Origin of the sequence: Micromonospora sp. NPDC050784, from assembly GCF_044456765.1 — a bacterium.
GTDB lineage: Bacteria > Actinomycetota > Actinomycetes > Mycobacteriales > Micromonosporaceae > Micromonospora > Micromonospora foliorum.
This window is the reverse complement of sequence record NZ_JBITGG010000002.1, coordinates 212,156-261,746: the sequence shown is the minus strand read 5'-3', so window position 1 is coordinate 261,746 and position 49,591 is coordinate 212,156. Positions and strand designations below refer to the sequence as shown.

Below are 49,591 nucleotides of genomic sequence, written 5' to 3'. Positions count from 1 at the left end.
GTCCGCGTCCGCGCACCGCGTCCGCGCACCGCGTCCGCGCACCGCGTCCGCGCACCGCGTCCGCGCACCGCGTCCGCGCACCGCGTCCGCGCACCGCGTCCGCGCACCGCGTCCGCGCACCGCCTGTGTGCCCCGCGTCCGCGCCCCGCGCCCGCGCTGCGCCCGGCCTGTGCGCCCGCGCCCCGTGCGGGCGCGCTAGTGCCCCGCGCCGGCTTGTGCGTCCCCGCGCCGGCTCGTGCGCATGGTCGTGGGATGCGGGTCGACGGGTGCGGTCTCGGGCGGCGGGTGGGCGTGGTCGGCGTTATCAGCAGCGCAGGTGGTAGAGGTTGCGACGTGGGGTGCGCAGCGGGTCGAGCCAGCTGGGCGGAAGGAAGTCGGGTCGGCCGTCCGCTGCGATACGGACTGCCCAGTCGCCGCGGTGGATGAACCGGTGGTGGTAGCCGCAGAGCAGCACGGCATTGCTCAGCGCCGTCGTCCCACCGTCGGCCCAGTGTCGGAGGTGGTGACCGTCGCACCACCTCGGTGGCCGATCACAACCAGGAAAAGCGCAACCGCCGTCCCGTAGGACCAGCGCGCGCCGCAACGGGCCGGTGAAGAGCCGACGCTGACGACCGACGTCCAGGACCTGACTGTTGCCGCCGAGCACAGCCGGCAGCACGCCAGCGTCGCAGGCCAGGCGGCGGACCGCACCTGGGGTGAGGCGTGTACCGGTCTCCAGTGTTCCGGCGCGTACGCCATTGACAAGGTCGTCCAGCGACACGGTCACCACCACCTGAGGACGGTCGCCGCCGTTGTCGGGCAGCTGACCGGTGCGTAGCGCCAGTCGGCAGATCTCGCCCAACGCGTCGGCGCGGCGCTGACCAGGACTGCGGTCATCGTGCTCACCTGCTGGGGCGCAGAGCGGATCAATCGCCTCGCGTAGCAGGCTCGCGGTCTCGGTGTCGAGGTTGCCGCTGAGGCGTACCTGCCCGTTCTGCTGCTCGGAGAGCGTGACGTGCCGGCGGGCCTCGGCCCGCTCGGTGGCCCGCTCCAGAGCCTTCAGCTCAGCCTGGTCAGCCAGATCCGGGGCGACGTGCGTGAGGACGCGCTCGCCAAGCCGGCTCAGGCTTGTCGGGTCGAAATGGTCAGCCCAGGTGACCAGCAGGTGGGTGGCCTTGTCCGCCACTTCGGGACCGGCTTCCACCGGGAGGGCGGCGATCGTCTCGGCCACCACCCGACCCTGCTCGACCGTGATGGCACCGCTGAGCAGCGCATCGCGCACCGCTGGCGGTGCGGCGTCGATGGTGGCGGCGAGCTGCACCAGTTGGCGCGCACTGCGACCGGAGAGCCGGAGCCGTTCCCGCAGCCAGACTGCCGTGGACGAGGCGCCCTGGGTGACCGCCAGCCCGCGACCATCCAACTCGCGCACCAGACCGAGCTGGACGGTGGCCAACCGCTGCGCCAGCACCTGAGTCGCGTCGAGAGAAGCAAGCAACTCGTCATCGGAGAGCCCCCAGAGCGCGGTCTCGGCGCAGTCGTCAACCGCACCGCCCACCTGCTCCAACGCCTCCAACATGACATCAGAATAGAACTGATGTACGACAACTTCGGGTTGGTGTTGATCAATGAGTGGAACCAATTCTTCGATCATCGGGAGCTGTCCGCTCGCGCCGCCCGCTGCCCACGCCGTGCCGCCCGCTCGACCACGCCGCGGCCGCCTGCCCGCGCCGCCGAAGATGCCCGCCTCCCCGCGCCCACCGAAGGCGTCCGCAGGTGGCGCTGTTGGACCGCGCTGTTGGGCCGCGCTGCTAGAGCCGCCTACTCGCTGCCGCGCTCGCTCGTGGAACCGCCAAGCGGACGCAGCGCAAGCGGTATCCGCCGTCGACTCCGCATTCTTGCTGGCGCGGGTTGCGAGCGTGGCTGACGGGAGGTGGTCCGAGCGGGACGGGGGTGATGGCAGGTTGGGGTGCCTGCCGGGATCATGGACGTATGACCGAGGCCCGCCCCGATTCGCGCCGGATGACGATCAGCGACCCGCAGGTGATGCGGGCGATGGCCCATCCGGCCCGGATCGCGATCATGGAGTACCTGAGCAGTCGCGAGAGCGGTGGGACCGCCACCGAGTGTGCCGAGATTGTTGGGCTGTCGCCGAGCGCAACCAGTTATCACCTACGTGCGCTGGCGAAGTTCGGGCTGGTCGAGCAGGCGCCGAGCCGGGGGGACGCGCGCGAGCGGCTGTGGCGCGTGCCGAGTTCGGGGGTGATGGTCGAGGCGGGTCGTGACGCCGGGCCCGAGGCGCGTGCGGCCGAGCAGGCGCTGGTGGAGGCGCATGCGGTCCGGGCCATGGAGCGGACCCGGGACTGGTTGCGGCGCGCCGGGGACGAGCCGGCCGAGTGGTACGACAAGGCCCTGTTCAGCGACACGCTGTTGCTGCTCACCGCCGAGGAGTTGGCCGAGGTGAACGAGGCGGTGCTGGCGGTGCTCCGGCCGTACCACCCGCGACGGCGGCAAAACCCACCGCCGGGGGCGCGCACGGTCGCTGTGCAGTATCGGACGGTGCCGCTGGCATAGCCAGGCTTGCATGAACCAGTTGTGAAGCATTATTTTCGAAGTATGTCCTTCACAACTGACGAGTCGCGCTGGTCGGACGTCTGGCTCGCCGCCGCCGCTCGGGGCACCACGATCTGCGGCGACTTTCTTGCCGCGACCGCTTTGGCGCTGGCCCTACAGGGTGCTGGTGCCGGCGGGCTGGCCGTGTCGGGGTTGCTGCTGGCCGCCACCCTGCCCCTCGTGGTGCTCGCCCCACTCGCGGGCCGACTCGCCGACCGGACGGACAGCCGTACCCTGCTGGTGACCATCGGGTTCGGGCAGGCCGTGATCTGCGCGCTCCTCGCCGTCGTCGAGAAACCGGTCCTGGTAGTTGGGCTCGTCGCCCTGCTGGCCTGCGGGCTCGCGGTGACGCAACCCTGCCTCGCGGCGCTGCTGCCGGCGATGGTCCGTCCGGCCGACCTGCCACGGGCCAGCGCGATCAGTCAGACCGCTGTCTCGCTCGGCGCGCTCGGCGGCCCGGTGCTGGCCGGCCTGCTGGTGGGGCAGTTCGGCACCCGCGTACCGCTGCTTCTCGACGCCGCGACCTACCTGGCGCTCGTGGTCGCGGGCCTGCTGCTGCGGACCCGACGCGGCGGCCGGCGGCCCGTCGCCAACCCGGCCGCCGCGAGCAGCGTGGCCGTCGCCAACCCGGCCGCCGCGAGTAACGAGACCGCCGCCAGCCCGGCCGCCGCCAGCAGCGAGGCCGCCGCGGGCAGCCGGGCCGTCTCGGGCGGCGGGGCAAACCCCGGGGGTACGGAGAGCGAGTGGCGGCTGCGCCGCGACCCGTTGATGCTCGTCATGGTGGTGAGCACCGCCGTGGTGATCGCGGCGATCGGCGGTATCAACGTGATCGAGGTCTTCTTCATCAGGGAGACGTTGGGGGGCTCGCCGACCACGTACGGACTGGTCAGTGCCGCGTGGATGGCCGGCATGCTGCCGGGCGGTTGGCTTGCCGTACGGCTCGCCAGGCGGCTCGACGACGACGGCGCGTTGGTACGTGGGGTGCTGGCCACGCTGGCCGTGTGCAGCCTGATGGTGTTGCTCGCGGCGACGGTGCCGACGGCGGGTGTGTTGGTGCCGCTCTGGTTGGTGGGTGGCGCGGCCAACGGCGGCGAGAACGTCTTCGCCAACCTGCTCACCGCTCGGCGGGTGCCGGAGGCGATGCGTGCCCGGGCGTACGCCAGCTACGGCGCGGCGGTGCAGAGTGGCTCGATGGCGGGCTTCCTGATCGGCGGGGCGTTGCTCGTGGCCGTTCCGCCGCGGCCGCTGATCGCCGGTGCCGGTGTGGTCGGGCTGCTGGTGGTGCTGGTCTTCGTGCCGGTCGTGACCCGCGCGGTACGACGGTCGTCAAGTGCGGGCTTGGCCACTCCGGGCCGGCCCGCCGAGCCGGAGCCAGCCGCCGGGGATACGGTCGGGCCATGGCTGAGCGCATCGCACGCCCGCGGGTCGGGCACATCCAGTTCCTGAACTGCCTGCCGATCTACTGGGGTCTGATGCGCTCCGGTGCCCTGCTCGACGTCGACCTGCACAAGGACTCACCGGACCGGTTGAGCGCGGCGCTGGTCGCCGGCGACCTCGACATCGGCCCGATCACGCTGCTGGAGTACCTGAAGCACGCCGACGAGTTGCTGCTCCTACCGGACCTCGCGGTGGGCAGCGACGGGCCGGTGCTCTCGGTCAACATGGTCTCCACCCGACCCCTCAGCGAACTGGACGGTGCCCGGGTGGCGCTCGGCTCGACCTCACGGACCGGGGTCATGCTGGCTCAGTTGCTGCTCGCCGAGCAGTACAACGTGCGGCCCGAATACTTCCGCTGCCCGCCGGATCTGACGCAGATGCTGCTGGAGGCCGACGCCGCCGTGCTGATCGGGGACGTGGCGCTGCGGGCGTACTACGAGGCACCGCAGAAGGGCCTCACGGTCACCGACCTCGGGCAGGCGTGGCGGGAGTGGACCGGCTTGCCGATGGTCTTCGCCGTCTGGGCGGTCCGCCGTGACTTCGCCGCCGCCCACCCGGGTCTGGTCAAGGAGGTGCACGAGGCTTTCCTGCGCTCGCGGGACCTCTGCCTGGCGGAGCTGGACCAGGTCGCCGAGGCGGCGGCCCGCTGGGAGACGTTCGACGCGGAGACGCTGGCCACGTACTTCCGGACCCTCGACTTCTCCCTTGGCGACCGGCAGGTCGCCGGGCTGCGCGAGTGGGCCCGGCGGGCCACCGCCATCGGCGAGGCCCCGGCGCTGCCGGACGGCGGCCCGGAGTTCTTCGCCGGCTGACCGCCACCCGCCGGGCCCGTCAGAACGCCGGGCCCGGCGCAATCCAGGCTCGCAGGCCAGAGCGGCTCGCGTCAGCTGAGCGACTCAGGTGCCGGGGCGGAGCAGTGCCTCGGTGATCTTCTCGCAGTTCTTCATGCCGTAGTCGTAGCCCATGTTGATCGGGTACTTGACCATCACGCCCATCGTCCAGGTGTCACCGATGGCCAGGCAGTTGATGTGCATCTCCTGCTCCCTGGTCCGGTCGATCCACCCGTTCTTGATGGCGATCGTCTTCTGCTCGGCCGCCGGGAAGGCCTTGCGGATACCGAAGTCGCCGGCGCCGCGAACCAGTTTCATCTCGTTGAGCAGCCATTTGGTCCACTTCGGCCCGGCGGCGGTGCCGGTGGCGATGCAGTTGCCCAGTCGGGCGGTGTCCCGGGGGGAGAGCGCCGTCCGGCTCCAGCCGCCGTCGGGGGCAACGCTGCTGTCGGTCAGCTTGCACATGGAGATCAGCCGCTTGATCGAGTCGTCCCGGCCGACCAGGTTGTAGAACTGCTCGGCCCGGGTGTTGTCGCTGTCCCGGATGATCCGCGTCGCGTCGGCCAGCTTCGCGTCGCTCGGGGTCTGGCCGGCGTCGGCCGCGCGGCGCAGGTAGTCGGCGACGATCCAGGACTTGATCATCGAGGCGGTCGTGCTGGTCTCGCCCATGTTCTTCGAACCGATGATCTTTCCGGTCCGGCGGTCGAGGACGCTCCAGGAGTACCAGCCCTCGATGTCGAGATCGAGGTCCTTCGCCACGAATGGCAGCGGCTCCAGCGACGGGCTGGGGCTCGGCGACGGCGAGGACGGCTGGCGGGCGCTGCGGTCGGTGCCGGCGCCGGTGGGGCGGTCGCTCGTGCCGGAGCCGGCGTCGCCCCACTTGGCGGCGGCGGACGACTCGAACGGCGACCCGGGCAGCAGCCGCAGCGACACCAGCACCAGCCCGATCAGGATGACCGCGACGGCGATCAGCCGAATCGGGGAGGCCTCGCCGCCGTCGCGCCGGTCGACCCGCCGGTTGCCGGCCATCAGAGCTTCCCGACCGGCTGCTGCGGCACCTTGAGCGCGGCGCCCGGCTGCGGAGTGACCAGTTGGGTGGCCACACTGGCGCAGACCTTCGCGCCGTAGTCCAGACCGGTCCTGATCGGGTAGCGCAGCATCACCGCGAGGCTCCACTTGCTGGTGACGGCGAGGCAGTTGACGTGCCAGTTGCCGTCGCCGTAGATGGGGGTCCAGCCGTTCTTGATGCTGACCGGGCCCTGGGAGGTGATCGACTTCGGCAGACCGTCGATGATCCCCCAGCGACCACCGCCGGACGTTGACCGTTGGTCCTTGGCCGCGGTGGTGCCCCTGACCTTGCTCATCTGGTCCAGCACCCACTTGGTCCACTTCGGGCCGGCGGCCTTACCGTCGGCGATGCAGTCGCCGACCCGGGCCGCGTCGCGGGGGGACATCCGGGTGAAGCTCCAGTAGCCGGTGTACGGCTTGACGTTGCCGCGCTTGGTGTCGGTCAGCCCGCAGATCTTGATCGCCCGCTGGATCACCGCGTCGGGAATGCTGCTCGACGAGGGCTTGTAGGAGCCGCCCGCGGCGGCGTGGACCTTGTTGGCCGCCCCGTCGTTGCTGTCGACGATGGCGAGTCGGGCCATCTCCTTCATCGCTGCGGGCGGCTCCCTGTCGCCGAGCTGCCGCAGGTAGTCGGAGACGATCCACGCCTTGATCATCGATTCGGTGGTGCTGGTCGCGGTCATGTTCGGCGACCCGGAGATCTTGCCCGTCTTCCGGTCCAGCAGAGCCCACGAGAAGAACTCACCCTTGAAGCTCACCGACACCGGACCAGCCGCCAGGGTGGGTGGTGGCGGTGGGCTGGGCGCGGGCGCGGCGACGCTCGACGTACCGCCTCCGCCGCCTCCGCCGCTGTCGTCGCTGGCGAGTCGGGCGTACGCGGTGGGGACCAGCAGGACGCCGCCGAGCACGACTGCCGTGATGGCGAGCACCAGGGTCACGCGAGATCGCATGAGTGGGTGAACTCCAGGTGTCAGGGCCGGGGGGACCGGCTTGTCGTCGGGACGAATCGGGTGCGATCGCCGAGGCCGGGGGACGAGGCCTCTGTGGAGATGTCGATGCGCGACAGCCGATCGGTTGTCCGGCAGAAGTCTACGTCCGGACCGGCCGACCGCCAGGGTTCGACACTAGGCAACCTGGGATAAAGGCGGGATATGGGGTCGGTATGAGGTTTTTGCAGTGCTTCACGTTTGTTTCGTGGCCTACGTCACGGCGGCGCGGGGGCGTCGAGGTAGCGCAAAGCACTCATCTGCTTACAGATGGGATGCTCGGATTCCTGTTACACCCCCTGGTGCAACGGGGCGCAAGCTGTAACACTTAGCCTCATGTATGGCAACGACTTCTCCGCCCCGAACGGCGCACCGGACGAGGCGCCCGGCGGCCTGCTGGGCGAGGTCGAGGCCGCCGAGGCCGAGCTGCGGGCAGCGGCGGCGCGTGGGCGGCGCGGCGGGCCGGCGCCGGACGAGGACCTGGCGGCCTACTTCGCCGAGGTGGTCGACGCCGAGCAGAAGATCGAGCCGCGCGACTGGATGCCCGACGCCTACCGGCGGACGCTGATCCGGCAGATCGCCCAGCACGCCCACTCCGAGATCATCGGCATGCAGCCGGAGGGCAACTGGATCAGTCGGGCGCCGTCGCTCAAGCGCAAGGCGATCCTGCTGGCCAAGGTGCAGGACGAGGCGGGTCACGGCCTCTACCTCTACGCCGCCGCCGAGACCCTCGGCATCAGCCGCGACGAGCTGGTCCAGCTGCTGCTCGACGGCCGCCAGAAGTACAGCTCGATCTTCAACTACCCCACCCTCAGCTGGGCCGACGTGGGCGCCATCGGGTGGCTGGTGGACGGCGCGGCGATCGTCAACCAGGTGCCGCTCTGCCGCTGCTCCTACGGCCCGTACGCCCGCGCCATGATCCGGGTCTGCAAGGAGGAGTCGTTCCACCAGCGGCAGGGCTACGAGATCCTGCACACCCTGGCGCACGGCACCCCAGAGCAGCAGGCGATGGCCCAGGAGGCGGTGGACCGTTGGTGGTACCCGTCGCTGGCCATGTTCGGCCCGCCGGACGGCGACTCCACGCACTCCGCCCAGTCGATGGCCTGGAAGATCAAGCGCTTCTCCAACGACGATCTGCGGCAACGCTTCGTCGACATGTGCGTCCAGCAGGCCGAGATCCTCGGGCTGCGCATCCCCGACGCGGACCTGCGCTGGAACGACGAGCGGCAGGCGTACGACTACACCCAGCCGGACTACGACGAGCTGATGCAGGTGATCTCCGGCAACGGGCCGTGCAACCGGGAGCGGATGGCCCACCGCCGGGCCGCGCACGCCGACGGCAGCTGGGTACGCGAGGCCGCCGCGGCGTACGCCGCGAAGCGGGCGGGACAGAAGGAGACGGTGGCCGCGTGAGCGAGCGTAGCGAGCAAGCCGAGCAGACTGGCATGACGAGTCATTCGCCTTTGTGGGAGGTCTTCGTGCGGGCCCGGCGCGGGCTGTCGCACACGCACGTCGGCAGCCTGCACGCGCCCGACGCCGAGCTCGCCCTGCGCAACGCCCGCGACCTCTACACCCGCCGCCAGGAGGGCGTGTCGATCTGGGTGGTGCCGGCCGGCGCGATCACCGCGTCCAGCCCGGACGAGAAGGACTCCTTCTTCGACCCGGCCGCCGACAAGGTCTACCGCCACCCCACCTTCTATGAGGTGCCGGACGGGGTGGCCCACCTGTGAGCGAGCCAAGCGAGCGAACCAGCCAGCACCGCGGGGTGACGGCGTGAACGGGCCCTTCGACTTCACCCTCGCTCTCGCTGACGACGCGTTGGTCGCGGCCCAGCGGCTGGCCGAGTGGACCACCCGCGCGCCGGAGATGGAAGAGGACATCGCGCTGGCCAACATCGCCCTCGACCAGCTCGGCGCGGCGCGTCTGCTGCTGTCGTACGCGGGCGAGCTGGAGGGCGCCGGGCGCGACGAGGACGCGCTGGCGTACCTGCGCGACGACCGCGAGTTCCGCAACGCGCTCCTGGTCGAGCTGCCCAACGGCGATTTCGCGGTGACGATGGCGAAGCTGTTCTTCCTGGCGGCGTACCAACTGCCGCTGTACACGGCGCTGGCCTCCTGTGCCGACGAGCGGTTGGCCGCGATCGGCGCGAAGGCGCGCAAGGAGTCTGCGTACCACCTGGACCACGGCGCGCTGTGGGTGAAGCGGCTCGGTGACGGCACCGAGGAGTCGCATCGTCGGATGCAGGCGGCCGTCGACCACGTGTGGCCGTACACCCATGAGCTGTTCGCCGCGGACCCGGCGGCGCCGGTCGACCCGGCCACCCTGCGGCCGGCGTTCGACGAGGTGGTCGGCCCGGTGCTGGCCGAGGCGACGCTCACCCAGCCGGACAGCGCATGGGCCCCGGCCGGCGGGCGGGCCGGGGTGCACACCGAGCACCTGGCCTATCTGCTCGCCGAGATGCAGGTGCTGCACCGCGCCCACCCCGGAGCGCGTTGGTGAGCGCGAGGAGTGCAGCGCAGCGGAGCCCCGCAGTCGCGAACGAAGGGGGCACGGTGAGCGCGAGGAGCGCTGTCGCGTCAGTGGTGGACCCGGAGATCCGGGTCATCACCATCGACGAGCTGGGCATCCTGCGCGCGGTCGAGGAGGATCCGGCCAGTGGTCGGGTCACCGTCACCATCACCCCGACCTACACCGGCTGCCCGGCGATGGACGTGATCCGGGCCGACATCCGTCGCGCGCTCGCCGCTGCCGGCCACCCGGACGCGGAGGTCCGGACCGTCTACAGCCCACCGTGGAGCACCGACTGGATCTCCGAGGGTGGGCGGGCCAAGCTCGCCGCCGCCGGGATCGCCCCGCCGGCCCCGGTGCGCCCCGCCGGCGTCGTGTCGCTGACGCTCGCGGTCCGCTGCCCGCAGTGCGGTTCGCCGGAGACCGAGCAGGTCAGCCGGTTCGGCTCCACCGCGTGCAAGGCGTTGTGGCGGTGCCGTTCGTGCTCCGAACCCTTCGACCACCTGAAGGCGCTGTGACTGTCACCATCACCCGCCCGGTTCGCCGCCGGCCGGTCTTCCACCCGTTGTCCGTCGCCGCCGTCGACCGGCTCACCGACGACTCCGTGGCGGTGACCTTCGCCGTACCCGAAGAACTGCGCGAGACCTTCGCGTTCCGGGCGGGCCAGCACCTGACCGTGCGGCGGGCCGCGGAGGACGGCGCGGACGTGCGCCGGTCGTACTCGATCTGCTCCACCCCCGACGACCTGGCCCGGCACGGCCGGTTGCGGATCGGGGTGCGGGAGATCCCCGGCGGGGCCTTCTCGGCGTTCGCCTGCGGGGCGCTGCGCGGTGGCGACACCGTCGAGGTGCTGCCGCCGCTGGGCACCTTCACCACGGCGTTCGCGCCGGACCGCGAGCGGCACTACGGCGCTGTCGTCGCCGGCTCCGGCATCACCCCGGTGCTCGCGCTGGTCGCGACCGCCCTGGCCGTCGAGCCGGCCAGCACCTTCACCCTGGTGTACGGCAACCGCACGGCGAACACGGTGATGTTCGCCGAGGAGTTGGCCGACCTGAAGGACCGGCACCCCACCCGGCTGCACCTGGTGCACGTCCTCTCCCGGGAACAGGGCGAGTCGCCGCTGCTCTCCGGTCGGATCGACGCCGAGCGGTTGGGCCGGCTGCTGGGCACCATCGTGCCGGGCGACCTGATCGAGGAGTGGTTCCTCTGCGGCCCGTACGGCATGGTGGTCGACGTCCGGGACGTGCTGACCGCACGCGGGCTGCCCGAGTCGGCGGTGCACACCGAGCTGTTCCACGTCGACACGCCGCCGGAGCCGGTCCGCCGTCCCGTCGACCAGGTGGGCGCCGGGGCCGAGGTCACCATCGTGCTGGACGGCCGGTCGTCGAGCTTCACCATGGGTCGCGAGGAACGGGTGCTGGACGCCGCGCTGAAGGTGCGGGGCGAGCTGCCGTACGCCTGCAAGGGTGGTGTCTGCTCGACCTGCAAGGCGAAGGTCGTCGACGGGGCCGTCACGATGGCCCGCAACTACGCGCTGGAGCCCGACGAGCTGGCCGCCGGCTACGTGCTGACCTGCCAGTCCAGCCCGACCACCGACAAGCTCACCGTCGACTACGACGCGTGACGACGCCGAACGACAGGGAGTTCGTCGAGCGGTTCGCCGAGGTCACCGGGGGACGGCTTCCGACCAGCTACGTGGAGGGGTGGGAGCAGTTCGTCGGGTTCTGTGAGGAGGGCTATCACGACATTCTCGACGAGTACTGGTTCGACCTCAGCATCCGCGACGCCATCGAGAGGATGCTGACCGACGCACGGTTGTTCGGATTCCCGCAGATGGGGTGGGTCCGGGAGCGGATCGAGGCCGCGGACGAGCGGTTCCGGGCGGTGCTCTCCGAGCAGCCGATGCCGTGGGGCTCCGAGGGATCGTGGTGGCAGGCGTACGTGCCCGCGTGGGCGGGGCCGGAGTTCGCGGCGGAGCTGCGGGACACCTATGGCATACACGTCGAGGTACGCGAGAGCTGAGTAGCTGGTTCCAGCCGGAGCAAGGGTGTGCGGAGCGAATCACAGCCATGAACACCCCGCCCGGAAGGGGCGCGTCGTCGGCGTAGGCTCGGGGTGTGACGGTGAGCCGGGAGATCGACGACATCCTGCAGCGCGGCGCGGACGGCGGGCGGATCACGCCCGAGGAGGCGTTGCTGCTCTACACCGAGGCGCCCTTCCACGCGTTGGGCGAAGCGGCGGACGCGGTGCGTCGGCGACGCTATCCGGACAACATCGTCACGTACCTGATCGACCGCAACATCAACTACACGAACGTCTGCGTGACGGCGTGCAAGTTCTGCGCCTTCTACCGCGCGCCCAAGCACAAGGAAGGGTGGACCCACCCGACCGAGGAGATCCTTCGCCGGTGCGGCGAGGCGGTCGAGCTGGGCGCCACCCAGGTGATGCTCCAGGGCGGGCACCACCCGGACTACGGCGTGGAGTACTACGAGGAGCTGTTCTCCTCGGTCAAGCAGGCGTACCCGCAGCTGGTCATCCACTCGATCGGCCCCAGCGAGATCCTGCACATGGCCAAGGTCTCCGGGGTGAGCCTGGACGAGGCCATCGCCCGGATCAAGACCGCCGGCCTGGACTCGATCGCCGGCGCCGGCGCGGAGATGCTGCCCGAGCGGCCCCGCAAGGCCATCGCGCCCCTCAAGGAGTCGGGCGAGCGCTGGCTGGAGGTCATGGAGCTGGCCCACCGGCAGGGCATCGAGTCGACCGCCACCATGATGATGGGCACCGGCGAGACGCACGCCGAGCGGATCGAGCACCTGCGCATGATCCGGGACGTGCAGGACCGCACCCGTGGGTTCCGGTCCTTCATCCCGTGGACGTACCAGCCGGAGAACAACCACCTGAAGGGCCGCACCCAGGCAACCACGCTGGAGTACCTGCGGCTGGTCGCGGTGGCCCGGCTCTTCTTCGAGACCGTGCCGCACCTGCAGGCGTCCTGGCTGACCACCGGCAAGGACGTCGGGCAGCTCGCGCTGCACATGGGCGTGGACGACCTGGGCTCGATCATGCTGGAGGAGAACGTCATCTCCTCCGCCGGTGCGCGGCACCGTTCCAACCTGCACGAGCTGATCGGCATGATCCGCTCGGCGGACCGGATCCCCGCCCAGCGCGACACCCTCTACAACCGGCTCGCCGTGCACCACACGCCGGCCGACGACCCGACCGACGAGCGGGTGGTCTCGCACTTCTCCTCGATCGCGCTGCCCGGCGGTGGCGCGGGGAAGTCTTTGCCGCTGGTGGACGTCAGCTGACGGTCGACGCCCGGCCGTTCGGCTGAGCGGTGCTCATGCTCCCGCCGGATCACCTCGGCGGTACGGGTGGTCCCCGCCGCCGCAGCGTCAGGCTGTCCGCTGCGGGGCTGGTGGAGATGATCGTCGGCGGCTAGCGTCCCGGCTCATATCCGTCACCGTCGACAGAGACGGGGCTGTCCTCCATCGGCCCGCTGCGGGTCGTTCATATAACGCACGGCAGTACGGGCGGGATGGGTGACCATCCCGCCCGTACTGTCTGCCCAGCTCGGACCGGAGGGCTGAAAACGGGCCCGCCTGCTGGCGTGGAAGATCGGCCTCCGATAGCGTCCGCTCGTTCCGCAACCATTCTTTCTTCCCTACCCCCGGGGGACTGATGACAGCGTTCCACCGCTCGACGCTGGTGCGCGCCAGTGTCGTGGCGCTGCTCGCGGCCGGCGGCATCGCCGCCGTGGCCGCCCCAGTGCTGGCGGCCGAGCAGGCCGATCTGGCCCTGGTGCCGCTCAGCTACAACCTGGCCAAGGGTGTCACGGAGGCCAAGAGCAAGCCGTTCAAGTTCACGGTCGACAACACCCGGAGCGAGGAAGACGCCGAGGGTGTCAGCTACACCGTGGACACCAGCAGGCTGAAGACGAACAAGGTCCGGGTCGTGGTGCCCGACGGCTGCCGGGTGAACGGCAAGAAGTTCACCTGTCCCCTCGGCGACCTGGCCGCCGGCACCAGCGAGGACTTCGGCATTCCGATCTTCTCCACCGGTGGTAAGGGCGCCGCCGGCACGCTGGTGGTCACCATCCGCTCGGCCACCGAGGACCCCAACAAGGAAGACAACAAGGTCGAGCACGACATCACCGTCACCGAGCCCGGGTACGACCTGACCAGCTGGGTGCAGGACGTCAACGCGAACGTCGTGGTGAACGGCGTCAACGGCGACGACCCCGACCTCCGTCCGGTCCGGCCGGGCGAGACGGTGCCGGTCGACTGGGCGGTCTACAACGACGGCAGCCGCAAGGCCACCGGTCTCGCCTACGTGCTCACGCTCCCGGCAGGCGTCACCTTCGACACCCTGCCGGACACGTGCACCACGCAGACCTTCGGTGTCGCCCAGGCGCTCTGTCAGGACGACGGCGCGGTGATCCGGCCCGGTGACTACTACACGGCGGACATCAAGGTGACCGTCGGCAAGGACGTCACCGAGCCGGTGCTGCGCGTCGGCGAGCTGGTGGCGCACGGTCTGGACGCGGCAGCCGGCAAGCCCGAGGAGCAGCCGCAGCGGGCCAGCACCGCTCAGCGGAAGACCTTCACCGAGGTCGACGAGGGCGACAACCAGGCGGTCTTCGACGTCTTCGTCGACCAGGCCGTGGACCCGACGCCGACCCCGACGCCCACGGCGACGCCGACGCCGACGCCGACGCAGACCCCGACGCCGACGGCCACTCCGACCGAGTCGCCGACTCCGACGCCGACGGTCACCCCGACCGAGACGCCGACCCCGACGGCCACTCCGACGGAGACGCCGACTCCGACTCCGACGGCTACCCCGACCGAGTCGCCGACTCCGACGCCGACGGTCACCCCGACCGTGACGCCTACTCCGACGGAGACGCCGACTCCGACGCCGACGGTCACCCCGACGGAGAGGCCGACGCCGACCCCGACGGCCACTCCGACGAAGACGCCGACGGTCACGCCGACGCCGACCGCGACGGCTACTCCCACCGCGACGCCGACCGCGACGGCTACTCCCACCGAGACGCCGACCGCGACGGCCACCCCCACCGCGACTGCCACTCCGACGCCGGTCCCGAGCGGTACGACGACGCCGGGTACGACCGTCCCGCCGGGTGGCGGCTCCGGCGGTGGTGGCTCGGGCGGCGGTGGCCTGCCGGTGACCGGTGTGCAGGTCGGCCTGATCGGCGGCATCGGTGTGATCATCCTGCTCGTGGGCGGAGCGCTGCTGGTGCTCACCCGTCGCCGCAAGGTGGTCCTGGTCTCTCCGGCCGACGAGAAGTCGACCGACTGACACCGACGCCCTGACGAACGGCGCGCAGGAGAGGTGCGACCGCGACGGCTGCGAAGGCGGCACGCGTTCTGACCGAGGCGTCACGGACGTGGGCACGACGAAAGGGCGGGGTGGGCAACCACCCCGCCCTTTCGCGTACGAAGGTGTGCCGCGCCACCCAGCGAGCGTCGGTTGGCGGGCGGCTGGCAGAGTGGAGGGGTGAGCCGTACCCCGCAGGGCCAGCGCGCCAGTCTGGACAAGCAGCCGCACGAGGTCGCCGCGATGTTCGACGGCGTGGCAGAGCGTTACGACCTGACCAACACGGTGATCTCGCTGGGCCAGGACCGCTCCTGGCGCCGGGCCACCCGTGCGGCGCTCGGGCTGCGGCCGGGCGAGCGGGTGCTGGACGTGGGCGCGGGCACCGGCGTCTCGACGCGCGAGCTGGCCCAGTCCGGGGCGTACGCGGTCGGGGTCGACCTGTCGCTGGGCATGCTGCACACCGGCAAGCGGGCCCGGCCCGAGGTGCCGTTGCTGGCCGGAGACGCGCTGCGGCTGCCGTTCGCCGACGCCAGCTTCGACGCGGTGACCATCTCCTTCGCGCTGCGCAACGTCAACGACACCGACGCGGCGCTGCGTGAGCTGGCCCGGGTGACCCGGCCGGGCGGCCGGCTGGTGGTCTGCGAGTTCAGCACCCCGGTCAACCCGGTCTTCCGGACGGTCTACCTGTCGTACCTGATGCGGTCGTTGCCGGCGGTGGCCCGCACGGTGTCGAGCAACCCCGAGGCGTACGTCTATCTCGCCGAGTCGGTCCGGGCCTGGCCGGCGCAGTCCGCGCTGGCCGGGCGGGTGGCCGCGGCCGGGTGGGGGCGCGTGGCGTGGCGCAACCTGACCGGTGGCGTGGTGGCCCTGCACCGGGGGATCCGCGAGTAGCGGGCGGACCGCGCCAACCGGCACGGACATTATTCAGGTTTCGTTAATATCGGCCTTTAGTCCACTTTGCCCCGTACGCTCGATCGCATGACCGGAGCAGAGCCGGCGGACCCGGTGGCCGCCACCGACGACGACGCCGCCGAACTCATCGCCCAGTTGCGCGAGTTGGCCGGGGCCGACCCGGTGGAGGTCCGGCAGGTGGTCGCCGAGGTGTTGGCGGCACTGGACCGGGCGGCAGGTGGGGCGCTCCGTGAGCATCTACCGGAGGCGATCCGGGTCGACGCGGGCCTGGACGCCTCCCGCCCGGCCTGACACCTGAGCGCTGTGGACGGTGGTGGGCTGTCACATCGGCGAGTTAGGTACCCCTGATCCTGCGCTGGTATGACGCCGGTCATACACTCGTCCCGTCTGGCTTGTGAAGCATTTCACGAGCGTGCGGGAGGAGGCGCGAATGACCGCGGTGGAACACGACGCCGACGTCATTGTCGTGGGCGCCGGTCCCGGTGGATCAGCGACTGCGTACCACCTGGCCCGGCACGGCGTACGGGTGCTGTTGTTGGAGAAGACCGAGTTCCCCCGGGAGAAGGTCTGCGGCGACGGGTTGACCCCGCGCGCGGTGCGCCAGCTCATCCGGATGGGTGTGGACACCTCGCCCGACGCGGGCTGGCTGCACAACCGCGGCCTGCGGGTCATCGGCGGCGGGGTACGCCTCGAACTGGACTGGCCGGAGCTGGCCAGCTTCCCCAACTACGGTCTGGTGCGCACGCGCCTGGACTTCGACGACCTGCTCGCCCAGCGGGCGGTGGCCGCCGGCGCGAAGCTGCGGACCAGCGTCAACGTGCTGGGCCCGGTGCTCGACGGCGATGGCCGCGTCACCGGCGTCGAGGCCGAGGTCGGGCCGGGCAAGGAGCCCACCACATTCCGCGCCCCGCTTGTCGTCGCGGCGGACGGCGTCTCCGGCCGGTTCCCGCTCGCGCTCGGGCTGGCCAAGCGGGAGGACCGGCCGATCGGTGTGGCCGTCCGCCGCTACTACCGCTCGCCGGCCAAGCACGAGGACAACTACCTGGAGTCCTGGCTGGAGCTGCGCAGCAAGGACAGCGGCGACAACCTGCTGCCCGGGTACGGCTGGATCTTCGGCCTCGGTGACGGGCGGGTCAACGTCGGCCTCGGCGTGCTCAACTCGTCCTCGGCGTTCGGCAAGACCAACTACCGCCGGCTCCTCACCGACTGGCTCGCGAACACCCCGGAAGACTGGGGGATGACCGACGAGACCAACGCCGACGGCCCGATCCTCGGTGCCGCGCTGCCGATGGGCTTCAACCGGGTGCCCCACTACACCCGGGGCGTGCTGCTGGTCGGCGACTCGGGCGGCATGGTCAACCCGTTCAACGGTGAGGGCATCGCGTACGCGATGGAGTCCGGCGAACTGGCCGCGGAGGCCATGGTCCAGGCTCTCGCCCGGCCGGCCGGCCCGGAACGGGAGCGCGCGTTGATGGCGTACCCGAACGAGTTGAAGGCCCGGCTCGGCGGCTACTACCGGTTGGGCGGCATCTTCGTGAAACTGATCGGCCGCCCCGAGATCATGCGGATCGCCACCAAACACGGCATGCCGCACCCGACGCTGATGCGTTTCGTACTCAAGCTGTTGGCCAACCTGACCGACCCGCGTGGCGGGGACGCGATGGATCGGGTCATCAACGCGATGACGAAGGCCGCCCCAGCCGTATAAGTAGGACGGCATCGGCGCTGGTCACGGCCCCGATGCTGACAAAGATCGACCCCCGCCGACTGCCACTGCGAGGGACGTGAATAGTGTGATTTTCGTCAAGCACCGAGGGCAGGGAAGGACGAGCAGGAGAAAACGATGTCGCTCTCGCCTTACGCACCGATCATCGGGCTGTTCGCCCTCGCCGCGGCGTTCTCGCTGTTTTCCGTTGGCGCCGCCCGCTTCGCCGGTCCCCGTCGCTACAACAAGGCCAAACTCGAGGCTTACGAGTGCGGCATCGAGCCCAGCCCGCAGCCCGTCGGCGGCGGGCGGTTCCCGATCAAGTTCTACCTGACGGCGATGCTCTTCATCGTCTTCGACATCGAGATCATCTTCCTCTACCCCTGGGCGGTCTCGTTCGACGCTCTGCCGATCTTCGGCTTCGTGGAGATGGTCCTGTTCATCGTCGCGGTCTTCGTTGCGTACGCCTACGTGTGGCGGCGCGGCGGCCTGGACTGGGACTGAGGAAGGAACGTCAGATGGGCATCGAGGAGAAGCTTCCCGCCGGCGTCCTGCTCACCTCGGTGGAGAAGCTGGTCAACTGGTCTCGGAAGTCGTCCGTGTGGGGCGCCACCTTCGGCCTGGCCTGCTGCGCCATCGAGATGATGGCCGCCGGTGGTCCGCACTACGACATGGGCCGCTGGGGCATGGAGGTCTTCCGGGCGTCGCCCCGGCAGGCCGACCTGATGATCGTGGCCGGCCGGGTGAGTCAGAAGATGGCCCCGGTGCTGCGCCAGATCTACGACCAGATGGCCGAGCCGCGCTGGGTGCTCTCGATGGGCGTCTGCGCCAGCAGCGGCGGCATGTTCAACAACTACGCGATCGTGCAGGGCGTCGACCACGTGGTGCCGGTCGACATGTACCTCCCCGGCTGCCCGCCCCGGCCGGAGATGCTCATCGACGCGATCCTCAAGCTCCGCGAGAAGATCATGTACGAGCCGCTGGGCCCCAACGGTCGCAAGATGCTCGCGGCCCGCCAGGAGCGCGGCGACGTTCCGGTCGTGCCCTACGGCTCGATGCCCTCCTCGTACCGCAGCGACAAGGCCCGGCGCGCCGAGTGGACCCGGGCGGTCCGCGAGGGCCGCGAGGAGCAGTTGCGCATCGAGAACTGGATGAACGCTCAGAACCACCTCCACCCGCAGGTAGGCCCGAAATGACGTCACCCACGGACAAGCCAAGCGACGGCGGGGTGCCGGTGCCGGTCACGCCGGTCGGCGCCAGCAGCACCGCCCCCGCCGAGTACCCGCCGGCCAGCCCGGCCGGTCGCGGGATGTTCGGCAACCAGGGCACCGGCGACGTGTCCGGCTACGGCGGCCTGGTCCGCCAGCGTCAGCCCATCGAGGAGGCGTCCCGGCCGTACGGGGGCTACTTCGACGAGGTCCGCGACGCGCTGGAGGAGGCGTACCCGGCCTTCGGCGACGCGATCGAAAAGGTCGTGGTCGACCGGGGTGAGCTGACCCTGCACGTACGCCCGGAGCGGATCGCCGAGGTCTGCCAGGTGATGCGGGACGACCTGGCGCTGCGGTTCGAGCTGTGCTCCTCGGTGTCCGGCGTGGACTACCTGGGCGCCGACGAACGGCGGCTGCACGTGGTCTACCTGCTCACCTCGATGACGTACCGGCGGCGGGTCCGGCTGGAGGCCGCGGTCTCCGCCGAGGCCCCGCACCTGCCCAGCGTGACCGCCGTCTACCCGACGGCGGACTGGCAGGAGCGCGAGGCGTACGACATGTTCGGCATCGTCTTCGACGGCCACCCCAACCTGACCCGGATCCTCATGCCGGACGACTGGGAGGGCCACCCGCAGCGCAAGGACTACCCGCTCGGCGGCGTCCCCGTCGAGTACAAGGGTGCGGAGATCCAGCCGCCGAACGAGCGGAGGTCGTACCAGTGACGACGTCGAACTACGCCAGCGAGCGCGAAACCGACGAGGGTCGGGTCTTCACCGTCACCGGTGGGGACTGGGACACGATCGTCGCGGGCACCGACCCGATCAACGACGAGCGGATCGTGGTCAACATGGGTCCGCAGCACCCGTCCACGCACGGGGTGCTGCGGCTGATCCTGGAGCTGGAGGGCGAGACGGTCCGCGAGGCCCGCTCGGTCGTCGGCTACCTGCACACCGGCATCGAGAAGAACCTCGAATACCGCAACTGGGTCCAGGGCTCGACGTTCGTGACCCGGATGGACTACCTCGCCCCGATCTTCAACGAGACGGCGTACGCCCTCGCGGTCGAGAAGCTGCTCGGCATCACCGACGACATCACCGAGCGGGCCACCACGATCCGCGTGCTGATGATGGAGCTCAACCGGATCTCGTCGCACCTGGTCTGGCTGGCCACCACCGGCATGGAGCTGGGCGCGATCTCGATCATGCTGTACGGCTTCCGTGAGCGGGAGTACATCCTCGACATCTTCGAGACCATCACCGGCCTGCGGATGAACCACGCTTACGTGCGGCCGGGCGGTGTGGCGCAGGACGTGCCGGACGACGCGATCGTCAAGATCCGCGAGTTCCTCAAGATGATGCCGAAGAAGCTCAAGGAGTACGAGGACCTCCTCTCCGGTCAGCCGATCTGGACCGAGCGGACGAAGAACGTCGCGGTGCTGGACGTCACCGGCTGCGTGGCGCTCGGCATCACCGGCCCGGTGCTGCGGTCCGCCGGCCTCGCCTGGGACCTGCGCAAGACCATGCCGTACTGCGGCTACGAGAACTACGAGTTCGACGTGCCGACCCACCCCGACGGTGACGTGTGGGGCCGCTACCAGGTCCGGCTCGCCGAGATCCGGGAGTCGATGAAGCTGGTCGAGCAGGCACTGGACCGGCTCCGCCCGGGCCCGGTGATGGTCGCCGACCGCAAGATCGCCTGGCCGGCGCAACTGGCCATCGGCGTGGACGGCATGGGCAACTCGCTGGAACACGTCGCGAAGATCATGGGTCAGTCGATGGAGTCGCTGATCCACCACTTCAAGCTGGTGACCGAGGGCTTCCGGGTCCCGCCCGGCCAGGTGTACGTCGCCATCGAGGCGCCTCGCGGCGAGCTGGGCGTCCACGCGGTCTCCGACGGCGGCACCCGGCCCTACCGGGTGCACTACCGGGAGCCGAGCTTCGTCAACCTGCAGGCCCTCCCGGCGATGGCCGAGGGCGGCCTGATCGCCGACGTGATCGCCGGCGGCGCCTCGTTGGACCCGGTCATGGGGGGTTGTGACCGGTGAACGCGAGGAGTGAGCTTGCGAGCCCCGCAGTCGCGAACGGAAGGCGGCTCTGATGACGACGACGACTTTCACTGACGAGACCCGGGAGCGGGCGCGCGAGATCATCGCCCGTTACCCGGCGGACCGGTCCCGCTCGGCGTTGCTGCCGCTGCTGCACCTGGTGCAGGCCGAAGAGGGCTACGTCTCCCCGGCCGGGGTTGCGTTCTGCGCCGAGGTGCTGGGGCTGAACAAGGCCCAGGTCGGCGCGGTGGCCACCTTCTACACGATGTACAAGCGCAAGCCGACCGGTGACTTCCTGGTCAGCGTCTGCACCAACACGATGTGCAACGTGCTCGGTGGCCAGGAAATCTACGACACCCTCGCCGAGCACTTGGGCGTCGGGCACGACGAGACCACCGCCGACGGCGCGATCACGCTGGAGCACGCCGAGTGCCTGGCAGCGTGCGACTACGGCCCGGTGATGACTGTCAACTACGACTTCTTCGACGGCGTGGACGCCTCCACCGCGGTCGGTGTGGTCGACGAGCTGCGGGCCGGTGGCCGGCCGATGCCGACCCGGGGCGCCCGGCTCTGCACCCTCAAGGAAATGGCGGTGCAGCTCGCCGGTTTCGCCGACGAGCGCGACGGTGCGGTCGCCGACGGCGGGCCGGGCGAGCCCACCCTGCGCGGGTTGCGGCTGGCCCAGCAGCACGGCGTCTCGGTGCCGGGCTTCGACCCGAACACCCCGATCCGCAGCAAGGCCGAGGCCGACAAGGCCGCCGCCGAGGCGAAGGCGAAGGCGGAGGCCGCCAAGCCGGCACCCGTCGAGGCCAGCGCGGCTCCGGTCAAGGGTGGCGACGGGGCTTCCGCCCCGACCGGGGTCGCCGAGCCGGCGAAGCCGTTGGAGTCCACCGAGCCGGCGAAGCCGGCGGACGCCAGCGGCAGCACCACCCGGGACGTCAAGGCACCGGACGACAAGTCGCCGCAGGTGCGTACCGCCGAGACCCGGCAGCCGGACGCGGACACGGCAGTGCCGGACGCCCCTGGCACGAAGGTCCCCACCGACGGCACCGGCACCGCGCCCGAGGCTGGCGACGCGCGGTCGGCCGAGGCCGCGGGCGTGGCGGCCAACGCGCCGGCCGGCGACGGCAAGCCCGCCGGCGACGAGGCCGGGGCGCAGGAGCGCAACCTCACCGAAGCGAAGGCTGGGACGGACGCCGACGGCGCCGGCCCGTCGGACGCGAACGAAACGGGGGCCCAGAAGTGACCACTCCCCGCCCGGAGACGCTGGCCAAGCTGACGCCGGTGCTGACCAAGCGTTGGCTGTCGCCGGACGCCTGGCAGATCGGCACGTACGAGCAGCTGGACGGCTACGCCGCGCTGCGCAAGGCGCTCAAGGCCCACCCGGACGACCTGATCCAGCTGATCAAGGACTCCGGGCTGCGCGGTCGAGGTGGCGCCGGCTTCCCCACCGGCCTCAAGTGGGGCTTCATTCCGCAGGGCGACGGTAAGCCGCACTACCTGGTGGTCAACGCCGACGAGGGCGAGCCGGGCACCTGCAAGGACCTGCCGCTGATGACCCACGACCCGCACGCGCTGGTCGAGGGCGTGATCATCGCGTCGTACGCGATCCGGGCCGCCCGCGCCTACATCTACATCCGGGGCGAGGCGGTGCACGCCGCGCGTCGGCTGCGCAACGCCGTCCAGGAGGCGTACGACAAGGGTTACCTGGGCCGAAACATCCTGCGCAGCGGCTACGACCTGGAGCTGGTGGTGCACTCCGGCGCCGGGGCGTACATCTGCGGCGAGGAGACGGCGCTGCTGGACTCGCTGGAGGGGTTCCGGGGCCAGCCCCGGCTGCGCCCGCCGTTCCCGGCCACCCACGGCCTGTACGCGAGCCCGACGGTGGTGAACAACGTCGGCACCATCGCCAGCGTGCCGCCGATCGTGCTCGGTGGGGCCGACTGGTGGAAGAGCATGGGCACCGAGAAGTCCTCCGGGCCGATGATCTACTCGCTCTCCGGTCGGGTCGCCAACCCCGGCCAGTACGAGTGCTCGATGGGCGTCACGCTGCGCGAGCTGCTGGAGCTGGCCGGTGGCATGCAGCCCGGCCACAACCTGCGCTTCTGGACCCCGGGCGGCTCGTCCACCCCGCTGCTCGCCGCCGAGCACCTGGACGTGCCACTGGACTTCGAGGGGGTGGCGGCGGCCGGCTCGATCCTCGGCACCACGGCCACGCAGATCTTCTCCGACCAGGACTGCCCGGTCTACGCGACGTACCGGTGGCTGGAGTTCTACCACCACGAGTCGTGCGGCAAGTGCACCCCGTGCCGCGAGGGCAACTACTGGATGGTTCGGGTCTACCGACGGATCCTCGCCGGTCAGGGCACCCACGAAGACCTGGACACCCTGCTGGACACCTGCGACAACATCCTCGGCCGCTCGTTCTGCGGCCTGGGTGACGGCGCGACCAGCTCGGTGACCTCCTCGCTGCAGTACTTCAAGCAGGACTACCTCGACTACATCGAGGGTCGGACCGCACCCAAGCTGTCGGAGAAGACCCTGGTAGGGGCGCACTGATGAGCGCGAGGAATGAGCTTGCGAGTCCCGCAGTCGCGAATGGAAGGCGACTCTGATGACCGACGTAGCCAAGCAGACCGAGACCGTCACCCTCACCATCGACGGCGTCGAGGTCACCGCCCCCAAGGGGACGCTGCTGATCCGGGTCGCCGAGCAGATGGGCACCGAGATCCCCCGGTTCTGCGACCACCCGCTGCTGGCCCCGGCCGGCGCGTGCCGGCAGTGCCTGGTCGAGGTGGAGGGGCAGCGCAAGCCGGTCGCCTCCTGCACCCAGACCGTCGCCGACGGCATGGTCGTGCGTACCCAGATCACCTCCCCGGTGGCCAAGAAGGCGCAGGAGGGGGTGATGGAGCTGCTGCTGCTCAACCACCCGCTGGACTGCCCGATGTGTGACAAGGGCGGCGAGTGCCCGCTCCAGAATCAGGCCATGTCCACCGGCCGCACCGACTCGCGCTTCCACGAGCACAAGCGGGAGTACGAGAAGCCGATGGCGATCAGCAGCCAGGTGCTGCTGGACCGCGAACGGTGCGTGCTCTGCCAGCGGTGCACCCGGTTCTCCGAGGAGATCGCCGGCGACAAGTTCATCGACCTGATGGGCCGGTCGTCCGCCGAGGAGATCAACATCTACCGGGACGACGCGTACGGCGAGGAGGGCGACGCCGGGGACGTTCCGTTCAACTCCTACTTCTCCGGCAACACGGTGCAGATCTGCCCGGTGGGTGCGCTGACCGGTGCCCAGTACCGGTTCCGCGCCCGCCCGTTCGACCTGGTCTCCAGCCCCAGCGTCTGCGAGCACTGCTCGGCCGGCTGCGGGCAGCGCACCGACTGGCGGCGCGGCAAGGTGCTGCGCCGGCTGGCCGGCGACGAGCCGCAGGTGAACGAGGAGTGGAACTGCGACAAGGGTCGGTGGGGCTTCCAGTACACCCGGGCCACCGACCGGCTGACCACTCCGCTGGTCCGCGACGAGCACACCGGTGAGCTGCGCGAGGCGTCCTGGAGCGAGGCGCTCACCGTCGCCGCCGAGGGGCTGCACACGGCTCGGGAGAGCGGGCAGGGCACGGCGGTGCTCACCGGCGGTCGGCTGACCGTCGAGGACGCGTACGCGTACGCCAAGTTCGCCCGGGTCGCGTTGAACACCAACGACATCGACTTCCGGGCCCGGCCGGTCTCCCGCGAGGAGGCCGACTTCCTGGCCAGCTCGGTCGCCGGGGTCACCGACGTCACCTACACCGACGTGGAGAACGCGCCGGCGGTGGTGCTGGTCGGCCTGGAGCCCGAGGAGGAGTGCCCGATCCTCTTCCTGCGGCTGCGCAAGGCGTACCTGAAGAAGACCCTGACGGTGTACGCGCTGGCGCCCTTCGCCACCCGCGGCCTGGAGAAGCTCGGTGCCAAGCTGGCCCGGGTGGTGCCGGGCGAGGAGGCCAGCGTGCTCGCCGAGCACGCCACGGTCAGCGAGGCGCTGAGCGCACCGGGCGCGATCCTGATCGTTGGCGAGCGGTTGGCCACCGTGCCGGGTGGGCTCTCCGCCGCGGCCGATGTGGCCCGGCGTACCGGCGCGAAGCTGGCCTGGGTGCCGCGGCGCGCGGGTGACCGCGGCGCGGTCGACGCGGGCTGCTTGCCCAACCTGCTCCCCGGTGGACGCCTGGTCACCGAGCCGGCCGCCCGGGCCGAGCTGGGTGAGGCGTGGGACATCCCGGCCGGGGTGATCCCGAGCCAGGCCGGCCGGGACACCGACGGCATCCTGAGCGCGGCCGCCAACGGGCAGCTCGGCGCGCTTGTCGTCGGCGGTGTCGACCCGGCCGACCTGGCCGACCCGCGACTGGCCGATGCCGCCCTGGACGCGGTGCCGTTCCTGGTCAGCCTCGAACTGCGGGCCAGCGCGGTGACCCGGCGGGCGAACGTGGTGCTGCCTGTCGCCCCGGTGGCCGAGAAGGCCGGCAGCTTCCTGGACTGGGAGGGTCGGCTGCGCCCGTTCGAGGCGGTGCTGAACACCGCCGCGATGACCGACGGCCGGGTGCTCGACGCGCTGGCCGCGCTGCTGGACGTGCGCCTCGGCACGGCCGACGTGCTGAGTGTGCGTCGCGAGCTGGCCACGCTGCCGGCGACGCGTATGTCCCGACCGGCGGCGCCGTCGGTCGCGCCGGGCCGGGTGCCGGAGCCGAAGGCCGGGGAGGCCGTGCTGGCCACCTGGCACCAGCTGGTGGACCTCGGCACCCTGACCGAGGGCGACGAGAACCTCGCCGGAACCGCCCGTCCGCCGGTGGTCCGGCTGGGTAAGGGCACCGCCGAGGCGCTCGGTGTGGTCGACGGTGACGCGGTCACGGTCGGCACCGACCGGGGGGCGCTGACCCTGCCGGCGGAACTCACCGAGATGCCCGACGGCGTGGTCTGGCTGCCGACCAACTCACCCGGCTCGACCGTTCGGCGCAGCCTCGGGGCGACGTCCGGCGCGGTCGTCCGGATCTCCGTCCCCGCTTCGGGTACGGCCATCCCGGCCGGACGCGTGGCGGCCGACGAGACCGGTCTCCCGGGTCCGCTCCTCAACTCCGGGGGTAACCAGTGACTTCGTCAATCCTGGCCCAGGATCCGACGTTGGCCGACTTCGGCCGGGATCCGTGGTGGCTGGTTCTCGGCAAGATTGTCTTCGCGTTCGCCTTCGGTCTGCTGGCCACCCTGCTCGGGGTCTGGTTCGAACGGCGCGTGGTCGGTTACATGCAGGTGCGGCCCGGCCCCAACCAGGTCGGCCCGTTCGGCCTGCTGCAGACCCTCGCCGACGGCCTGAAGATGGCCTTCAAGGAGGACATCCTGCCGAAGGCGGCCGACAAGGTCGTCTACTTCTTCGCCCCGACCATCTCGGTGATCTGCGCGGTCACCGCCCTGTCGGTGGTGCCGTTCGGCCCGATGGTGAGCATCTTCGGTCACCACACGCCGTTGCAGGTCACCGATGTGCCGGTGGCGGTGCTGCTGCTGCTCGCCTGCTCCTCGATGGGCGTCTACGGCATCGTGCTGGGTGGCTGGGCCTCCGGCTCGACGTACCCGCTGCTGGGTGGTCTCCGGTCGAGTGCCCAGATGATCTCCTACGAGGTCGCCATGGGGCTCAGCATCGTGGCGGTCTTCATGACCGCCGGCACGATGAGCACCAGCGGAATCGTCGCCGCCCAGGGTGACGGCACCCAGCTGACCATCTTCGGCCAGACGATCCCGGCGCCGGGCTGGTACGCGATCCTGCTGCTGCCGAGCTTCATCATCTTCTTCATCGCCACCGTGGGTGAGACCAACCGGGCACCGTTCGACCTGCCCGAGGCCGAGTCCGAGCTGGTCGCCGGCTTCATGACCGAGTACAGCTCGCTGAAGTTCGCGCTCTTCATGCTCAGCGAGTACGTCGCGATGGTGACCATGTCCGCGGTCACCACCACGCTGTTCCTGGGCGGTTGGCGGGCGCCCTGGCCGATCACCATCTGGGAGGGCGCCAACTCCGGTTGGTGGCCGATGCTCTGGTTCTTCGGCAAGGTGATCGCGCTGGTCTTCGTCTTCGTGTGGCTACGCGGCACGCTGCCGCGGCTGCGCTACGACCAGTTCATGCGGCTCGGCTGGAAGGTGCTGCTGCCGATCAACCTGGTCTGGATCCTGGTCCTGTCGGGCCTGCGCTCCATCGAGGACTGGGACACCCGCGGCAAGGTGATCGCCGTCGGGATTCCGGCCGGCATCCTGCTGATCGCCACGATCTTCTGGCCCAGCCGGAAGCCGAAGCCGCAGCCGACGACGCAGGAACAGGTCGACAACCGGCCGCACGGGAGCTTCCCGCTGCCGCCGATGGATCTTCAGGTACCACCGAGCCCGCGTATCACGCGCGTGGTCGCCGAGCGGGAGCCGGCCAACATCGTTGCCGGCTCGGACTCCAGGGAGGTGTGACGTGGGCGCGATCACCGGAACGTTCAAGGGATTCGGTGTCACCTTCTCGCACATGTTCAGGAAGGTCGTCACCACCGACTACCCGTTCAAGCCGCCGGTGTCGGCGCCGCGCTACCACGGGCGGCACATCCTCAACCGGCACCCGGACGGCCTGGAGAAGTGCATCGGCTGCGAGCTGTGCGCCTGGGCCTGCCCCGCGGACGCGATCTACGTCGAGGGTGGCGACAACACCGACGAGCAGCGCTTCTCGCCGGGTGAGCGGTACGCCAGCGTCTACCAGATCAACTACGCCCGCTGCATCTTCTGCGGGCTGTGCATCGAGGCCTGCCCGACCCGGTCGCTCACCATGAGCAACGAGTACGAGCTGGCCCGCGACAACCGGCAGGACCTGATCTTCACCAAGGAGCAGCTGCTCGCGCCGTTGCTCGAGGGCATGGAGCAGCCGCCGCACCCGATGCGGCTGGGTGACAGCGAGAAGGACTACTACGTCGGCGCGCTGGACAACCCGGGCACCTCCGCCGGTGCGGAGACGTCCCCGATGGGCCCCGGCCGCTACCAGGTCGAGGAGCACCCCGGCGTGACGTTCCCGGGCGCCGAGCAGGCCGCCCAGCGCGTCGCGGCCGGCAAGGGAGAGAAAGCATGACCATGTCTACGGTGCTGGCCGCGGCGGGTGGGGTGTCCGGCGGCGAGGAGGTCACCTTCTGGATCCTCGGGCCGCTGGCGCTCATCGGCGCGATCGGGATGGTGGCCGCGCGCAACGCGGTGCACTCCGCGCTGTGGCTGGTGCTCACCATGCTCTGCCTGGGCGTGTTCTACGTGCTCCAGGCCGGGCCGTTCATCGGCATGGTGCAGATCATCGTCTACACCGGCGCGATCATGATGCTCTTCCTCTTCGTGCTGATGCTCGTCGGTCGGGACTCCACCGACTCGCTGATCGAGACGTTGCGCGGCCAGCGGGTCGCCGCGATCGTGCTGGGGCTGGGCTTCGCCGGTCTGGTCGGCGGCGCGCTCTACCGGGCGCTGCAGGGGACCACCGCGGTCGGCCTGGAGCAGGCCAACGCGGAGGGCAACGTGCAGGGCATCGCCCGACTGCTCTTCACCAAGTACGTGTTCGCGTTCGAGTTGACCTCGGCACTGCTGATCACCGCGGCGGTCGGTGCCATGGTGCTCGCGCACATCGAGCGCCGCAAGCAGGACAAGGTCGACCAGGTGTCGACGATGCGGGCCCGTTTCGCGCCGGGCAACTACCCCGGCCCCAAGCCGGGCCCCGGCGTCTTCGCGACCTCGTCCTCGGTGGCCACCCCGGCCCGACTGCCGGACGGCCGCCTCTCCGAGCGGAGCACGCCGGACATCCTGCCGGTACGGGAGCTGACCGCGCAGGAGACCACGCTGAAGGGGACGGACCAATGACGCCTGACTACTACCTGGTGCTCGCGGCGGTGCTGTTCACCATCGGCGCCGCCGGGGTGCTCGTCCGGCGCAACGCGATCGTGCTGTTCATGTGCGTGGAGCTGATGCTCAACGCGGCCAACCTGACGCTGGTCACCTTCAGCCGGATCAACGGTGACCTCAACGGTCAGATCATGGCGTTCTTCGTGATGGTGGTGGCGGCGGCCGAGGTCGTGGTCGGGCTCGCGATCATCATGTCCATCTTCCGGACGCGACGCTCGGCGAGTGTCGACGACGCCAACCTGCTCAAGTACTAGAGGGGTCCACCGGTGGAAGAGACTGTGGAATACGCCCAGGCCGCGGGGCTGCTCGGGGGCGTCTGGCTGCTGGTGGCGATCCCGCTGGTCAGCGCGGCCATCCTGCTGCTGCTCGGCCGCCGGGCCGACCGCTGGGGGCACTGGTTGGGCGTCGCCGCCATCGGCGCCGCGTTCGTGCTTGGCCTGAGCTTCTTCTTCCAGCTGCGTGGACTGGAGAACAAGTCGGTCGAGCTGAGCCTCTGGGACTTCATCGCGGTCGGTGATCTGCGCGTCGACTTCGGCCTGCTCTTCGACCCGCTGGCCGCGGTCTTCGTACTGCTGATCACCGGGGTGGGTTTCCTGATCCACCTGTACGCGGTCGAGTACATGTCGCACGACGCGGGCCGTCGTCGGTTCTTCGCGTACTTCAACCTGTTCGTCGCGGCGATGCTGCTGCTGGTGCTCGGCAACAACTACGTGATGCTCTACTTCGGCTGGGAGGGCGTCGGTCTGGCGTCGTACCTGCTGATCTCCTTCTGGACCGAGCGGCCGAGCGCGGCCACCGCCGGTAAGAAGGCGTTCCTGATGAACCGGGTCGGCGACGCCGGCCTGGCGATCGGCATCTTCATCATGTTCGCCACCCTGGGCACCACCCAGTACGACGAGGTGTTCAACGGGGTCGGCGCGCTGACCGGGACCACCGTGCTGGTCCTCGGCCTGTTGCTGCTGCTCGGTGCGGCCGGTAAGTCCGGTCAGTTCCCGCTCCAGGCGTGGTTGCCGGACGCGATGGAGGGTCCGACCCCGGTGTCGGCGCTCATCCACGCCGCCACCATGGTCACCGCGGGCGTCTACCTGATCGCCCGGTCCAACCCGATCTTCTCCGCCAACTCGACGCTGCAACTCGTGGTGGTCAGCGTCGGCGCGCTCACCCTGCTGATCGGCTGCATCATCGGTGCGGCCAAGGACGACATCAAGCGGGTGCTCGCGTGGTCGACGGTGAGCCAGATCGGCTACATGTTCCTCGGTGTCGGCCTCGGCGGCGCGGCGTACGCGCTGGCCATCGTGCACCTGCTGGCGCACGGCTTCTTCAAGGCCAACATGTTCCTGGGCGCCGGCTCGGTCATGCACGGAATGAAGGACCAGGTGGACATCCGCCGCTTCGGTGGGCTGTCCAAGTACATGAAGATCACCTGGCTGACCTTCATGATGGGCTGGCTGGCCATCATCGGCATGTTCCCCTTCTCCGGCTTCTTCTCCAAGGAGCCGATCATCGTGGCCGCCTTCGAGCGGGACGACTGGACCGCCTGGCTCTTCGGCGGGGCCGCGCTGCTCGGCGCCGGGTTGACCGCGTTCTACATGACGCGGCTGTTCGTGCTCACCTTCCACGGTCCGCAGCGGTGGACCGAGGACATCGAGCACCCGCACGAGTCGCCGAAGCTGATGACCATCCCGCTGATCCTCCTGGCGGTCGGGTCGGTCGGCGCCGGCTTCCTGCTCGCCACGTCCGTTCCGGACTGGCTGACGGAGACCGCCGGGCTGGGTGGCGAGCACGCCGAGCACGAGGCGGTCCTCTCGCACGCCGTGATCACCACGCTGTCGCTGCTGGTCACCGTGCTCGGCGCCGGGCTCGCCTGGTTCCTGTTCCGGGCCGGTACGGCCACCGCGCCGCAGCCGGCCGGGGTGCTGGTCACCGCCGCCCGCCGCAACCTCTACACCGACACGGTCAACGAGGCGGTCTTCGAGAAGCCGGGCATCTTCCTCACCCGGGCGCTGGTGTACCTCGACAACCGGGGCATCGACGGGCTCGTCAACGGGCTCGCCGCCGCGGTCGGCGGGGGCTCGGGTCGCCTCCGCCGGATGCAGACCGGCTTTGTCCGCTCGTACGCCACCTCGATCCTGGCCGGTGCGCTGCTGGTGATGGCGGCGTTCCTGGCGGTGCAGGCGGGGTGGTTGGCGTGATCGACCTCAATACGCCCGCCCCCGCCGGCGGACCACGCAGTGACGACGGAGGTAAGGCCGCATAATGTCCAACTTCCCGTTCCTCTCGGTGCTCACCGTGGCGCCGCTGGTGGGTGCCCTGGTGGTGGCCTTCCTGCCGCGCCACCGGCCGGAGCTGGCCAAGCAGGTGGCGTTCGTCTGGTCGCTGCTCGTGCTGGTGCTCTCGGTGGTGATGTGGGTCAGCTTCAAGGCCGGCGGTGACCGGTTCCAGTTCCGCGAGTCGTACTCGTGGATCCCGAACTGGGGTGTCAGCTTCACCTTCGCGGCCGACGGCATCGCGCTGGTGATGCTGATGCTGATCGCGGTGCTGGTGCCGCTGGTGATCCTGGCGTCCTGGCACGACGCCGAGTCGTCGAAGCGGTCGGTCCCCGTCTACTTCGCGCTGCTGCTGGTCCTCGAGTGCACGATGATCGGCGTCTTCGCAGCCGCCGACGTCTTCCTGTTCTACGTGTTCTTCGAGGTCATGCTGGTGCCGATGTACTTCCTCATCGGCAGCTACGGCGGGCACCAGCGGCAGTACGCGGCGGTGAAGTTCTTCCTCTACTCGCTCGTCGGCGGTCTGTTCATGCTGGCTGCGGTGATCGGCCTGTGGGTGGTCGGCGGGAAGACCTTCGACTGGCAGGCGCTGTCGCAGGTCGACATCAGCACCGGCACCGAGCGTTGGCTGTTCCTCGGCTTCTTCCTCGCGTTCGCCATCAAGGCGCCGTTCTTCCCGTTCCACACCTGGCTGCCCGACGCCGGTGGCGCCGCCCCGGCGGGCGCGGCGGCGCTGCTCGTCGGCGTGCTGGACAAGGTCGGCACCTTCGGCATCCTGCGCTACTGCCTGCCGCTGTTCCCCGAGGCGTCGAAGTGGTTCGCGCCGTGGGCGCTGGCCCTGGGCGTGATCGGCATCGTCTACGCCGCGCTGCTGGCGGTCGGCCAGAACGACCTGAAGCGGCTGGTGTCGTACACCTCGATCGCGCACTTCGGCTTCATCGGGGTGGGCATCTTCGCCTTCACCACCCAGGCCGGCACCGGTGCGGTGCTCTACATGCTCAACCACGGGCTGGCCACCGGCCTGCTCTTCCTGGTGGTGGGCATGCTGATCTCCCGGCGTGGCTCGGCGCTGATCAGCGACTTCGGTGGTGCCGGCAAGCTGGTCCCGGTGCTCGCCGGGGTGCTCTTCTTCGCCGGTCTCGCCTCGCTCGCGCTGCCCGGCACGGCGCCGTTCATCTCCGAGTTCCTGGTGCTGATCGGCACCTTCACGGTGAACAAGCCGGTCGCGGTCATCGCCACGCTCGGCATCATCCTGGCCGCCGCGTACGTGCTGTGGATGGTGCAGCGCACCACCCAGGGCACCCTCAACCCGGCGCTGACCGAGGTCGACGGCATGCGTCGGGACCTCAACCTGCGCGAGAAGGTCGTGGTCGCCCCCCTGATCGCGCTGATCGTGCTGCTCGGCTTCTTCCCGAAGCCGGTCACTGACGTGATCAACCCCGCCGTCCAGGCGACCATGGACGACATCGGCAGAACCGACCCGGCCCCGTCCGTGGGCGGCACCGTCCAGGAGGCAGCAAAGTGACCGAGCTGAACCTGCCGTCGATCAACTATTCGGCGATCTCTCCGATCCTGATCATGCTGGGCACCGCGCTGCTCGGTGTGCTGGTCGAGGCCCTGGTGCCCCGGCGCTGGCGGCACGTGGTGCAGTTGACGCTGGCGCTGCTCGCGGTGCTCGCGGCACTGACCATGGTGGTCCTCAACTCCAACGAGCGGATCATCACGGCCGGTCAGGCTCTCGCGATCGACGGGCCGACGCTCTTCCTCCAGGGCGCGATCCTGGTGCTGGCCGCGATGGCGCTGCTGCTGATCGGTGACCGCTCGGTCGAGCGGGGCGGGGCGTTCGTCGCCCAGGCCGCGGTGACCGCCGAGTCGGCCGACGACCGGCGGCAGGCCGAGGGGCGCAACGGTCTCACCGAGGTCTACCCGCTGACCACGTTCGCGATCGGCGGCATGCTGATCTTCGTGGCGGCGAACGACCTGCTGACCATGTTCATCGCGCTGGAGGTCTTCTCCCTGCCGCTCTACCTGCTCTGCGCGCTGGCCCGTCGCCGGCGTCTGCTGAGCCAGGAGGCGGCGATGAAGTACTTCCTGCTCGGCGCGTACGCCTCGGCGTTCTTCCTGTTCGGTGTGGCCCTGATCTACGGCTTCACCTCCGGCATCCCGGGCCGGACGGCCGGCGTCGACTTCGCCACCATCCACGCGGCGGTGGGCGAGTCGCCGGCCAGCCCGGTGCTGCTCTTCGCCGGCATGGCGCTGCTCGCCATCGGTCTGCTCTTCAAGGCCGCCGCGGCCCCGTTCCACGTCTGGACCCCGGACGTCTACCAGGGCGCTCCGACCCCGGTCACCGGCTTCATGGCGGCCTGCACCAAGGTCGCCGCGTTCGGTGCCCTCCTGCGCGTCTTCCAGGTCGCGTTCGCGAACGCCAGTTGGGACTTCACGCCGGTCCTGGGCGCGGTGGCGGTGCTGACCATGCTGATCGGTGCGGTGCTCGCGGTCACCCAGACCGACATCAAGCGGCTGCTCGCGTACTCCTCGATCGCCAACGCCGGCTACCTGCTGGTCGGTGTGTTGGCGCCGAGCCGCGACGGGCTCGCCGGCACGATGTTCTATCTGGTCGCGTACGGCTTCTCGGTCCTGGCCGCGTTCGCCGTGGTGACGCTGGTGCGGGACGACGACGGCGAGGCAACCCACCTGTCCCGCTGGGCCGGGCTGGGCCGGCGATCGCCGTTCTTCGCCGCGCTGTTCACGTTCATCCTGCTCGCCTTCGCCGGTATCCCGCTGACCAGCGGGTTCACCAGCAAGTTCGCCATCTTCGGGCCGGCGCTGGAGGGTGGCCAGGCCTGGCTGGTGATCGCCGGTGTGCTGACCAGCATGGTGCTCGCGTTCCCGTACCTGCGGGTCGTGGTGATGATGTGGCTCTCCGAGCCGGGCGAGTCCACCCCGACCGTCACCGTGCCCGGTGGGCTCACCTCCGCCGCGCTGATGATCGGTGTGCTGGCGACTCTGGTGTTGGGCGTCGCCCCGGCGCCGCTGCTCGATCTGGCCGCCGGAGCCGCCGAATTCGTCAGGTGACCGAAGGATCGATCACCGGGGGTCGGCACGTGTTCACGTGCCGGCCCCCGGTGCGTATCCCCGGGCCGGAGCAGGTCGAACCCGTGTGGCATGGTTGATAGCGTGGTGAATCCGGCGGGCGAGCGTTCAGGTGCCTCCGGCTCCGGCGGTCGGCGGGGTCGGGCGAGCACGAGTCAGTTCGGCGCGCTTGGCCTCAACCTCGCCGATCCCCGTGTCGAGGCGTCCGTGCTGGGTCTGCTGGACACGGTCGAGGTCGAGTTGCGGGCCAGCGTGTCCAGCGCCGACCCGTTCGTCACCGAGGCCGCCCGGCACCTCGTCGAGGCCGGCGGGAAGCGTTTCCGGCCGTTGCTGGTGGCGCTGGGCGCCCAGTTCGGTGACCCGACCGGTGCGCAGGTGGTCCCGGCCGCCGTGGTGATGGAGCTCACTCACCTCGCCACCCTCTACCACGACGACGTGATGGACGAGGCCCTCGTCCGTCGGGGCGCGCCGAGCGCGAACTCCCGGTGGACCAACTCGGTCGCCATCCTGGTCGGCGACTACCTCTTCGCTCGCGCGGCGGACATCGCCGCCGACCTGGGCCCCGAGGCGGTCCGGTTGCAGGCGCGCACCTTCGCCCGGCTGGTGCACGGCCAGATCGCGGAGACCGTGGGGCCGCGCGCCGGCGACGATCCGGTGGCCCACTACCTGCACGTGATCGCCGAGAAGACGGGCTCGCTGATCGCCACGTCGGCCCGGTTCGGTGGCATGTTCGGTGGCGCCGCCCCGGAGCACGTGGAGGCCCTCGCCGGGTACGGCGAGACGATCGGCGTGGCCTTCCAGCTCTCCGACGACCTGCTGGACATCGCCTCCGAGTCGGTGCAGTCGGGCAAGACCCCCGGCACGGACCTGCGCGAGGGTGTCCCGACGCTGCCGGTGCTCTACGCCCGCGAGGCGGACGACTCCGACGCGTCGTCGGTGCGACTACGGGAGATCCTGGCGACCGGCCCGTTGACCGACGACGCGTTGCACGCCGAGGCGTTGGGGCTGCTCCGGGAGAGCCCGGCGCTCAAGCGGGCCCGGGAGACCGTGCGCAGCTACGCCGAGGAGGCCCGCGCGCAGCTCGCCCCGCTGCCGCACGGCCCGTCCCGCAGCGCGCTCGAGTCGCTCTGCGACTACATCGCCGACCGCACCAGCTGATCCACGCCCCGGCCCGCTGCGGCGGCGGCGCGGGTCAACAGTCGGCTGCCGACGAGCATGAGGGCGGCGGCGAGCAGCATCGCCACGGCGGCGATGGTCCACATCGCCGGGTAGCCGAGGTGGGCGGCGAGCGGGCCCAGGCTCAGCGGGCCGAGACAGCCGCCCGCGTACACCCCGGTCTGGGTGATCGAGGTGGCGGCGGCCGGTGACTGGGGGTGCAGCCGGACCACCGCGAAGTTCATCAGGCCGGGCCAGGCCCAGCCCAGGCCGAAGCCGAGCACCACGCCGCCCACCAACGGCACCGAGCCGGTCAACGCGAGCAGGCCCAACCCCACCGCGCCGACGAGCAGCATCGCGGCGATGAGGGCGACGTGGCCGCTCTCGCGACGATCGGCCAACCAACCGGCGCCGACCCGAGCCGCCACACAGACCGCGCTACCCAGGGTCAGGGTGAGGCCGGCGAGGCCCGGCGACAGCCCTCGCGCCGCGGCGGAGTCCACCAGGAAGGTGCCCATCGAGTTGGCCGCGCCCGAGGCCAACGTCGCCGCCGCGCCGATCACCACCAGCGCCGCCGTGGCCCGCCCGGCGCGTGTGGCACCGGCCCGCCGGGCCAGGCCGGGCAACTGCCGGGGTACGGCGGCCAGCGTCGTCAACGCGGCCACGGCGGCGGCCACGAACGCCCAGCGCCAGCCGGCGGTGAGCGCGATGGTGGGCACCGCCACCCCGGCCAGCAGGGTGGAGACCGGGATGGCGGCCTGCTTGACACCGAACGACAGCCCCTGCCGCCGCGCCGGCACGTGCTGGGCCAGCGCGGCGTTGCTGGCCAACTGGCCGAGCGCGTTCGCGGCGGCGCTGAGCGCCAGCAGGCCGACCAACACCGGGTACGACCGGGCGAAGGCGGCCACGGCCAGCATCGACCCGGCGGCCAGCAGGATGCCGCAGCGGGCGACCACTGCCGGTCCGTACCGCTCGACCAGACGCCCGGAGGGCACCGAGGCCAGCGCGCTGACCCCGAAGTAGACGGAGACGGCCAGGCCCAGACCGGCCGGCGAGAAGCCGAGGTCGGCGCCCATCTGCACGGCGAGACCACCGAGCAGGAAGACGGGCAGTACGCAGGCCACTGTGGTGACGACTGCGCCGGCGCTGGCCCGAACCGGGCGGGGCTGGGCGAGCGCCGAATCTGGGGTGATGGAGGTGTCGGTCATCGTTCGGCAAACCTACGCGAGCCCCGCTCAGAGCACTCCTGGTGACCGGCGGGGCACAAGCTGTGGATAGTGATCTGGCATCCTCGACCCGAACAGGCATTTCGCACCGGGCCTGTTTTTCATATGGTGTAAGTCCCCGGCGGCGGAGGTGGTTGTGCGCGACCCCTTGGCAGAACCTTCGGACCTGATTCGCAGCGTGTCCCGAGCGCTACGGGTGCTGGAGTCGGTCGGTCGCGCCCCGAAGGGCCTGACCGTCAAGCAGATCGCCCGGCGCTGCGAGCTGACCGTGGCCACCACCTACCACCTGGTCCGCACCCTCGCCTACGAGGGCTACGTGATCCGTCGCGAGGACGGCACGTACATCGTGGGGTTGGAGGTGGCCGACCGGTACCGGGAGCTGGTGACGGCGTTCCGGGGCCCGCCGGCGGTCGGTGAGACGCTGCGGCGGGCCGCCCTGGACACCGGCTACAGCCACTACCTCGGTCGGTTCGTCGGCGGCCAGGTGGCAATCACCGCGGTCGCCGAGGGGCACCGCTCGCCCTACCTGGAGGACCTGGTCCCCGGCTTCGACGAGGGGGCGCACGCGACAGCTCTCGGCAAGTCGCTGCTCGCCACCCTCACGACCGACCAGCGCAACCGCTATCTGCGTGAGTACGGCATGCGCCCGTTCACCACCGCCACGCTGACCACCACCGAGAGTTTCGAGGCCGACCTGGCCGCCGGCGACCGGCGCGGCATGCAACTGGAGATGGGGCAGTTCCGGCAGGGGGTGGCCTGCGCCGCGGTGCTCGTCGCTCCGGACAAGGACATGGAACGCCGCGTCGTGCTGGCCTGCGCGTTGCCGGCCAGCGAGATGATGACCTCCGCCCGGGTGGTACGCGCCAAGCTGCTCACCGTGGCCCGCAGCGTGGCCGACGGCATAGCCGCCGACAACTGACCGCCGAGAGGCCCTCTCCCGGGCTGGGAGAGGGCCTCTCGGGGCGGTCCAGCGCCGAACCGCCGGAGCAACGTCAGCGGCCTCTCGGCCGCGGGAACGGCGTCAGCTGCCCACCGGGCCGCCGTCGAGGCGCCAGGTGACCACCACGCCCGGCTTGGCGTAGTCACCGTCCGGCCAGTTCGAGGCCGGGTTCTCCACCGAGGCGCCGGTGATCTCGCCCGGGTGCTGCACCGCGACGAAGACCGAGCGGTTGTCGCCGGTGATGAACGGGCCGCAGGTCTCCGCGCCGAGCGGCACGGTCAGGAACTGCTTGAGGTGACCCCGTTCCGGACCCTCCACGGCGGTGGCGAACAGGCCGTCGTTGCTGCCCAGCGCGTTGCCGTCGGTGGAGATCCAGAGGTTGCCGGTGGCGTCGAAGGCGACGTTGTCCGGGCAGGAGATCGGGGAGACCTTGCTCTTGTCGTACCCGGCGAAGAAGGTCGACGGGTCGGTCGGGTCACCGCAGACGATCGGCAGCGACCAGGCGAAGGTCTCCGAGGTGTTGTCGTTGCGGTCCTCGACCAGCTCCAGGATCTGCCCGTGCTTGTTGGCGTTGCGCGGGTTGGCCTCGTCCGCCTTCGGGTTGCTACCGACGCCCCGGTTGGTGTTGTTGGTCAGGGCCACGTACACCTTGCCGGTGAGCAGGCTCGGCTCGACGTCCTCGGGGCGGTCCATCTTGGTCGCGCCGACCTTGTCACCGGCGAGCCGGGTGAAGGTGAGCACGTCCGCGGCGGTCATCCCGTCGACGAACGACCGGTTGCCGCTGACCAGCTTGATCCAACGACCCCGGCCGTTGAACGCGCCGTCGGTGGGGAGCTTGCCCGAGCCGTCGATCTCGGCGGCGCTGGTCTGGTCGAGCTTCGCCACGTAGAGCGTGCCGGACTCCAGCAGCGTCAGGTTGTGCTTGCGGGCAGCCCAGGAGTTGCCCTTCATGAACTTCTTGTCCGAGACGAACTTGTAGAGGTAGTCGAACCGCTCGTCGTCGCCCATGTACGCGACCACGTGGCCGTCCTTCGCGACGATCACGTTGGCGCCCTCGTGCTTGAACCGGCCCATCGCGGTGTGCTTGCGCGGGCGGCTCTCCGGGTCGAACGGGTCGATCTCGACGACCCAACCGAACCGGTGTGCCTCGTTGGGGTGCTTCGCCAGGTCGAAGCGCTCGTCCGCGCGCTCCCACTTGCGGCTGCCGCTGGGGTAGCGGCTGGCGGTGCTGATGCCGTAGCGGTCCAGCTTCGGCTTCAGCTCGGCCGGTGCGGCGTCGGCGCCGACGAAGTACTGGTTGAAGTTCTCCTCGCCGGAGAGCACCGTGCCCCACGGGGTCACGCCACCGGCGCAGTTGTTCAGCGTGCCGACGACCGTGCGGCCCTTGGGGTCGGCGGCGGTCTTCAGCCAGGCCGAGCCGGCGGCCGGGCCGGTCAGGTCGAACTTGGTGCCCAACGCGGTGACCCGCCGGTTGTACGGCCGCGGACCCTTGTCGACCGGCTTCCACTGCCCGGTGCCGGCGACCCGCTCAAGCTCCACCACGGACATGCCGTGCGCGGCCATGGCGGTGCGCAGCTGCTCCACGGAGAGCCCGTCCAGGCCGGGGAAGCCCGGGAACATCAGGTCCTCGTTGGTGTACTCGTGGTTGACCACCAGCAGCGCCCGCTTGCCCTGCTTGTCCAGCGGCAGCACACCCACGAAGTCGTTGTTGTAACCGAACTGCTTGGACTGCGCGGCGGCGGTCTGGTGGTGCAGGTCGAACTCCGGCGCGCCCGGCAGCACCGGGTCGCCCCACTTGATCACCACGGCGTGGTCGTAGCCGTTCGGCACGACCAGGGTGTCCAGCTTGTTCGGTGGGATCGGCTTGAAGGTCAGCGCGCCGCTGCCGACTCCGGTGCCAGGACGACCGAAACCGAAGGCCTCCGGGACGTCCGGGGTGGTCGGTGCCGCCATGGCCGGGGTCGCACCGGCGAGCGCACCGGCCGCCGTGCCGCCGAAACCGAGCACCAGCGCGCCGACCGCGCCGGCCCGGACCACGCCACGCCGCGACACCTCGGCGTTCACCACGTCACCGAAGTACGCGTTGTCGGAGATGTTCGGGACCGGGTGGTCACAGGCGTTTCCGCACCGGTACAGACAGGTCATGGCGTCACGGGTGCCATGGCGGTTGCCGGTCAACAGGGGGAGCAGCCGGGGACGGTCGCTCATGGGAGAGGCCTCCAGAGAAGTCGGTGGCACGACAGGCGGCGTACCAGCCGGACGCTAGGAGGACGTGGTGAGCGCTCGTCGGCCACGATGTGAACCCGGCATGAACACCTTCGTGGATGGCATCCGCCAGACAACCGGTCTGACCTCGGGCTGAACCGATCGGCGTGACCGCACGTATTCCCGAGCGAACGCACCGCCGGACGCGCGCCGGAAGCGAGGAGACCGCCATCAGCGACCACGACGCCCAACTGCTGCGCGCGCTGCACGACGAGCACGCGGAGGCGCTGTACGCCCATGCCCTGCGGCTGGTCAACGGGGACCGGCAGCGGGCCGAGGACCTGGTGCAGGAGACGCTGCTGCGGGCCTGGCGACATCCGGAGTCACTCGACCCGACGCGCGGATCGGTGCGGTCCTGGCTGTTCACCACCGCCCGCAACCTGGCCATCGACGCCTGGCGGCGGCGATCCACCCGGGTCGGCGAGGTGTTCACCGACGATCTGCCCGAACCGCCCGAGGTGATCGACGAGGCCGAACGGGCGGTGGAGGCGTGGACCGTCGCCGAGGCGCTGAACCGGCTCAGCCCGACCCACCGGGAAGTGCTGGTCGAGTGCTTCTACCAGGGGCGGTCGGTGGCCGAGGCGGCGTCCCGCCTGGGCGTACCGCCAGGGACCGTGAAATCCCGCACCCACTACGCGCTGCGGTCTCTACGGTTGGTCCTGGCCGAGATGGGGGTGACGGGATGACCCGGTGCGAGTTCGCGTACGACGACGGCGCGTACGTGCTGGGTGCCCTGGCCCCCGCCGAACGGGCGGCCTACGAGCGGCACCTCGGCGGCTGCGCCTCGTGTCGGGAGGCGGTCGCCGAGATCGCCGTCCTGCCCGGGTTGCTCGGACGCCTAGACCCGGCGGGGTTGGAGCAGATCCTGCCGCCGCCGGCCCCGCCCCGGGTGCCCGCGCTGCTCGACGAGGCCCGCCAGCGCCGTCGTCGGGAGCGCGCCGCGGATCGGCGACGCTACGCACTGACCACACTGGCCGCCGCCGGGCTGGCGCTGCTGGTGGGGGTGGGCACGGCCGTGGTACTGCCCCGACCGGTCAGCCCCTCCGGGCCGCCCGGTGCACAGGGCACGCCGGCCCCGCAGGTGTCGATGGTCGCCATGCGACCGGTGGCCGCCGCCGGGCCGGTGCACGCCGACCTCGGGCTCACCGGCACCAAGTGGGGCACCGAGGTGACCATGCGCTGCGGGTACGACGCCCGGACGAGCTACGGCAAGGCGTACCCGTTCCGGCTGGTGGCGCGCGGCCCGAACGGTGCCAGCGAGCAGATCGGCTCCTGGCTGGCGGCCCCCGGCGACGACCTCAGCTTCACTGGCGCGACGAGGTTCACCGACGCCGAACTGGTCAGCGTGGAGCTGCAGAAGGCCGACGGCACCCCCCTGCTCACCTACGCCGTCCCCTAGCCAGCCCTCGCCCGCCCCGCCCATGCGCGTCGATCAAGGAGTTGTGGCGGGTGGCAAATCGCCCAAACTAGTGCTGGGCGGGCACCACAACTCCTTGATCGACCGTGGGTGGGGGTTGGGTGCGGCCACGGTTGCGGCGGGAGGTGTGGACGGCGTCGGCGGTGAAGACGATCAGGGCCAGCCAGACCAGCGCGAAGCCGGCCAGGCGGGCCGGCGGCATCGGCTCGTGGAAGATCAGCACACCGCAGCCGAGCTGAAGGATCGGTGCCAGGTACTGGATCATGCCGAGGCTGCTCAGGGGCAGTCGGTTGGCCGCGCCGGCGAACAGCAGCAGCGGGATCGCCGTGGCCGCGCCGGCCAGCACCAGCAGCGCGGTGTGTCCGGCCGAGACGTGCCCGAAGGTCAGGTCGGCCTTCGCCGTCAGCCAGGCCAGGTAGCCCAGAGCCGGCAACGCCAGCACCGCCGACTCGACGAAGAGCCCCTCCGCCGCGGGCAACCCGAGCCGCTTCTTGACCAGGCCGTAGCCGGCGAAGCTGAACGCCAGGGTCAACGCCAGCCAGGGCAGCCGGCCGTAGTCCACGGTGAGCACCGCGACCGCCGACGCGCCGATCCCCAACGCCACCCACTGCGCCGGGCGTAGCCGCTCCCGCAGCACCGTCACTCCGAGCAGCACCACGACCAGCGGGTTGATGAAGTAGCCGAGCGCGGTCTCCACCACCCGGTCGGAGTTGACCCCGTAGATGTAGGTGCCCCAGTTGACCGCGATCAGCGCGGCGGCGGCGACGATCCCCGCCACCGCCCAGGGGCGGCGCAGCAGCGCCCGCAGGAAGCCGATGTTGCGTAGCGCCGCCAGCAGCAGGGCCACGAAGACCACCGACCAGACGATCCGGTGGGCCAGGATCTCCAGCGGGCCGGCGGGCCGCAGCAGTTTCAGGTAGAGCGGAAAGAAACCCCAGAGCAGGTACGCGCCGAGGCCGTAGAGGTATCCCAGACGGAGTGGCGTCACGCCTCCACCGTAAGGGGCGTAGCGCTGCTTTGTTCCTTTCCGGTGATCGGGGTCACCGGGGGTCGCCGGTCGAGCTGCATCCACCGCTGCGGCACGTCCAGCGGGGTGAAGCCCACCCGCGAGTACACCTGGTGCGCGTCGTTGGTGCAGAGCAGGATCCGGCGTACGCCCAGCTCGGCCAGGTGGTCGCGGACCCCGCCGGCCAGCCATCCGCCCAGCCCGCGACCCCGGGCGGCGCGGTCGACGTACACGTCGCAGAGCCAGGCGAAGGTGACGCGGTCCGTGACGACCCGGGCCACCGCCACCTGGCGGCCGTCCTCCGGCCGGTAGATGCCGAACGGCAGTGAGCCGGCGAACGCCCGCTCGGTGGTCTCCCGGTCCCGTCCGAGCGCCCAGTACGCGTCGGTGGACAACCAGTGGTGCACCAGGTCCAGGTCGATCCGCGCCGGATCGGTGCTGAGCAGGTGGCCGTCGGGGTAGGTGAGCGAGAACATGCCGCGACGCTAACCGTCGAGGTGGGCACTCCGGCCGGCCAATTCCCGAACTCTGGTCATCGGCCCGCCGGAGCCCCGGCCGAGGTCGGAGCCCCGGGCGGGCCGGGTCGGTGCTGGCTGGTCGCCGGTCAGTCCCGGTCGAGGACGGCGCCGAGGATCCAGGTCACGATGCTCACGAAGAGGGCGCCGAGCACGGCTGCCGGCCAGAAACCGTCCACCGAGAACGGTAGACCGGCCTGGTCGGCGATCCAGCTGGTGAGCAGGAACAGCAGCCCGTTCACCACGAGGGCGATGAGACCGAGGGTCAGCAGGTAGAAGCCACAGCCGACGGTCTTGATGATCGGCTGGAGAACCGCGTTGACCACGCCGAAGATCACCGCCACCAGGAGCAGCGTGGTCACCGTCTCGGTGGCCGAGTTCGAATCCAGGGAGATGCCCGGGATGAGGAGCGTGGCCAGCCAGAAAGCTAGAGCTGTGCTGGCCAGCCGAATCAGCAGACCTTTCAGAAAACCCATGGCGGGGATCGTGCCACGGACACCGCACCGGCGTAACCCGCCAGCTGACCAACCCGGAGGATCAGCCGCGCGTGGGCGGCCCGATCAGTTGCGCCTCGATCGGAGTGGGGGAGAGCAGCGCCCAGCGCAGCGCCCTGCGGTTGACCACGGCCACCATGTCCTCCCGGATCCGGGTCAGCCACTCGGCCGAGCCGCCCAACCCCAGCGCCGCCCCGGCGAGGGTGGCCTCGGCGGAGGTCAGTGGCTGGAGCAACGCCAGGTCGGCGCGGCTCAACGAGTCCACATCGGCCGGGGTGAGCTCGTCGCGTACCACCAGGGTGGCCCGCCACGGCGGGCCCGGCGCGGCCTCGGCCGCCACCGGCCCGGCGTCGACGATCAGCAGCAGCGGACGCAGCGCGGTGCCCACCCCGTCGGCGACCGCCCGACCGGGCGGGAGCAACGGGATCGTGCCGCCCGGCGCGCCGACCCCCCGGACGAACGGCTCCCAGGCGCGCGGCCGGACGGTCTGCACCACCACCAGGGCACCGAGTGCCAGCGCGCGCAGGGCCACCAGCTGGGCTGCGCGCACCCCGCCGACCAGCAGCACGCGGGTGCTCTCCGGCCGGAACAGTCGCACGGTGACGGCCCGGCCGTGCCGGTTGGTGCCGACCATCAGCCCCGCGTCGCCCAGCGACAACGCCCAGTCGTCCGGCGCTGGGCCGGGCTGCGCCCCGAACGCCGGTGGGCGGGGCTGCGCCCCGGGCGCCGTGAGCGCCAACGGCAGCGTGGCGGCCAGCCCGATCAGGTGGGCGCCGTCGAGCCGGCGCAGCTTTCCGCCCAGGTCGGTCACCAGGCGGATCAGCGCCTCGGTGGCCGCCGCCAACTCGGTCGCCGTCCCGGCGGCCAGGCGTACGGTCAGCTCGGTCGGCACGCCGGCGGGCGTCGGCGGACCCGACGAGGCCGTCATCGTCGGTGCCGGACCTGAGCACATCGACACCGTCGTCGCCGTCGCCGGCAGCGCGAGCAGGCGGGGCACCAGCCGGCGCCCGGCCGTACCGCCCGTGTCGGGCCACTGGATCAGTCGGAAGGTGGCCTGGACCAGGGTGCCGGACCGGATGGCCGGCCAGGACTCCCGGACCGGTTCGCCGTCGTGGTGGGCCAGCTCGCCCAGGACCCGCAGCGCCGCGGGCACCCCGAGTGGCCGCGCGGCCAACGGCCCGAGCCGGCGGACGATCCGGCGGACCGTGCCGGCGAGGACGCGGCGCAGGTCCTCCTCGGACCAACCGTGCACCCGCAGCACCCGGACCGCCACCACCGCCCGTTCGCGCCCGGCGAGCCGCCCGTCGGTGAGCTGCCGGTAGGAGGTGCCGACCGTGCCACCGGCGCTCGGCACCGGCGCCGGTGCACCGGCGAGCAGCAGTTGGACCAGCAGCGGGGGCTGGTCCGGCCCGGCCGGGGGGAGCAACGCGGCCGGGGTGGGGATCGCCTGGGACGCGTCACCCAGCAGGTCGCCGGGGTCACCGAGCTCCAGGAGCGCGACCATGCCGGTGGTGTCCTCCAGGACGGCCGCCGGCCCGCCGGTCAACTCGGTCGAGCGGACGACGGTGCCCGGTGCGACCAGGTCGAGCAGTTCGGCCGCTCCGGCCGGCCCGGTCAGCGCCCGCCGGCGGGTGAGGTGCCCGATGGCGGTGCCCAGCCACTCGAAGAGCCAGCGCCCCCGAAGCGGCGCCCAAGCGGCCACCACCAGTAGCGCGGCCGCCAGTAGGGCCACCGCGACGACCGGTGCGGGTCGGCCGAGAGCGACGAGGACGAGCGCCGCCGCGACCTGTGCGGTGACCAGTTGGCCGGCTCGCGTTCCGGCGCGCACCCGACGGCCGAGTGCGACCCAGCGGTCGACCGGCGATCGGCGACGGGGGGCGCGCTGATCGGCCGACCCCGGGCCGTGGTCGGTGGGGCGGCCCGGCCCGACCGCCCGTGCGGAGGCGCCGGTCTCGGACCCGACCGGGGTCGGTGGGTGCGGGCCTCCGGTGGTGATCGCCGGCACCGTGCCTCCTCGACCAGTGGGGACCGGGTCGGGCGGCCGGCCGCCCTGCGGCGGCCCGTCACGCGCCGCGACGTGGCTGCGGCACATCGTAAGCGACCGATGGCCGCCCCGGTTGTCCACAGGGGAAGCCGGTGGGGTAGCAGAACGGCTACGAGGTCGCTACCGTCAGCCACGAAGTCCTTCGCTGACCCGTGTCTCAGTGCTCGACGACCGGGCCAAGCGACGACGCGTCGGCCAGGGTGGGCGCGTCGACGGCCAGGTGCGATCCGAGAGACGAGGTGACGTCCAGGTGTCCCAAACCAAGGCAGAAGCCGCGGTGATGCAGCAGACGGCCGCGAAGTTCGAGCAGGTTGACCAGTCGTTGCAGTCCATGCTGACCGGCCTGCTGGCCGAGTTGGAGGTGCTGCAGCAGGCCTGGCGTGGCGCTGGTGGCCGGTCATTCGAGCAGGTCAAGCAGCAGTGGTCCCAGGACCAGGCCGCGCTGCACCGCGCGCTGCGCGAGACCGCCGGTGCGATCCGCACCGCCGGTCGGCAGTACGACGTGTCCGACGACGAGGTGGCCAGCCGTGTGGCCGGCACCAACCGCGGCGGCATCCAGCTGCCGCTCTGATCCCGCTGGGGAGGGAATCCGATGGACCATGGTGTGCTGGTCGTCAACTTCGCCGCGCTGCAGCAGGCCGGCGCTGACATTCAGAAGGCGTTGAACACCCTCGACGCGCAACTCGGCCAACTCGAACGCGACGCCGCCCCGCTGGTGGCGAGCTGGACGGGCGAGGCGCGGCAGGCCTACGAGCAGCGGCAGGCGCGGTGGCGCTCAGCCTCGCAGGACCTGCAGGGGATGCTGCGGGACATCAGGTTGGCGGTGAACGACTCCGCCACCGACTACCTGGACACCGAGAAGAAGAACACCGGGCTGTTCCAGTGAGCGATGTGGGCCGGGAGCGCTGACCGTGTCCGGGCCAGCGCCCCGCCCACAGCCGGTCGGAGGTCAGGGCTGTGCGCGGGCGGGTTCAGGCCGTGCGCGGGCGGGTTCGGATAGCGCGCGGGCGGGCTCGGACCGTGCACCGGCGGGTTCGTCCCGTGCGCGGGCGGGTTCAGGCGGGGCCGGCCGGGCGCCAACGGCGGCGGGCGCCCCGGGGCACCACCAGGGCGAGCAGCGCCACGGTGACCGCTGTCAGGCCGGCCACCGCGCCGAGCAGCAGGGCTCGGTCCCGCGCGGCGGCCCGACGGGCCTGGCGGGCGAGCTGCGCCGGATCGGCCCGGTCGTCGGCGAGCGCGGCGACCGGCCGCGCACCGGCCGCACGGCCGCCGCTGGTCTCGGTGACCGCCCGGTAGGGGTTCAGCACCCCGGCGCCGTACCCGCCGCCGTGGCCCACCCCCGGAGCTGGATCGGCGGTGGCGATGATCCGCTCCGCCACCTGGGCGGCGGTGAGCTCCGGCCGGTACTCCCGCAGCAACGCGGCGGTGGCGGCCACGAAGGGCGCCGCGTAACTGGTGCCTTCGACCCGATGATGGCCGGCACCGGGTGCGGCGGTCAGCACCTCGCTGCCCGGCGCCACCAGGTCGACGTACGGGCCGGTCTGCGAGAAGGCCGCCCGCCCGCCGTCCGCCCCGATCGCGCCCACGCCGAGCACCCCGTCGTAGCCGGCGGGGAACGGTCGCGGGTCCCCGCTGTCGTGCAGGTTGCCGGCGGCGGCCACCAGCACCACGTTCCGGTCGACCGCGTACCGCACGGCCGAACGCACCTCCGGGTCGTCGGCGTACAGCACCACGGACAGGTTCACCACGTCGGCGTCATGGTCGACGGCCCACCGGATGGCCCGGGCGAACTCGTCGGCGCTGACCGTCCGCCCCGACTCCCGGCCCTGCACCACCTGCTGCTCACTCACCCGCACCGGCAGGATTCGGGCAGCCGGTGCCAGGCCACGGAAGGCGACGTCGGGCCGGGGTGCCGCGGCGATGATGCTCGCCACACCGGTGCCGTGCCCGGCGCAGTCCCGACCGCCGTCCCCGCCGGGGTCGAGCAGGTCGGCGCCGGCCAGCACCCGCCCAGCCAACTGCGGATGCACCCGGTCGACCCCGGAGTCGACCACCGCGACGGTCACCCCCAGGCCGGTGGCCAGCGGCGCGAGCCGCGCCGGGTCGTACCGTTGCTGTGGCCAGGGCGTGGCCGCGACCGGCCGGACGGGGGCGAGTGGGGTCGCACAGGCCGGTGCCGCCCGGAGCCCGGCGGTGACGGCGACGGTCGGAAGGGCCGGTACGGTCAACAGGCTGGCGGCCAGACCTGCGAGGACCGGGCGCGTGATCGATCGGGACATCGACACCCTCCGTATCGTGTCGGCTCCGGAACGGGATGTTATCGCCTCCTCCGCGCCCTGGCAGGCCGCCGCCGGCCAGCCATTGTGATCTTGGTACCACCTTGTAGGTTGTACGCGATACCTGTGGCCTGTTCTCGGAAGGGGAGGTGGCCGTGACCGAATGGGAGCCGGCCACGGAGGCCGAGGTGGCGATGCGCGACGCGCTGCGCGCCAACGACCAGGAGCTCTACTTCCGGCTTCTGTCCCGCACCGACGTGCTGCTACCGGTCTCGGCGCCGGCGCAACCCGGCCAGCCACCCGCCGGATGGGGCACCTGGACCACCGGCGGTCGGACCCACGTCCTGGCCTTCACCTCCGCCGCCGCGCTGCGGGCCTGCCTCGGCGACCACGCCGGCAACAACCGACGCATCCCCTTCGCCGATCTCGCGGCCAGTTGGCCCAACCACGAGTGGTGGCTCGCCGTCAACCCGGGTCTGCCGGTCGAGGGTTACCTGCCGGCCTGGTTCGTGTCGCAGCTGTCCCGCGGCGACGTGCGACTGCCCGGCCGTGCCATGGGTGCCCGCGCTCGCCTGGAGCGGGCCGAGACGTTGGCCCGCACCCGGCCCGGCATGCCAGCTCGGGACTCCGCGCCGGCCGCCGGATCACGTCCGGCGACGGGGGCGGCACCGTCCGGGCCCGAGTCGGGCCCGGCTGCTCCGCTCGCGCCCCGAAGGGCACCCCGGATGGGCGCCCCGTCGGTGCCGGGCCCGGCGCCCCGGCCACCCGTCCCCGCTGAGCCACCGCGCCGATCGGGCGAGGAGGGTCTGCCCGCCGCCGGTCAGCGGCACCCGAGCGAGCCGCCCCGGCCCGCGCCGGGCACCGGAGCCCTGCCCCGCACCGGCCGGCCGTCCCGGTTCACCCCGTTGGCGACCGCCGGCCCCACCACCGACCAGCCCGGGCCGAGTATGGGCTGGCCGGCAGCGACCCGGCCGGGCGACGTCGACGGCCCCGCCTCGGGCAACGGCAACGGTGGCCCCCAGGCGACACCTCGGCGTTCGTTCTTCGACCCCAGCCCGACTCGCGACCCGGCCCCGAGCGGGGGTCGTCCCGGTGACCGGGCGGCCCCGCCAACCCGGTTCGGGCGAGGCAGTCAGCCCTTCCCCCGCCGCCGCCCAGCCGATGCGCCGGCCGACGACGCCGCGACGCGGGCCTTTCCGATGGCGGCGGACCCGGCAGTCACCCAGCCGACGCGCCGGCCGGCAGACGGCCTCGGCGCGTCCCGTGGGGTGGGCGCACCGCCCTCCGACGAGGAGATCACCCAGCCGCTGCCGCCGCGTCGGCACAACCCGCTGGCCGAGGAGCCCACCCGCGCGTTCCGGGTGACCGGTGAGCCTCCACTGGCCGGCGCACCTGGGCGGCCCGGTCCGTCGGCGGAGGAGACGCAGGCGATCCCCCGGGACCGGCCGGGCCGGTTCGCGCCGGCGGAGGATCTGCCGGCGTCCGTCGCGGAACCGGTCTCCGGGCCGCCCGCGCCGCGCCGCGGCTTCACGCCCATCGTCATCGAGGGCACCATCATCGAGTCCCGCGACCTCACCGACCCGGTCGAGAGCAGCGCGCCGGTCGAGGCGCCCCGCCGGCCCAGCTCCACCGAGGCCACCCCACCACCGTTCGGCTCGGCGGCCCCCGGTCCGGGCCTGTTCGGTCCTTCGTCGCCCAGTCCCAGCCCCGCCGAGGCCGCGCCGCCGCCGTTCGGTTCGACGCCCTCCGACCCGGGCCTGTTCGGTCCGTCGTCTTTCGGTCCCAGCCCATCCGGGCCCGCGTCGTTCAGCCCCGGTCAGCCCGCTCCGAGCCCGTCCGTCCCGCACCCCGTGGTTCCGGCAGAGGCCGGCGCTGCCGGCAGTGGCCTGGGCGACCCCGGTATCGACAACCACGTCGACGCCCTGCTCAGTGACGGCCGCGCCGACAGTGCTGGTTCGTTGGCCGGCCTGACCGGTACCGACCGGGCCGGCGACGAGAGCCTGATCGCGGGCGACGGTCCGCACCCGCCGGCCGACGAGCCGCCGCCGATCGAGTTCGAACCGGCCAACACGGTCGAGGAGGACCTGCTCAACGCCGCCGGCTCCGGCAGCACCGACACGTTCCTGTCCACTCTGCTGCTGGCCCGTGTGCTGCTGCCGGCGGCACCGGAGTCGGTGCCGGGAAGCCGCCCCGGGGACCCCGGCTTCGTCTGGCGTACGGGGCAGCTCGACGGCGAGACGTACGTGGTGGTCTACACGTCGGCGGAGCGCCTCGCCGACCATGTCGGGAGCGACGTCGACACGGTCCGGGTGAAGTTCGCCCAACTGATCCGGCGCTGGC

The 49,591-nt window shown here is 71.3% G+C and carries 44 protein-coding genes and 1 pseudogene (1 of these 45 only partly in view); 35 read left to right on the top strand and 10 right to left on the bottom strand.

The genetic code is table 11. The annotated features are described in order from the left end of the window. Window positions 1–304: 304 nt before the first annotated feature. Entirely contained in the window at window positions 305–1,555 is a 1,251-nt protein-coding gene (locus tag ACIBD9_RS03610) for a DUF222 domain-containing protein (protein WP_396714166.1), read from the bottom strand. 413 nt (window positions 1,556–1,968) lie between these two features. On the opposite strand from ACIBD9_RS03610, the gene ACIBD9_RS03605 reads away from it, so the two are divergent. From ACIBD9_RS03605 to ACIBD9_RS03595, 3 genes are read left to right on the top strand one after another with little or no spacing between them, the layout of a single operon-like run. Next, a complete protein-coding gene (locus ACIBD9_RS03605) occupies window positions 1,969–2,550 on the top strand; it encodes an ArsR/SmtB family transcription factor (protein WP_396714164.1) in 582 nt (193 codons plus the stop codon). Between the two features lie 42 nt (window positions 2,551–2,592). Continuing rightward, entirely contained in the window at window positions 2,593–4,035 is a 1,443-nt protein-coding gene (locus ACIBD9_RS03600) for an MFS transporter (protein ID WP_396714162.1), read from the top strand. Continuing rightward, a complete protein-coding gene (locus ACIBD9_RS03595; RefSeq protein WP_396714160.1) occupies window positions 3,987–4,838 on the top strand; it encodes a menaquinone biosynthetic enzyme MqnA/MqnD family protein in 852 nt (283 codons plus the stop codon). Before ACIBD9_RS03600 ends, ACIBD9_RS03595 begins: the two co-directional genes overlap by 49 nt. A gap of 84 nt (window positions 4,839–4,922) precedes the next feature. Here the strand turns inward: ACIBD9_RS03595 and ACIBD9_RS03590 are convergent, their stop codons facing one another. Then, window positions 4,923–5,885 carry a hypothetical protein gene (locus ACIBD9_RS03590; protein WP_387170791.1) on the bottom strand — a complete coding sequence of 321 codons (963 nt, stop codon included), beginning with the start codon at window positions 5,883–5,885 and terminating at the stop codon, window positions 4,923–4,925. Then, the gene (locus ACIBD9_RS03585) at window positions 5,885–6,874 is read right to left on the bottom strand and encodes a hypothetical protein (protein WP_396714158.1); all 990 of its coding nucleotides are present in this window, start codon (window positions 6,872–6,874) and stop codon (window positions 5,885–5,887) included. Before ACIBD9_RS03585 ends, ACIBD9_RS03590 begins: the two co-directional genes overlap by 1 nt. A gap of 372 nt (window positions 6,875–7,246) precedes the next feature. Here ACIBD9_RS03585 and paaA point away from each other — a divergent pair, with 372 nt between their 5' ends. The 26 genes and pseudogenes from paaA to ACIBD9_RS03455 all read left to right on the top strand — a co-directional run bounded on the left by paaA (window position 7,247) and on the right by ACIBD9_RS03455 (window position 35,071). Then, window positions 7,247–8,323, top strand: coding sequence for a 1,2-phenylacetyl-CoA epoxidase subunit PaaA (gene paaA, locus ACIBD9_RS03580; protein WP_387170795.1), 1,077 nt, complete (start codon window positions 7,247–7,249; stop codon window positions 8,321–8,323). Continuing rightward, window positions 8,320–8,640: a 1,2-phenylacetyl-CoA epoxidase subunit PaaB gene (paaB, locus tag ACIBD9_RS03575; protein WP_396714156.1), complete on the top strand. Its 321-nt coding sequence runs from the start codon at window positions 8,320–8,322 to the stop codon at window positions 8,638–8,640. Before paaA ends, paaB begins: the two co-directional genes overlap by 4 nt. A 43-nt stretch (window positions 8,641–8,683) precedes the next feature. Continuing rightward, a complete protein-coding gene (paaC, locus tag ACIBD9_RS03570; protein WP_396714154.1) occupies window positions 8,684–9,409 on the top strand; it encodes a 1,2-phenylacetyl-CoA epoxidase subunit PaaC in 726 nt (241 codons plus the stop codon). A gap of 53 nt (window positions 9,410–9,462) precedes the next feature. Then, window positions 9,463–9,936 carry a 1,2-phenylacetyl-CoA epoxidase subunit PaaD gene (gene paaD / locus ACIBD9_RS03565; protein ID WP_396714152.1) on the top strand — a complete coding sequence of 158 codons (474 nt, stop codon included), beginning with the start codon at window positions 9,463–9,465 and terminating at the stop codon, window positions 9,934–9,936. Then, on the top strand, window positions 9,933–11,042 hold the full coding sequence (gene paaE, locus ACIBD9_RS03560; RefSeq protein WP_396714150.1) for a 1,2-phenylacetyl-CoA epoxidase subunit PaaE: 1,110 nt from the start codon (window positions 9,933–9,935) through the stop codon (window positions 11,040–11,042). The genes paaD and paaE overlap by 4 nt, the downstream gene beginning before the upstream one ends. Next, window positions 11,039–11,440, top strand: a complete 402-nt coding sequence (locus ACIBD9_RS03555) for a hypothetical protein (protein WP_396714149.1) — start codon at window positions 11,039–11,041, stop codon at window positions 11,438–11,440. The genes paaE and ACIBD9_RS03555 overlap by 4 nt, the downstream gene beginning before the upstream one ends. Window positions 11,441–11,535: 95 nt before the next feature. Further along, window positions 11,536–12,726, top strand: coding sequence for a cyclic dehypoxanthinyl futalosine synthase (gene mqnC / locus ACIBD9_RS03550; protein WP_358086495.1), 1,191 nt, complete (start codon window positions 11,536–11,538; stop codon window positions 12,724–12,726). A gap of 373 nt (window positions 12,727–13,099) precedes the next feature. After that, window positions 13,100–14,161, top strand: a pseudogene (locus tag ACIBD9_RS03545) (cell wall anchor protein); the annotation flags it as partial. A gap of 780 nt (window positions 14,162–14,941) precedes the next feature. Further along, complete coding sequence (locus ACIBD9_RS03540) at window positions 14,942–15,652, top strand: demethylmenaquinone methyltransferase (RefSeq protein ID WP_196920656.1); 711 nt, start codon at window positions 14,942–14,944, stop codon at window positions 15,650–15,652. Between the two features lie 87 nt (window positions 15,653–15,739). Then, window positions 15,740–15,964 (top strand): hypothetical protein, encoded by a 225-nt coding sequence (locus tag ACIBD9_RS03535; protein WP_387170807.1) that lies wholly within the window; start codon window positions 15,740–15,742, stop codon window positions 15,962–15,964. Between the two features lie 139 nt (window positions 15,965–16,103). Continuing rightward, window positions 16,104–17,381 (top strand): geranylgeranyl reductase family protein, encoded by a 1,278-nt coding sequence (locus ACIBD9_RS03530; RefSeq protein ID WP_396714148.1) that lies wholly within the window; start codon window positions 16,104–16,106, stop codon window positions 17,379–17,381. Between the two features lie 135 nt (window positions 17,382–17,516). Further along, window positions 17,517–17,882 carry an NADH-quinone oxidoreductase subunit A gene (locus tag ACIBD9_RS03525; protein ID WP_007454588.1) on the top strand — a complete coding sequence of 122 codons (366 nt, stop codon included), beginning with the start codon at window positions 17,517–17,519 and terminating at the stop codon, window positions 17,880–17,882. 14 nt (window positions 17,883–17,896) lie between these two features. Further along, window positions 17,897–18,574 carry an NADH-quinone oxidoreductase subunit B family protein gene (locus ACIBD9_RS03520; protein ID WP_088986765.1) on the top strand — a complete coding sequence of 226 codons (678 nt, stop codon included), beginning with the start codon at window positions 17,897–17,899 and terminating at the stop codon, window positions 18,572–18,574. Further along, the gene (locus ACIBD9_RS03515) at window positions 18,571–19,308 is read left to right on the top strand and encodes an NADH-quinone oxidoreductase subunit C (protein ID WP_396714145.1); all 738 of its coding nucleotides are present in this window, start codon (window positions 18,571–18,573) and stop codon (window positions 19,306–19,308) included. Before ACIBD9_RS03520 ends, ACIBD9_RS03515 begins: the two co-directional genes overlap by 4 nt. Beyond that, window positions 19,305–20,630 carry an NADH-quinone oxidoreductase subunit D gene (locus ACIBD9_RS03510; RefSeq protein WP_387170811.1) on the top strand — a complete coding sequence of 442 codons (1,326 nt, stop codon included), beginning with the start codon at window positions 19,305–19,307 and terminating at the stop codon, window positions 20,628–20,630. The genes ACIBD9_RS03515 and ACIBD9_RS03510 overlap by 4 nt, the downstream gene beginning before the upstream one ends. Before the next feature lie 52 nt (window positions 20,631–20,682). Then, a complete protein-coding gene (gene nuoE / locus ACIBD9_RS03505; RefSeq protein ID WP_396714143.1) occupies window positions 20,683–21,876 on the top strand; it encodes an NADH-quinone oxidoreductase subunit NuoE in 1,194 nt (397 codons plus the stop codon). Then, the gene (gene nuoF / locus ACIBD9_RS03500; RefSeq protein ID WP_091395571.1) at window positions 21,873–23,189 is read left to right on the top strand and encodes an NADH-quinone oxidoreductase subunit NuoF; all 1,317 of its coding nucleotides are present in this window, start codon (window positions 21,873–21,875) and stop codon (window positions 23,187–23,189) included. Before nuoE ends, nuoF begins: the two co-directional genes overlap by 4 nt. Window positions 23,190–23,244: 55 nt before the next feature. Further along, window positions 23,245–25,752, top strand: coding sequence for an NADH-quinone oxidoreductase subunit G (locus tag ACIBD9_RS03495; RefSeq protein WP_396714141.1), 2,508 nt, complete (start codon window positions 23,245–23,247; stop codon window positions 25,750–25,752). After that, complete coding sequence (nuoH, locus tag ACIBD9_RS03490; protein WP_396714139.1) at window positions 25,749–27,101, top strand: NADH-quinone oxidoreductase subunit NuoH; 1,353 nt, start codon at window positions 25,749–25,751, stop codon at window positions 27,099–27,101. The genes ACIBD9_RS03495 and nuoH overlap by 4 nt, the downstream gene beginning before the upstream one ends. 1 nt (window position 27,102) lies before the next feature. After that, window positions 27,103–27,744 carry an NADH-quinone oxidoreductase subunit NuoI gene (gene nuoI, locus ACIBD9_RS03485; protein ID WP_210785491.1) on the top strand — a complete coding sequence of 214 codons (642 nt, stop codon included), beginning with the start codon at window positions 27,103–27,105 and terminating at the stop codon, window positions 27,742–27,744. Then, complete coding sequence (locus ACIBD9_RS03480) at window positions 27,741–28,511, top strand: NADH-quinone oxidoreductase subunit J (RefSeq protein ID WP_396714137.1); 771 nt, start codon at window positions 27,741–27,743, stop codon at window positions 28,509–28,511. Before nuoI ends, ACIBD9_RS03480 begins: the two co-directional genes overlap by 4 nt. Next, on the top strand, window positions 28,508–28,807 hold the full coding sequence (gene nuoK, locus ACIBD9_RS03475) for an NADH-quinone oxidoreductase subunit NuoK (RefSeq protein WP_030486270.1): 300 nt from the start codon (window positions 28,508–28,510) through the stop codon (window positions 28,805–28,807). Before ACIBD9_RS03480 ends, nuoK begins: the two co-directional genes overlap by 4 nt. A 12-nt stretch (window positions 28,808–28,819) precedes the next feature. Beyond that, window positions 28,820–30,745: an NADH-quinone oxidoreductase subunit L gene (nuoL, locus tag ACIBD9_RS03470; RefSeq protein ID WP_396714135.1), complete on the top strand. Its 1,926-nt coding sequence runs from the start codon at window positions 28,820–28,822 to the stop codon at window positions 30,743–30,745. Between the two features lie 64 nt (window positions 30,746–30,809). Then, window positions 30,810–32,345: an NADH-quinone oxidoreductase subunit M gene (locus ACIBD9_RS03465; RefSeq protein ID WP_396714133.1), complete on the top strand. Its 1,536-nt coding sequence runs from the start codon at window positions 30,810–30,812 to the stop codon at window positions 32,343–32,345. Next, entirely contained in the window at window positions 32,342–33,895 is a 1,554-nt protein-coding gene (gene nuoN / locus ACIBD9_RS03460; protein WP_387170825.1) for an NADH-quinone oxidoreductase subunit NuoN, read from the top strand. The genes ACIBD9_RS03465 and nuoN overlap by 4 nt, the downstream gene beginning before the upstream one ends. A gap of 90 nt (window positions 33,896–33,985) precedes the next feature. Next, entirely contained in the window at window positions 33,986–35,071 is a 1,086-nt protein-coding gene (locus ACIBD9_RS03455) for a polyprenyl synthetase family protein (protein ID WP_396714131.1), read from the top strand. Here ACIBD9_RS03455 and ACIBD9_RS03450 read toward each other — a convergent pair. Then, entirely contained in the window at window positions 35,047–36,276 is a 1,230-nt protein-coding gene (locus ACIBD9_RS03450) for an MFS transporter (protein WP_396714129.1), read from the bottom strand. The genes ACIBD9_RS03455 and ACIBD9_RS03450 overlap by 25 nt on opposite strands. Before the next feature lie 154 nt (window positions 36,277–36,430). Here ACIBD9_RS03450 and ACIBD9_RS03445 point away from each other — a divergent pair, with 154 nt between their 5' ends. Beyond that, complete coding sequence (locus ACIBD9_RS03445; RefSeq protein WP_396714127.1) at window positions 36,431–37,213, top strand: IclR family transcriptional regulator; 783 nt, start codon at window positions 36,431–36,433, stop codon at window positions 37,211–37,213. A 102-nt stretch (window positions 37,214–37,315) separates the two neighbouring features. Here the strand turns inward: ACIBD9_RS03445 and ACIBD9_RS03440 are convergent, their stop codons facing one another. Further along, window positions 37,316–39,442 carry a PhoX family protein gene (locus ACIBD9_RS03440; RefSeq protein ID WP_396714125.1) on the bottom strand — a complete coding sequence of 709 codons (2,127 nt, stop codon included), beginning with the start codon at window positions 39,440–39,442 and terminating at the stop codon, window positions 37,316–37,318. Window positions 39,443–39,669: 227 nt separating this feature from the next. On the opposite strand from ACIBD9_RS03440, the gene ACIBD9_RS03435 reads away from it, so the two are divergent. Further along, a complete protein-coding gene (locus ACIBD9_RS03435) occupies window positions 39,670–40,185 on the top strand; it encodes a sigma-70 family RNA polymerase sigma factor (RefSeq protein WP_328655430.1) in 516 nt (171 codons plus the stop codon). Continuing rightward, a complete protein-coding gene (locus ACIBD9_RS03430; protein ID WP_396714123.1) occupies window positions 40,182–40,898 on the top strand; it encodes an anti-sigma factor family protein in 717 nt (238 codons plus the stop codon). Before ACIBD9_RS03435 ends, ACIBD9_RS03430 begins: the two co-directional genes overlap by 4 nt. 67 nt (window positions 40,899–40,965) lie before the next feature. On the opposite strand, the gene rarD is transcribed toward ACIBD9_RS03430, so the two are convergent. The 4 genes from rarD to eccE form a co-directional block, all read right to left on the bottom strand. Continuing rightward, window positions 40,966–41,904, bottom strand: a complete 939-nt coding sequence (rarD, locus tag ACIBD9_RS03425; RefSeq protein ID WP_396714121.1) for an EamA family transporter RarD — start codon at window positions 41,902–41,904, stop codon at window positions 40,966–40,968. Further along, window positions 41,901–42,398 (bottom strand): GNAT family N-acetyltransferase, encoded by a 498-nt coding sequence (locus tag ACIBD9_RS03420; protein WP_396714119.1) that lies wholly within the window; start codon window positions 42,396–42,398, stop codon window positions 41,901–41,903. The genes rarD and ACIBD9_RS03420 overlap by 4 nt, the downstream gene beginning before the upstream one ends. Window positions 42,399–42,526: 128 nt before the next feature. After that, on the bottom strand, window positions 42,527–42,913 hold the full coding sequence (locus ACIBD9_RS03415) for a phage holin family protein (RefSeq protein ID WP_091395522.1): 387 nt from the start codon (window positions 42,911–42,913) through the stop codon (window positions 42,527–42,529). Between the two features lie 61 nt (window positions 42,914–42,974). Beyond that, window positions 42,975–45,023 (bottom strand): type VII secretion protein EccE, encoded by a 2,049-nt coding sequence (eccE, locus tag ACIBD9_RS03410; protein ID WP_396714117.1) that lies wholly within the window; start codon window positions 45,021–45,023, stop codon window positions 42,975–42,977. 202 nt (window positions 45,024–45,225) lie between these two features. On the opposite strand from eccE, the gene ACIBD9_RS03405 reads away from it, so the two are divergent. Both ACIBD9_RS03405 and ACIBD9_RS03400 read left to right on the top strand, forming a co-directional pair. Then, window positions 45,226–45,546, top strand: a complete 321-nt coding sequence (locus ACIBD9_RS03405) for a WXG100 family type VII secretion target (protein WP_030334170.1) — start codon at window positions 45,226–45,228, stop codon at window positions 45,544–45,546. Between the two features lie 21 nt (window positions 45,547–45,567). Further along, window positions 45,568–45,861 carry a WXG100 family type VII secretion target gene (locus ACIBD9_RS03400; RefSeq protein WP_112585712.1) on the top strand — a complete coding sequence of 98 codons (294 nt, stop codon included), beginning with the start codon at window positions 45,568–45,570 and terminating at the stop codon, window positions 45,859–45,861. Window positions 45,862–46,030: 169 nt separating this feature from the next. Here the strand turns inward: ACIBD9_RS03400 and mycP are convergent, their stop codons facing one another. Next, complete coding sequence (gene mycP, locus ACIBD9_RS03395; RefSeq protein WP_396714114.1) at window positions 46,031–47,254, bottom strand: type VII secretion-associated serine protease mycosin; 1,224 nt, start codon at window positions 47,252–47,254, stop codon at window positions 46,031–46,033. Between the two features lie 152 nt (window positions 47,255–47,406). Here mycP and ACIBD9_RS03390 point away from each other — a divergent pair, with 152 nt between their 5' ends. Continuing rightward, a protein-coding gene (locus ACIBD9_RS03390; RefSeq protein ID WP_396714112.1) for an SseB family protein crosses the window boundary here: on the top strand, window positions 47,407–49,591 show its 5' portion. Its footprint extends 683 nt past the window's final position; the window shows 2,185 of its 2,868 coding nt (coding positions 1–2,185); its start codon is at window positions 47,407–47,409; the stop codon falls past the right edge of the window.

Excerpts from the sequence above, each read along its gene's own strand:
- ACIBD9_RS03610 (WP_396714166.1), bottom strand. The coding sequence starts at position 1,555 with ATGTTGGAGGCGTTGGAGCAGGTGGGCGGTGCGGTTGACGACTGCGCC.
- ACIBD9_RS03605 (WP_396714164.1), top strand. The coding sequence starts at position 1,969 with ATGACCGAGGCCCGCCCCGATTCGCGCCGGATGACGATCAGCGACCCG.
- ACIBD9_RS03600 (WP_396714162.1), top strand. The coding sequence starts at position 2,593 with ATGTCCTTCACAACTGACGAGTCGCGCTGGTCGGACGTCTGGCTCGCC.
- ACIBD9_RS03595 (WP_396714160.1), top strand. The coding sequence starts at position 3,987 with ATGGCTGAGCGCATCGCACGCCCGCGGGTCGGGCACATCCAGTTCCTG.
- ACIBD9_RS03590 (WP_387170791.1), bottom strand. The coding sequence starts at position 5,885 with ATGGCCGGCAACCGGCGGGTCGACCGGCGCGACGGCGGCGAGGCCTCC.
- ACIBD9_RS03585 (WP_396714158.1), bottom strand. The coding sequence starts at position 6,874 with ATGCGATCTCGCGTGACCCTGGTGCTCGCCATCACGGCAGTCGTGCTC.
- paaA (WP_387170795.1), top strand. The coding sequence starts at position 7,247 with ATGTATGGCAACGACTTCTCCGCCCCGAACGGCGCACCGGACGAGGCG.
- ACIBD9_RS03535 (WP_387170807.1), top strand. The coding sequence starts at position 15,740 with ATGACCGGAGCAGAGCCGGCGGACCCGGTGGCCGCCACCGACGACGAC.
- ACIBD9_RS03530 (WP_396714148.1), top strand. The coding sequence starts at position 16,104 with ATGACCGCGGTGGAACACGACGCCGACGTCATTGTCGTGGGCGCCGGT.
- ACIBD9_RS03525 (WP_007454588.1), top strand. The coding sequence starts at position 17,517 with ATGTCGCTCTCGCCTTACGCACCGATCATCGGGCTGTTCGCCCTCGCC.
- ACIBD9_RS03520 (WP_088986765.1), top strand. The coding sequence starts at position 17,897 with ATGGGCATCGAGGAGAAGCTTCCCGCCGGCGTCCTGCTCACCTCGGTG.
- ACIBD9_RS03515 (WP_396714145.1), top strand. The coding sequence starts at position 18,571 with ATGACGTCACCCACGGACAAGCCAAGCGACGGCGGGGTGCCGGTGCCG.
- nuoE (WP_396714143.1), top strand. The coding sequence starts at position 20,683 with ATGACGACGACGACTTTCACTGACGAGACCCGGGAGCGGGCGCGCGAG.
- ACIBD9_RS03495 (WP_396714141.1), top strand. The coding sequence starts at position 23,245 with ATGACCGACGTAGCCAAGCAGACCGAGACCGTCACCCTCACCATCGAC.
- ACIBD9_RS03480 (WP_396714137.1), top strand. The coding sequence starts at position 27,741 with ATGACCATGTCTACGGTGCTGGCCGCGGCGGGTGGGGTGTCCGGCGGC.
- nuoK (WP_030486270.1), top strand. The coding sequence starts at position 28,508 with ATGACGCCTGACTACTACCTGGTGCTCGCGGCGGTGCTGTTCACCATC.
- ACIBD9_RS03465 (WP_396714133.1), top strand. The coding sequence starts at position 30,810 with ATGTCCAACTTCCCGTTCCTCTCGGTGCTCACCGTGGCGCCGCTGGTG.
- ACIBD9_RS03455 (WP_396714131.1), top strand. The coding sequence starts at position 33,986 with ATGGTTGATAGCGTGGTGAATCCGGCGGGCGAGCGTTCAGGTGCCTCC.
- ACIBD9_RS03450 (WP_396714129.1), bottom strand. The coding sequence starts at position 36,276 with ATGACCGACACCTCCATCACCCCAGATTCGGCGCTCGCCCAGCCCCGC.
- ACIBD9_RS03440 (WP_396714125.1), bottom strand. The coding sequence starts at position 39,442 with ATGAGCGACCGTCCCCGGCTGCTCCCCCTGTTGACCGGCAACCGCCAT.
- ACIBD9_RS03430 (WP_396714123.1), top strand. The coding sequence starts at position 40,182 with ATGACCCGGTGCGAGTTCGCGTACGACGACGGCGCGTACGTGCTGGGT.
- ACIBD9_RS03420 (WP_396714119.1), bottom strand. The coding sequence starts at position 42,398 with ATGTTCTCGCTCACCTACCCCGACGGCCACCTGCTCAGCACCGATCCG.
- ACIBD9_RS03415 (WP_091395522.1), bottom strand. The coding sequence starts at position 42,913 with ATGGGTTTTCTGAAAGGTCTGCTGATTCGGCTGGCCAGCACAGCTCTA.
- eccE (WP_396714117.1), bottom strand. The coding sequence starts at position 45,023 with ATGTGCCGCAGCCACGTCGCGGCGCGTGACGGGCCGCCGCAGGGCGGC.
- ACIBD9_RS03400 (WP_112585712.1), top strand. The coding sequence starts at position 45,568 with ATGGACCATGGTGTGCTGGTCGTCAACTTCGCCGCGCTGCAGCAGGCC.
- mycP (WP_396714114.1), bottom strand. The coding sequence starts at position 47,254 with ATGTCCCGATCGATCACGCGCCCGGTCCTCGCAGGTCTGGCCGCCAGC.